This is a genomic window from Leptospira sarikeiensis, assembly GCF_004769615.1.
Classification (GTDB): Bacteria; Spirochaetota; Leptospiria; order Leptospirales; family Leptospiraceae; genus Leptospira_B; species Leptospira_B sarikeiensis.
In genome coordinates, this window is the sequence record NZ_RQGF01000042.1 from 115,344 (window position 1) to 173,014 (window position 57,671).

Here is a 57,671-nt window from a genome sequence, read left to right on the forward strand (position 1 = left end):
TCCGCTTCGTTCCCTAAAATTTCCAAGGCCCTGTCAACTGCCTTAAAAAATCTTTCCTTAGAAAAAGGTTTCAAAAGATAATCGATCACACCGAACTCAAATGCTTCGATTGCTTTATCTCTAAGAGCAGTGATAAAAATGATATAAGGAGGATTTTCCAGTTTTTCTAAAATGTCTAGACCGGAAAGTATCGGAAGATTGATATCCAAAAAAGCAAGATCCACTTCCTCAGACTGAAGATATTCGAGAGCTTCTTCCCCGTCTTTTGCTACTTTTACCAATTTTAATTCGGGACGGGCCAGACAATAATTGACCAATAATTCCCTAGTAGGCGCCTCATCTTCTACGATTAAGGTTTTCCATTCCGGCATTTTAGGATCTTAGTTTTAATTTTTTAAGGCATTAAACACGATCGTAACGATCGCTCCGCCCTCAGGATGATTTTCAATTTTCACATCCGAATCGTAAAGATAAAATTTCAATCTTTCGGATATGTTTGCGATACTTCTAGAATAGATATTTCCTTCTTTCAGCCCCTTACCATTATCTCTGATCGTAACAAGAGCCTTTCCATTTTCTATGGATGCTTTCACAGTGATTTTCCCTTTTCCTTTTCTATCTCTCAATCCATGAATATAGGAATTTTCGACCAAGGGTTGAAGTGTCAAAGGAGGGATTTGGCATTGTTTGAAGTTCCCGATCTTTTCGGATTCCACTTCCAAAAAATCCGAAAACCTAAGTTTCAATAATTGCAGATAATTTTCCATAAACTCCCATTCTATATCGAAAGGGACCAACTGTTGGTTCGCCTGATCCATTAGAAATCTATAATTATCCGCAAGCATCAGTATCGCAGAATCCGCAAGCCCAGGATTTGTCTGCAGATAAGAATGAATGATACTTAATGTATTAAAAAGGAAATGAGGGCTCATTCTGTCCTGAAGGATCTTCAGATTATTTTCGGCATGGCGGGCCTTATCTTCAGTCTCCTTTCTTTCAGTAATATCATTCCGGATCGCTAAATATTGATACGGCTTTCCATTCCCGTCCATAATGGGAGAGATCGTAGTATCCACCCAATAATATCTTCCCCCCTTCGCTTTATTTTTAATTTCTCCCTTCCAAATATTCCCTTTGGATATAGTTTTCCATAGATCGATAAAAAACTCTTTAGGATGATATCCTGAGTTGATGATCCGATGATTATGGCCTAGTAACTCATCCCTAGAGTAACCGCTGATATCGCAAAAGTTTTGATTCACATAGATGATCGTTCCGAATTTGTCCGTGATCGCAACGATAGAGACCGCGTTCAAAGCGGTTTGGAAATCGGAAAGTTCTTTGAGAGAACTTTTTAATTCTCTTTCTATCTCTTTAGTCCTAGTAATATCCACTCCCACGAACCATTTAGTGGAACCGAATAAAGGAAATTCGGAAGAAATATTAGATAAGGAAACTAGTTTGGATTTTCCTTCCTTAGAGATCAGATCCAATTCCCAATTTTTAAAATCGGAATTCAAGAGTTGTGTATTAAAATCGGTAGTTTCTCCTTCTCCTTTGCCTGAGAGAAGATTTTGGAATGAAAAACTCGGATCAGAATAGATCTCCTCGAAAGAATATCCTAAAACCCTTTCACATTCATGATTCCAAGAAACAGGTTTGAAATCCGGATCCAATGAAAAGAACAGGATCGGCATATTATCCAAAACTGTTTTTAATCTAGCTTCATTCTCCATTCTATATCTGGTACCTTTTCTAAAATACCATACGATCTTTTAGCTCTCAGCAAAAGTTGTCCAAAGTTTTTGGAAAAAGTCCGGATTATTTTTCTTACTAAAATTTCCTCCTCCCGAAAAGTTCCGAGAAGAGGTTCCAGTTACTTCAGTTTTTCGGAGATCAGTTGATCCAAGGAAAGAGAACCTCCTCCTAAAAAGAATAATACGAACGCAAGTCCTATTGCAAGAACATGATATTCGTATCCTTCCCCTCCTTGGTTTCCGAACCAATTCATAAAGAATCCATTCTGTCTTTGGAAAATTGCGGCTCCGATCATTGTAATACCGATCCCAAACGCAGACAATTTAGTACAAAAACCTAAAATGAGTCCAAGAGCTCCAAAAGATTCCGCGAGGATCACTAAAATTCCTATGATCACAGGAATTCCTTGGGAGGAAAAAAATCCAAGAGTCGCTCCCCAGCCGTATCCGCCAAACCAACCGAATAATTTTTGTGCTCCATGAGGGATCATTACTACACCTAAAACGATCCTTGCCACCGTAAGAACAAAATTTGGTTCTGTGGAAAAAAATTTATCTAACATTAAATTCTCCTAATATGGACCCGATCTAGATCCGTATCAAAAGAATAGGGAGAGAAAATAGGAAAGTAAATGGACGATCCGTATATTCTATTGCACTTTTCGTCCGGATTCCCTAAATTGTTCCGGAGAAACACCGGATTGTTTTTTAAAATACCTGCTAAAATATGCGTTATCGGTAAAACCCAACTCGGAAGAAATTTGAGTGATATTCAGATCCGAATGAAGCAATAATCTTTTACATTCCAATAAAAGGCGATCATGGATTACGGACTTTGCAGATATTCCAAGAGAATTTTGACAAATCCGATTCAACGTATTAGAAGCCAAACCGAGCCTTCTCGCATAAAAGGAAGTCCCTCTTTCCTTTATAAAATATTTTTCTAATAAACTTTGGAACTCGGATACTGGGCGATTTTTTCTGATCAATAATGCTGCGGAAGTTTCATATTCTTTCTGGATTTGCAGTAGAATAAGTCCGCTTATATAGAATAAAATTTTGGGATCAGCATTTTCTTTAAATTCCTCTACTAATCTAGAAAAATCGGATCTTAGTTTGGAAAATTTTTCAGGGTGTATCTTTGAAAGTCCAGAATCGAAGCCGAAATAGGGAAAACTTCTTAAGCTTGTATTTTTTTCATTCAGCTTAGAATAAAATTCAGGATGGATCTTTAAGGCGAAACCTTTCGGTTTCTTTTTGAATTTCCAGGAATGGACCTGCCCTGGCTTTAAGAAGAATAATGAATTTTTTTCGATCTCGAAGTTTTGAAAATCAATCTTATGAGTTCCCTTCCCTTCTACAAAATAGAAAACTGCAAAGTAAGAATGCCTATGAGAACTATCGTATTCGGTAAAACTAGGCGGTAGGTCTTCCAACCTACCCGAATAAAAGATCCTCTCCCCCTCCTCGTCGGAAACTTCGGATAAATGAAGTAGTGGAACTTTACTAGCCTGCTTAGACATTCCTTTTGGAATTCCCAAGATATCTTGCAAATTGCAAGAAAAAACTAAGATATTCTTTTTAAGTTTTAGAGATAGAAAGTATATCTGTCACTTCGATCGTATCTTTAGAATATCCATCCTTCGCAATTTTGATCATCGCCGTTCCTAATTGTTTTAAGGAGGAAACTTTGGTCGGAAATATTTTCTTAATTAACGGATATGACCAGCCCAGGAATTTATATGCGGATAAAGTATTTTTCGCTCCGGGTGTAGGATCAAGAAACCCAGGACGAACCTTATACATCCCCTTAAAGGGAAGTTTTGCTAAATCGTTTTCGGTCTTCCCCTTTACTCTTGCCCACATCGTTTTTCCTTTTTCGGTGCTATCCGTTCCAGCTCCTGAAATATAAAAGAAACTCATATCGGAATTTACGGAAACCAAAATGGTCGCTGCATTCAAAGTCAATGTGTGAGTGAGTTTAAAATAATCTTCTTCTTTCATTCCGAGGGAAGAAACTCCCAAACAGAAGAAGCAAGTATTATATCCTTTTAATTTATCTTTGATCGATGATAGATCGAAAAAATCGGAATGAATGATCTCCTCTACTTTAGGATGAGATATACCATAAGATTTCCTATTCAAAAGGAGTATTTTTTCCACATTCGGATCTTCCAGACATTCCAAAAATACTCCTTCTCCCACCATTCCGGTGACACCTGTAATAATTACTCTTAGTTTCATTTTTTCTCCCATTCGTTTCCGGCGGTTTTTTCTTCCAATTGGCTGGACAAGATCGGATCTTCTTTTGCAGATTTCCAAGGAAGTTTCGGCCACCAAACGGTGTATTCTTTCTTCAGATCAGGTTCTGCACTCTCTCCAGGTTTAGGAGTGATCACTGTTACTCCTAATTCTTTAGACTTTTCTAATACTCTTTCCACCGGTTCCGTCCAACCATGAGAAGCAAGAGCGAATAATCCCCAGTGGATCGGCAAAAGCACTTTTCCTTTCAACTGAGTGTGTGCGATCACCGCTTGTTCCGGACCAATATGCCAATCAGGCCAAGCCTGGTTGTATTGCCCGGTTTCGATCATAGTTAGATCAAATGGACCGTATTTCTCTCCTATCTCTTTCATCTTAGGAAATAATCCTGTATCTCCCGAAAAATAGACCTTATGTTTTGGGCCGAGTAAAGCATAACTGGACCAAAGTTTTTCATCCATATCCAAAAGATATCTACCGGAAGCATGCCTTGCAGGAGTGCTTACGATCTCTAACCCATTGATCTTTTTACTCTGCCACCAATCCAATTCTTGTATTTTCTCCTTCGGAACTCCCCAGTATGCGAGGTTTGCACCAAGTCCGAGTGGAACCACGAATACAATATTTCGATCCTTTAACTGTTGAATGGTTCCTAGATCCATATGATCGTAATGATCATGAGAAATAAGAACTACATCGATCTCAGGAAGATCTTGGATAGAAATTAAAGGTGGATACCATCTTTTAGGACCAAGCCAAGAATAAGGAGAAGTTCTCTCAGACCATACCGGGTCCGTCAAAATACGAACTCCATCCAATTCTATCAAAGTGGAAGAATGTCCGAACCATGTGACTCTTAAACCGGATCCAGGTAGTTTAGAAAATCTTGATTTTTCAACATAAACCACAGGGACAGGTTCCTTAGGACTCACATCGGAACTTGGACTAAACATACTCAAGATCGCGCCCCAAGTATCGTTGATCAAAGGTTCTGGATTTACGAACTTACCTTCTTTCCATTGAGGAGATTCCTGCATTCTGATCAGTCTTTCTCCATCCGCTTTCTTTCCTAAAGACTGACAGGTATAAAAGAAGGATCCGAGAAGAAGAAAGATCAGGAATAAAAAAGATACTCTTGATGTAGTTGATAATCTGTTTTTAGTTCTCATCTGGTTCCTACTTTTGGAATAATTTGGATGCTTCCGAATCGAAAACGCTTGTAGCATCGTCCGCGTCAGTGGAAAGACTTAGAACTTTCCATTTTTCTAATTCAGATCTTTGGGTCTCTCCCATTTGTTCGAATAAACGAACAGCATCCGATCCGAGTAAAAGATGAAGAGGCGGTTCTTCAGACTCGACTACCTTCATCATAGCAAGAGCAGCCTTATTAGGATCTCCTAATGGTAAAGTTCCGTTTTGCATATATTTTCTCATAACTCCTACGGAAGGTCCATATTCTTTTATTTCAGGAGCAAAATCCATAGAAGAACCTGCCCAATCCGTTCTAAATCCGCCTGGTTCTACGATGGTTACATGGATCCCTAAGGAGGAAACTTCCTGGGCCAATGCCTCGCTAAAACCTTCTACTCCGAATTTTGCTGCGTTGTATGCTGAAAGGCCAGGCACTCCTCTTCTTCCTCCGATGGAAGAGATCTGAAGTATCCTACCCGATCCTTGTTTTCTCATATGAGGAACTACAGCCTTACTCACATAAATCGTCCCAAAAAGATTTGTCTCTATCTGATTGCGAATATCCTGATCGGATTGTTCTTCCACCGCACCTAAAAATCCGTAACCAGCGTTGTTCACAAGAACATCAATCCTTCCGAAAATTTGGATCGCTTCTTCTATGCCTTGTTCCACTTCTTTCTGATTAGATACATCCATCTCCAGAGGATAAATACGATCCCCATATTGATCCTTAAGTTCCTTTAAATTTTCAGGATTCCGCGCTGCAGCAATAACGATCCCACCTTCGGATAAAACCGTCTCTGCTAAACTTCTACCGAGCCCTCTTGAACTTCCAGTGATCAGCCAAACCTTTTCCATACAAACTCCTAAGAGGCCTAAATGGGCCCTTACATTTTGACAATATTAATCTATTTTGTCAATTATTCAGACCGGTTAAACTTTATAAAGTTGACATTTTTTTATAAAATTGTCAAATAATCGTATGGCTCATAAAAATAAGATCCAAGGAGACGAAGATAGAAAGAAAGAGATCCTGGACGCAGCGTTATATTGTTTTTTGCAATTCGGCTATTCTAAAACATCCATGGACGATGTTGCCAAACAGGCAAATTTATCCCGTCCCTTACTTTATTTAAAATTCAAAAATAAAGAAGATCTGTTTGAAGGTATTTTCGATTACACTCTGCAAGGAAGTTATGAGGAAGCGGAGAAGGTTTTAAGCCAAGATCTAAGTGCTAAAGAGAAACTATTTCGAATTTGCGAGCTGATACTTTTAGAGCCTTGGACAAAAATCGAAGGAAAACCGAAAACTGCAGAGTTTTATGAAACTTGTTCTAAATTGTCCCCCAAAAGTACTGAAAAATACGAAAAGCAGGTCTTGAAATACGCACAGAATATTTTGGGAGACAAAGAGACTGCTGAGGTATTCTTTTTAGCGATAGAAGGACTCTCAGCAGATCTTCCCAAAAGTAAAATCCTTCGGAAAAGAGTAGAATTACTCGTAGATCGTTTCGTCAGATAGTTATTTCCAATTTCGGAAAAATTTCGAAGAGCGGAGTAGAAAATTACAATCATACTACGTCTCAGGAATAAGCTCTTGCCAATAAATTAGGGTGTTATACCCTCAGCAGACTTTTTATTCGAATCAAAAGATGTCCGAACTCAAATCCAGCTTTCCATTCAATTTACACAGATTTGTCCCACATAAACTTCTTATATTCTGCCTAGTTTTTTCCCTTGGCAATTGCGAAAGAAAATCCTGGATCGCGGAAGACTCAATTCTTTCCTTAAGTGGAGACTGGGAATTTATTTCTGATAATAATACGAATCCTGATTTTAAAAAAGGATCTAAGTTTGCAGTTCCTTTCGATTTCAGCTCTTCGGATGTATACAAGGATTTTGCAGGTTGTATTTCTATACGCCACACTCTTCCTGAAAAAGTCCGGAGTTGGATGAACCAACAACAATCGGTTGCAATCGACTCTGGGCATAGCGCAGACTTCGCGGAATTCTATTTAAACGACCTAACTAAAACCGGTCTCATCGGAAAAACAGGAGCAAGAGATCCTTACATATCAGGACAAGACGGAAGGATCGTAGCCGTTCTTCCAGCCGGAGCATTTCATCCAGGCGGAGAAAATTTCATCTATGCAAAGATCTGTAGAGTTCCAGGAAAACCTTTTCATTGGAGCGGTCCTGAAATTTCTTTAGGTCAATCCGAATCCATATTTAAAAAATTCGGATTCGAACTCAGTATCGCATTCTTACTCGCAGCGGTTTATATTAGCGTAGGATTATATCATCTTCTTCTCGCAGTAAGAAGACCGAGTGATATTTTCAATTTATATTTCGGATTATTTGCGATCTTCTTTTCCATCTTCCATTTAACGAATAATTCAACAGCAGAGATATTATTCGGCTCACATAGACAATTACAATCCATAGTAGATCAAGTGACCCTGATGTTATTCATCATGAGCCTTCTACTATTTATCGCTAGATTCTTCTTAGGGACCCATCCGAAAGTGGTCATCGGATTTGCCGGATTCTACTTTTTAGTGGCATTCTTGGATATTTTCGTCAACCAATACACGAGAGATTTACTTCTCACGATTGTAGGCGTTTCCATGATATTCGTTTTTCCTTATATTCTGTTTATTACGGGAAGAGCGGCTTGGAAAGGAAATCCGGATGCAAAATTACTTCTTGGTGGAGTCGCTTTAATCGCACTCGGAGGGATCCACGATTTAGCAGTCACCCAAAGATTGATCCATTCTGAACTCATCATGCCTTTTAGCTTTTTGGCATTTATCTTAGGGATCGCATTCATACTCGCAAACCGTTTCGTTCGAGTCCATAACGAGGTAGAAGAGTTAAATGCAAGCTTAGAAGAGAAAGTTCGTCTGAGAACCAACGAATTACAGCTAAGCCTAAGCGAGATCCGAGAACTGAAACACCAGCAGGACGGAGACTATTTCCTTACCTCTCAATTAATGCAACCTCTGGCAGGAAATTATGCGAATAGCGAACTTGTTAGAGCTGAGATACTTTGCCGTCAGAAAAAAAGATTCCAGTTCAGGAATTGGCAGGGAGAATTAGGAGGAGACTTATGCGCAGTCTACTCTCTCAAATTAAAAGGAAGACCTGTATTAGTATTCTTTAATGGGGATGCGATGGGAAAATCCATGCAAGGGGCCGGCGGAGCTCTTATCATGGGGACAGTATTCAAGACCATCGTAACCAGGACCCAAAACACTGCGGAAATGCAGGAATTATTCCCGGAACATTGGCTCAAACGTTGTTACCAAGAACTCAAAAGTGTATTCGTATCCTTTGATGGAAGAATGTTAATCTCCATGGTAGTCGGGATCGTGGACGAAGAATCGGGCCTAATGTATTTCGTAAATGCAGAGCACCCTCAAGCGGTATTATACCGAGATGGAAGAGCGGATTTCTTATCCGAAAATGGAATGTTACGTAAGGTAGGAGTTGAAGATCCTGCAGAAGTATTCGTAGTACAGACCCTACAGCTCAAACCGAACGACGTGATCCTGATCGGTTCGGACGGAAGAGATGACGTTCAATTGGGAATCAACGAAGACGGGAACCATATTATCAACGAGGACGAAAAAGCATTCCTAAGAGATGTGGAAGAAGCTAAGTCGGAACTCCTACAAATAGAATCACTCATCCGTTCCAGAGGAGATATCATAGACGACTTGAGCCTTGTAAGGATCTCTTATAAGGAAGAGATGACTTCCGTTACTGATATACTGGATGATCCTTTCCAAAATCACCAGGAAACGGTATCCGAAAAAACAAACTTAAGAAAAGCCCTTCGGAATGCTATAGAAGAAAAAGACTATATCTACATAGCCTCGGAAGGACAAAAATACCTCGCTACTTATCCGGATGATAGTCCAGTCTATCTTTGGGTCTCTTATGCCTTGGCGAGACTCGGAAACTACGATAAAGCGATCGATTTCGGAGAAGTTCTACTCATGAGAGATCCTACTCATGCAAAAAATCTGGAACATTTAAGTAAACTACATTATAAAAACGGCAATAAGATCAGGGCAGAAGCTTTACTTTCTTCCAAACTGAAAAACGATTGATTATTCAAACCTGAATTATCCACAATCCGAACATTTTTGTATCTTCAAAGGGAAGGATTTACCTTCCCTTTTTTATATCTTTTTCCGAAAATAGCCTAAAAATCTAGTTTTTTTATTAAACCAGATTGTCTAAACCTTAAACTGGTTTCATTATTAAACCAAATGGAGAATTTCCCATGAAATTTAAGGATAAGAAGGTATTGATCACAGGAGGAAACAGCGGGATCGGTCTCGTAACCGCAAAACTGTTCGTTCAAGAAGGTGCAAAAGTTATCATTACCGGTAGAGACCAAAACACCCTGGATTCCGCAAAAAAGGCTCTCGGAGAGAATGCAATTGCAGTAAAGGCGGATGTTTTGGACACGAAGGAAAGAGAAGATCTGATCGGAGTGATCAAGGATAAATTTGGTGAATTGGATGTTGTCTTTGCAAACGCCGGGATTACTAAACCAACTCCGGTAGGCGCAACAACTGAAGAAGATTTTAACCAAGTATTGAATGTAAATATTACCGGAGCATTCTTCACAGTGCAGTCCGCTCTTCCATTTTTAAAGAAAGGATCTTCAGTGATCCTAAACGGTTCAGTCATGAGTGTTCTCGGAGTCCCAGGAAGTTCAGCCTACTCGGCGAGTAAGGCAGGAGTTCGTGCGATGACTAGAGTTCTCTCTTCCGAATTAGGACCAAAAGGGATCCGAGTCAATATGGTCGTTCCGGGAGCCACAAAAACTCCTATTTGGGGACCGGAAGGAGAACCTACAAACGCAAGATTAAACGCAATTACCCGTTCTATTCCTATGGGTAGACTAGGAGAACCGGATGAGATCGCAAAGGCGGTTCTTTTCTTAGGTTCGGAGGAATCTTCCTACATCCAAGGAACAGAGATCGTTTTGGATGGAGGAGCGACTAGTTCTCCTGCAGCGGCTCCGATTTATCTTGGCAAATAATTAGGGCCGGGAGAAAAATAAAATCAGGAGGGATCATGAAACGTACAGACCTGGGCAATGAAGACTGTCCGATCGCAAGATCCTTGGGTGTCATCGGAGAATGGTGGTCCCTTCTGATCCTAAGAGATGCATTCTTAGGAAAAAAAAGATTTAATGAATTCGAAAAAAGCCTGGGGCTCGCAAAAAATATACTTAGTGCGAGACTTCATAAACTTGTAGAAGAAAACATTCTAGAAATAGTTCCCGCCTCAGACGGAAGCGCTTACCAAGAATATGTATTAACCGATAAGGGAGAAAAAATTTTTCCCGTATTGGTTGCATTAAGGCAATGGGGAGAAACTTTCCTTTACGATTCTTCTAAATTAAATCAATGTTTAGTGGATAAAAAATTCGGTAAAAAAATAAAACCGATAGAAGTACGTTCTCAAGACGGAAGAATACTCAATAGAAAAGACGTTAGCCTAAAGATTACTACAAGTAAGGAGTCAAAAAAAATAACTTAGCTTTTCCTTTCTTGCAGTATATTAGACTACCCTCCTCTCCAAAAAGATCTTAAAAAATATAGAACGGTAAATTCACAGGATCGATCGTTCTTATCAATTAATTAACAATAGTTAACGAGCAGAATTTAAGGGCAGCTGTCATATAATTATAGATTGGTGAGAGAAAGATCCGCACTTTTCCAGAGGAGAGGTTAATGCTCAACTGTGACGAAATTCCTCCGAAGCTACACGAAATTAAATCCGAATTTTTGAGTCATGGATTTACTGCAAAGGAAATCGGATGGGAAGAATGGTTCTGCCAAGCAGCGCAATTCCAAACGATACTATTTCATTCTCCGAATGGATTTGCGATCGCATCTCTCGATGGAAAATTTATCAGCGTAAACCCAGCATTAACCCAAATACTAGGTTATACAGAGAAAGAGTTACTTTGTATAGGATTCCAAGACATCACTCATCCGGATGATCTGGAAGAGGATCTAAGGTCCGTAGAACAATTTTTACAAGGGAAAATTTCTTCTTACAAAAAAGAGAAACGATATAAACACAAAGACGGCCAATACCTTTGGATCGAGATGGACCTCACTCTTATTCAAAACGAAAAAGGGTTCCCGAATTATTTCGTAGCTCAACTCCAAGATATTTCAGAAAGAAAATACTCTGAAAAAGCCCTAAAAGAAACGGAAGAAAACTTCAAACAATTAGCAGGCACAGTAGACGAGGCCTTCTGGATGAAGGATGCAGAATCCGGGAAATTATTATATGTGAGCCCTGCATACGAATCTATTTGGGGAAAATCAAGAGAAAGCCTTTTTGAAAATCCTGACTCTTGGTTGGACTCTGTTCTGCCGGAAGATAAGCAAGCTGCTTTAGATACAATCCCGCGTAAAAAAGAAGATGGGAACCTAAACGGTAAATTCCGGATCAGACATATGGATGGGGCAGAACATTGGATCCGCTTACGTAATTTTCCCGTTTTCGGTCCGAATGGAAATTTTGAAAGGATCCTAAGTTCAGCAAGAGATATCACGAAACAACACGAATTAGAAAAGCAACTCATACACTCCCAAAGAATGGAGTCCATAGGATCTCTTGCGGGGGGAGTTGCTCACGACTTTAATAATATTCTGACTGTAATCCTTGGATTCACCACTCTTTTGGAAAAGAATTCAGGCCAACCCGAAAAGATCCAACAATATACAGGCATCATACGTAAGACAGCCGAAAGAGGAGCCTCATTAGTACGACAACTTTTGACTCTTGCAAGAAAGGTAGAATCCTTCTTACGGCCTCTTATCTTGAACGATATTCTATCCGAAGCGGCAAATATTGCCTCTTCTACTTTTCCTAAGTCCATACGGATCTCTCTTGAGGCAACAGAGGAGCCGATCCTAATCAATGCGGATCATACCCAAATCCATCAGGTTTTCTTGAATCTTTTTTTGAATGCCAAAGATGCTATGCCGGATGGAGGAACTCTTTCTTTAAAACTAAAAAAAGAACAATGCCCTTTTTCTGACGAAGAAGGAGATGTAGCGACCCTGGAAATCCAAGATTCAGGTATAGGTATGGACGAAGAAACCGTCCGAAAAATATTCGATCCATTCTTTACGACCAAAGAACCCGGAAAAGGAACGGGCTTAGGGCTTTCCATAGTTTACGGAATATTAGAAAACCATAAATCTAAAATCCAAGTAGAAAGTGAACTCGGCGAAGGGACCAAGTTTACCATATACTTCCCTATTTTAGGTTCTTCTTTACCTAAAATAAGAGATAAATCCTCAACGACCAAGAGCATATCTGAGAACAAGAAGACTGTATTACTCGTTGAAGACGAGGAAATGCTTAGGATCTCTTTTTCTCAGTACTTAGCCGAAACAGGACATACAGCCTTATATGCGAAGGACGGAACGGAAGCCTTATCCGTTTATCATGAGAATGCAGACAAGATAGATCTAGTCATTTGTGATTTAAATCTTCCCAACGAGAACGGACTATCAGTCTTAAAGAAGATACGATCTTCAGATCCGAATAAACCTCTTGTTCTTGCGAGCGGTTACATCGATCCGAATATACGAAAAGATCTGGAAAACCTAAATTTAAAAAGAATTCTCCAAAAACCTTATCATTTTGAGAATATATTAAAACTTTTAGAAGAAATTCCTTAAGAGTTTTTATGAAGACCATTACAAAAAAAGAATACATTATGGGATTTTCCGAATTCGAGAACCCTATTTTAAAGTTAGGAACTGAAGTTGCAAAACAGGCGCCTGCAATGCTTGCGTATTGGGACAAAGATCAGGTATGCAAATTTGCGAACGAAGTGTATCAAGTTTGGTTCGGAAAATCACAAAAAGAGATGATCGGCATCCATATGAGGGAACTTTTAGGCCCGATCTATGAGATGAATCTACCCTATATATTAGGTGTTTTATCCGGCGAAAAACAAGTCTTCGAAAGAGAGATCCCTTTAAATAGCGGCGAGATCATCCATACTTTAGTTACTTATACTCCGGACATCAGCTCAAAGGGAGAAGTCCAAGGATTTTATGTACACTCAGCGGATGTAAGTTCGATTAAAAAACTGGAATCGGATCTAAAACGTTCAGAATCAAAGTTTAAGAGTTTATTGGAATGCACTCCTCACGCGATCCTTGTAGTGAATTTTTTAGGAGAGATCATACTAGTCAATCAGGCGAGTGCCAAACTTTTCGAATATAAAAAAGAAAGTCTGGTCGGTATGAAGTTATCCTCTTTAATTCCGGAATATCATAAACTACTTTTCCTGGAACAAAAGAATTGTAGTTTAAGTGCGGAACAAAAAGCAAATTTGATCGAAAATGTGATCAAACCCACAGGGATCAGGTCCGACGGTTCTAAATTTCCGATCGAAACTAGTCTTACCGAAGTTCCGGATTTTGAAGAAGGCGCCGTTTATTTTTTAGTGAAGGACATTACCTGGAAAAAGGAAAAAGACGAGGAAATAAGAAGGTCCTTGGATATTATCTCCGAGCAGAACGATAGGCTTTCCAATTTTACTCATATCGTTTCCCATAACCTTAGGACTCATTCCGGAAATATAGGATCTATTTTAGACTTTCTGAATGAAGCAGAAACTGAAACCGAAAAAGACGAGCTAATCTCATATCTTAAAAAATCCTCCCAAGGATTAACAGAAACAATAGAACATCTAAACTTTGTGGTTTCTATTCGAACCAATCCGAATATCCCTCAAGAGAATATAGATCTATCTTCCGCAGTTCGAAAGACCTTACAAATCCTGGAAAGAGAGGTCATCTCCACAAAAGCAGAGATCAGATTGGATATTCAAAACGGGTTGGAAGTCCAACATGTTCCGGCTTATTTGGATAGTATTCTTCTGAACCTAATCTCAAATGCGATCAAGTATAGAGAGGAAGAGAGAACTCCTATTATTAAGATCAAGGCATTCAAATCAGGGCAGGAAATCATCTTCAGGGTAGAAGATAACGGAAAAGGAATCGATTTGGAAAAACACGGATCCAAACTTTTCGGAATGTATAAAACATTTCACGGGAATAAGGACGCTCATGGTGTAGGCTTATTTATTACCAGAAATCAGATCGAGTCCCTTGGCGGTAAAATAGACGTGGAAAGTAAGGTTGGAGTCGGGACCAGATTTACCGTCCATTTCCAAGAACATTGACTATTTCTGTTCTTTCCAGATCCTATTTCTGATCCTACTTAAGGATACGGGAGTGATCCCTAAGTAGGATGCGATATAATGTTGAGGAATACGTGTCGCTATATCCGGATGTTCTTTGACTAAATTTATATAACGTTTTTCCGGACTATCACGAATCCTAGACAAGAACAAATTCAGATAATTATCGAATCTTTCTAGAGTATATTCTAACAGTAGATCTTTTACTCCTTCATTCTCCCGATAAATTGTCTCAGCATCTTCTCCACTCAACAACAGAAGTTCGGTAGGCTCTATACTTTCTAAACTCAATCCACTTTCCTTGTAATTGCCTCTGTAACTATGAAGAGAAGTGATCACTCTGTTCTCGAAGAAAAATGCAATTGTGATATCCCTTTTCGGTTCTTCGAAACGAATACGAAGACATCCTTTTTTTACAAAAAAAATCGTTTTGACAAACTCTCCCTTTCGGATGAGTAAAGTTTTTGCCGGAACCTTTTTCAGTTTGATCATGGACATATAACGCTCCCAGTTATTTTCCAAACTGGGAACCTTCTTCCTTAATGTTTCAAAGAGAGGGATATCCAACATGAGAATCTTGCCGTTAGTTCTCACGTATTCAGAAGTAAGGGAAAGAAAAGGCAAGATTTGTTTTATCTACAAACCTTGCCTTTTTTAATTTTTAAAACATCACCCAATCAGGGTAAAAAGACTTATTCAGATCTTAAACTGGCCGGTGATGTTTTTTAGAAGCTCGGCATTCGAATACAAACTTACGGATGTTGCGGATACTTCCTCCGAACTGGATGCGGTTCCAAGAGCTTCTTCATTTAATTTGAAAATAACCCCATTGATCTCTTGAACTGCCCTTCTTTGCTCTTCTATAGCGAGTTTTACGGATTCCGCTTCCTCTCCTATTTTGTCAGATTGTTTATCCACATCCGAATTCAAGTATTCTTGAGAAGTTGTGATCTCGTAAAGGCCTTGCATCATCTTCGCCATTTCATCCACATTGAAGATGATATTCCGTATTCTTTCCACGGAAACTTCTACACCGCCTACTCCTTTCTCCAATTCTGATTTGTTCTTACCGATCATTCCGGAAATGGATTTGATAGAAGACGCTGTCTTCTCAGAAAGTTTAGAGATCTCATCCGCTACTACCGCAAATCCTTTTCCTGCTTCGCCTGCTCTTGCAGCTTCTATCGCGGCGTTCAAAGAAAGTAATTGTGTTTGGTCCGAGATCTCATTGATGATCTTTATGATTTCCGACATCTGATCGGAAGATTTAGAAATATTTCCGAGCATCTCGTTCATAGAAGCCAGAGACTCTTCTCCCATTTTTGCTTCTTGAGAAATAGAACCTGTCTTCTTCACTGCGCTTTGGATCTCTTTTCCGATCTCTCTCACACCTTTGGATAGATCCTTTACCTTGGAATGGAAGTTTTGTATATTATGGAATTGGCTTCCTATCTTCTGGGAAATATTCTCTATACCTGCACTCATCTCCTCCACTGTAGCGGACATTTCTTCCGAAGACGCGGCAGTGGATTGAGCGATAATCGCAAACGATTGGGAAGAAGTGCTCAACTGACTTGCTGAAGCCGCAAGTTCCGAAGAAATATTCTGAACATTTTGTAAAGAAGAAGATAATGTTTTTATAAACGAATTTACATCCGTTCCCATATTTCCTATTTCGTCCTGGTAATATGTTACTACGTTTTTAGTAAGATCTCCTTGGGACATCTGTCTGAATGTTTTTCCGACAGTTTCCAAAGGGCTCAATCTTTTGGTCAATAAACGGTACAAGAGATAACCGGAGAGTAAGGAAACCAATCCGGAAATCGTGATAATCCCTATAATAAGCCCGTTTAAGGAATCGGAAATTTCACTAAAAGGTTGGATTGCGACTACGCTTAAATTCCAATGATCCAATCTTTTTGTAGTCGCAAATCTGTTTTGCTCCAAGAAGAAAAATTTGATAATTTCACCATCTTTCAGATCCAAAAGAGTTTTCCCAAAACTTTGTTTGGAAATATCCATATTCAATATCAGGTCTTTTTTCTTATGAGCGATGATCATTCCGTCTTGTTCTACGATAGAAACATATCCTTCTTTCCCTAACTGAGCGTTTACGATCAATTGATCCGTAATACTATCCAGGCTTAGGGCCATACATAAGACTCCTATAATATTGTTCCCGTCTTTTACAGGAACCGAAAGAACAACTACAGTATGCCCTGTGATCGGTGATTTTTTAGCCTTGCTAATGGAGAGGCTCCCGTTCTTCACGGAATCAAAGAACCTTTGCAAATCCTCTCTTTCTTCTTTTTTGATACCGTATCCGATCGTTTTCCCTTCCAATGCTTCTGCAACGACTACGTCTTTCGGATTTTTGCCATAAACGAATATATTCTCGTATACTCCATAACGTTTTAAAATATCTGAAAAGAAAGGACTCGCAATCGGTTTACCTGCTCGTATGGAAAGTTTGGATCTTTCGTCTGCGGCGAGAGTTTCCGCCATTTTAGAATGTGCTCTTAAATAATTATCAAAGTCGGAGGCAACAATCCTCACGACGGTCTTCATTTGGTCTTGATAATGCTCGGTGATCTTCCCGCTCCCCAAAAAATAAGCAGCTCCGGAAATCAAAATAGAAAGAAAGAAAAGGATCCCGAGACTCCAACCGATCAAAATGAACTTCAAACTCGCTCTTCTCATAAACTTCTCCGGGAAATCATAACTTCCCTATTAATTCTCCGACTGCGGGAATAGTTGAGATGACCATTAACAATTGTTAATTTATTTACCGACCAAACAGTCTAACTTATGCAAGCTCCAAAAGGGTAGAACTGTCGCGTGTTGATCCTTAGTTTCATCCCTACTTTGGAATTTCTTTTACGGGAAATGACGAATTGGATTGAATCCTTTTTTGAAAAATGAGATCTTGCCCGCATCGAAGAGAATTTTTCAGAATGTCATTCAAAAGATATCAAGGTAAGAAAGTATTCATCACGGGCGGCTCTGCGGGGATCGGAAAAGGGATCGCATTGGAACTTGCAAAGGCAGGAGCAAGCGTAATCGTTTCCGCTAGAGGAAAATCCAATCTAGAACAAACGGTAAAAGAATTAAACGCCGTAGGATCTCCTACAGCGATTTTCGATTATTCCGTATTAGACGTTTCAGATAAAAATGCAGCGGATAAAGCGGCAAAAAAAGCGATCCAGACCTTAGGAGGTTTGGATATCCTAATTTGCAGCAGCGGTTTTGCAAAAACTGGAGAAGCTTCGGATATGAAGGATGAAGTTTACAGAAACTTAATGGATGTGAACTATTTCGGTCATGTGAATATAACTCTCGCCTTTCAAGACCATTTCAGAAAACAAAAAAGCGGTGAGATCGCATTTTTAGCATCCACATTAGCATTCTTTTCTATTTACGGGTATGGTGCATATTCGGCTAGTAAATTCGCGATCGTAGGATTTGCACAGGCGTTCCGCCAAGAAATGATGCTCCATAACGTAAAGGTAAAGTTATTCTTTCCTCCTACAACGGATACACCTGGACTGGAAAAAGAAAATACGGACAAACCTCTTTTGAGTAAAGAGATAGAAATGGGCTCCGCATTGAATGTGGTCCATAAGATCGAATCTGTTGCAGAAGCGATCTTAAAATGGCTTCCGAACAAAAAGTTTTTCGGTTATACAGGCTGGGACTCCTGGTTACAATATTTCCTATTTAGGCATTTTCCGGAATTTAGCATCCGACTGACCGATTCGGAATTGAAATCCGCTCAGGCAAGACTGGACAAAAAACAAAAAGTGCTTTAAACCACAATCCGTTAAATTGGAAAAAACATCCATCAAAACGGATTCATAATTGACACCCTATATTCTTCTCTTATTCTGAATTCTGATATGGAGAAGAATTGGACCTCACTTCCTTTCTTAGATTTTTCTCATTGGACCGGAAGCGGACCCGAGAAGTCCGGATTTCTAAAGGAACTGAGAGAGATCGCACATACGATCGGATTTTTCTATCTCACCGGACATGGAATTTCCGGTGAGACGATCAGAAAACTTCTCACGAACGCGAGAAAATTTTTCGAATTACCTATTTCAGAAAAATTGAAAATGGAAATGATCCACTCTCCTCATTTTCGTGGATACTCTAGAGTCGGAGCAGAAAGGACTTTGGGTCTTCCGGACTGGAGAGAACAAATCGATATCGGAGCGGAGAAAGCCGCGATACTCAATGGGAAAAATTCTCCTCTCTGGTCCATTTTACAGGGACCAAACCAATGGCCGGAAGGATTTCCGGAATTTCAGGAAATCGTAATAGAATATCAGAAATCGGTTACCGATCTTGCAATACGTCTAACGCATGCTTTCGCGGAATCTTTGGGCCAGAAAAAAGAAATATTCGATCCCGTTTTGGGGCCGAACGCTCATCAACTTATGAAGATCATTCGTTATCCAGGAAGGAATGAAACGGATAGCGATCAAGGAGTCGGAGCTCATAAGGACGGAGGGTTTGTTACTGTTTTATTGCAGGATATTCAAGCTGGCCTGGAAGTTGAATACGAAGGAAATTGGATCCACGTTCCTCCGATACAGGATACTTTTGTGATCAATATAGGAGAATTATTAGAACTCGCATCCAACGGATATTTAAGAGCAACAGTTCACAGAGCGCTAACTCCTCCTCCGGGAACGGACAGGATCTCAGTCGGATTTTTTTATAGTGCAAGATTAGATCTACAAGTCCCTTTGTTGGAACTCCCACAAGAATTATCCGAAGGAGTGAGAGGCCTGACAAAAGATCCTAATAATCCGCTTTTTTATGAAGTAGGAAAAAATTTAGTCAAGAGCCGCTTTCGTTCTCATCCGGATGTGGCAGAACGTCATCATTCTCATCTTTTAGATTCTCTCTTTTGAAAAAGAGAGATGTTCTAGTATATTTTTACGAATTCCATTTTTTGTAGAGCTCAAAGCAAAAAATACTATGCAAGATCCAAAGCAAAATTAGATCCTAAAATCTCAGTCTATTTTTGTAAGATCATAGATATCCAAGTATCTATGGGAAGACGGTGAAATTCCGTCACGGTACCCGCCGCTGTAAGAGGGACAAAAGGCACATAAAGTCACTGGGTGTAATACCTGGGAAGACGTGCTGAGTAGGTCGATCTCGAGTCAGAAAACGTCCTTACAAAGATCCTGAAGCTACGTTTCTTGTCTCGGACGTAAGACAAATCCGTAACTAAACTCAAAATTTTTTATTTTAACAAAGATCTATGGATGTTTTTATACATTCATAGATCGCATATCATTCGTTAGGTGGCATTCCTTTAGGAGGGATTTTATGCGCTCGATTTCCGTTTCAGATGTTTTGTCTCCGGGTAAACTAAAGTTACGTGCTCTTGTTTTTGTTTTAGGAGCATTCTTCGCGGTTTCTACAATCTATTTAGTTGGATTAGAACCAATGGTGTATTTGCACGATACATTCCATGACGTCAGGCATTCCACAGGATTTCCATGCCATTAAGACCGAATTTTTCGGATCTACTTAAGATCGGGATCTTTTCAGGCCTAATTTCAGGTTTTGTATTGGGGATCCTAGTCTCCATCTGGAATCTTCCTTTGATACTTGAAGCGGAGAAATTCGAGTCTAAGCAGGAATCTTTTTCGGAAGTTCCTGCTTCAGGACATTCTCATGCACATTCCCATTCTCACGGAAAACCTCATTCTAATTCTACTTTAGATAATCCTAAAGTAGAATTTATCGAACAAGACGCCGGTCTCTGGCAAATCCGGAACTTAGGAACAGTCTTAGGTGCGATACTCTTAGGTGTTTCTTTTGGAATACTCTTCTCTCTATGGTCATATTTTTTCCCTCCAATCGGCTTTTTGGAAAATTCAGACCCTAAAAGAACGGCAATCTATAGTTTGATTTTTGCAAGTTTCGGATTTTTTATCTTTTTCGGGATCCCATTTCTGGGCCTCCCTCCTGAACTTCCGGGAAGAGCTTCAGGCGCCTTAGATTATCCTGAAAGGCAAGCATGGTGGTATTTTTGCGTATTATCTAATTTGGCGGGTGTTTTAGGATTTCAGATCATACTTTCTTATTTAAGAATATCGAATATATCTAAACGGGTTTTTGCAGGCTTTGTTCTTATATTTTTCATATTATTTCCGTTCTATGTAGGAGTTCCTAAACTCACAGAAGATTATGCGGCTCCTTTAGATCTCAGGATCAAATTCGAATATGTTACATTTGCCACCAATTTGATCTTTTGGTCCTTCTTATCCTCTTTATTTTTCCTATTCTGGAAACGTAGGTTGGTCGCCTAATCCGCAATGAACCCGAAAACGGCTGTAATCATTTTAGGTCATGGGAGCAGAGAAACGAACTCTAATGAGGAATTCGTTTCCTTAGTAGAAGCTTATGCGCTTACTCGCCCCGACTTAAAGATCGTATACGCCTACATTGAACTTGCAAAACCGGATTTAGAAACTGCACTTAGATCGATTTGCCAAGAACATTCTAATATCATAATATTTCCTTTATTTCTATTCACTTCAGGACATATAAAGAATGATATTCCGATCGTATTGGATAAGGTAAGATCAGATTTCCCTACCCATTCCTTTAAGATCGCAAACAGTTTAGGGATCCATTCCAAAATGATCTCCTTACTTAGAAGAAGAGGAGAAGATGCACTTCCTCTTACTATAGAACAATCCTTAAAAACCGGTGTAATCGTAGTGAATAGAGGATCTTCAGATCCGGATGCAAACAGTGATTTTTATAAAGCGGTCAGGCTTTTCCAAGAGGGAAATTTTTTCTCATTCGTTCTTCCTTCATTCATCGGGATCACCTGCCCACTCTTGCAGGATTCTATGGAAATGGCTGCAAAACTTAGGCCAGAAAAACTTTTGATTATCCCCTACTTCTTATTTGGAGGGAAGTTAATTCAAAAAATCGGATCCTTGGTTCAGAATTTTTCTGAAAAATTCCCTTGGATCAAAACTGAACTTTCGAATTACCTAGGTCCAGACCCAGAATTATTTTCCGTAATAGATGAGAGGATCCGGGATGCTGTATCCGGAAAATTTTCTCTTCCTTGCGATACCTGCGAATATAGAACACAACTCCCGGGACTTTCAAAAAAAGTCGGAGGATTAAAGGCACTTCTCTGGAGCATTCGCCATTTGGAAACACATAACCAAGCGGCTCCTCATCAATTCCCTCATCGTAATTTGCAAAAACATATATTTGTTTGTGAGAATATAGACTGCGCAAGCAAAGGTAGCTCCGCTCTCGTCGCAAGAATGAGATCCATTTTAAAATCGAAAGGTAGGCATTTGGATTTTAAAATTTCCCGTTCTTCTTGTATGGGAAGATGCGGAGAAGGTCCAGTAGTTGTAGTTTATCCAGACGGAGTTTGGTATCAAAAAGTACAAACCGAAGATGCAGATGATCTGGTCTCAGAACATCTGCTGCAAGATAAACTCGTTTCTCGTTTAGTTGATAATATTATGCAATAGGAATATAGTATGGCGTGTCATGAAATAGCTGCATTAAGACTCGGAATGATGAATGTTCTTGGGATCAAAGACGAATCCGTGATTGAACATGAAAAGAATGAAATAGGACAAGAAGCACTCTCTTCTCCAGGGCCGATCCAGTCTTTGACAACAGCGAATAATTTCGAAGATCTGATCCGTTTTTTCGAAGCAAGTTTAACAGACCTGGAACAAACAATTTCCAATCTAACTCCTGGAGATCCTAAATCGGGATATTATACTTCTCTGTTGATCCTGACTAAAAAAGTGGAATTGGATCTAAAAAACTCTGCCAAGTCGTTTCAGACACTTTATCTAGATCTGGAAGAGATGCACGATTTCGTTCATGAGATCTACCCCTCTTAGGATTTTAATTTGAGCACGAAACTTCTCAAACTGATCTCTAAAGAAAAAGAAAGCCCTTCTTCGGTCACTTTGCGTTTTGCAAAATCGGATGCTTCTTCTTTCGAATTTGTAGGAGGACAGTATGTGATCCTGAATGTCGGAAATGATATAGAGGGAAAACCGATCAAACGCGCTTATTCCATTCTTTCCTCGGATTCTATCCAGGATTCTTTTCGGATCAGGATCAAATGTCTGAATACCGGAAAAGCATCTTCTATTTTAGAATGTTTGGAACCAGGCCAAGAGTTAGAGTATTCAGGACCTTGGGGAAAATTTGTAGGAAATCCAGAATGGCCTAGCGAAGGAAATACTTTGGTCCTTGCGACTGATACAGGGATCACTACATTACTTGGACTAGTGCGTTCCAAAAAGTTCTCGAACCGTTTAGATCGAACGATCGCCGTCTGGCTAAAAACGGAAGAAGAAGATTTTCTATCTGGATCAGAGATAAAGAATGAACTCTCTGAATTATCCTTCTATCCTAATATTTTCATAATTCCTTTTATATCAGATCCAAATAGGATCCAGAATTCATTAGAAATTCTTAAATCGATTATAGAAAAATCTGGAGTCCCTACGAATGCTTTCTTAAGTGGGGATGGGAATGTGTTAAGAGTAATACAGGCAGAATTAATAAAAATAGGAACTCCTGAGCCAAATATAGGAATAGAAGCATTCTTCAATACAGCAAGAAATTCTGCCCAAGGGATCGTTAAAGTTTAGGAATTCCGAGATGGCGGGTAAGGAATTAAGGGAAGGATTTACTACGGGGGCTTGTTCTGCGGCTGCGGCAAAAGCAGCAACTCGAGTTTTACTTTTAGGACAACCCATTAAAGAAATTGAAACTACCCTTCCAAACAAAAGAAAAGTCACTTTCGAATTAAAAAGGTGCGAGATCTCCGAAAATATCGCTATCTGCAGCATCGTTAAAGACGCAGGAGATGATCCGGATTGTACTCATGGAGCGGAGCTTACCGCAGAAGTTAGATTAAACCAAGAAAATCGGATCATTTTAAAAGGTGGAGACGGAGTAGCTGTAGTCACTAAAGCAGGACTCGGATTGGAAGTGGGAGAACCTGCAATCAATCCAGTACCAAGAAAAAATATCACCGAAATGATCTTAGAAGAATTGATCGGCTCCGCTTTTTCGGGAGCGGAAGTAGTGATCAGCGTTCCGGGCGGCCAAGAGATGGCAAAAAAAACGATGAATGAACGCCTGGGGCTTATAGGCGGGATTTCTATTCTTGGAACAACAGGTATCGTTAAACCTTATTCGACTGCAGCTTATAAAGCAAGTGTGATCCAAGCAATCCAGGTCGCTAAAGAATATGGACAAGAAAAGATCATACTCACCACCGGAGGAAAGTCCGAAAAGTTTGCGATGGATCTTCTACCAGAAATTAACGAGATCGCATTCATTCAAGTCGGAGACTTCATAGGAACCGGGATCAAGACTTCAATTAAAGAAAACATAAATCATGTGATCATTGTAGGGATGATCGGAAAACTCTCTAAGATGGCAGATGGTGTCATGATGACCCATAGAGGTGGCTCTTCAGTTAATACCAAAATGCTCGCGAGGATAGCGAGATCCCTAGAAATGCCTGAACCAATTTGCGAACAGATAGAGATCGCAAACACAGCAAGACATGTATTAGATATTTGTAAAGAATCAGGTTACTTTCACATCACGAGTAGGATTTGCGAAATAGTATCCGAGAATTGCTCTAAACACGGACTAGGCCTAAGAGTTTCCACATATATGGTGGACTTCGACGGATCTCTTTTAGGCAAATTCGAAGCCCCTGAAGGTTGGGGAATCAAAGGGGAAACAGAAATATGAATGATATGAGACAAATGACTTCTCTTGGAAGAAAGATCGAAAACAATTCATTTTCCATAATAGACAAAGAAGCGGGACCTCACTCTCATCCGCCAGGCGATTGGGAGGTTGTAAGAAGGATCATACACGCGACTGCAGACTTCGAATATAGAGATCTGACTAAGGTCCATCCGAAAGCGATCCAAGAAGGGATCAAAGCGTTAAAGAAAGGATGCCCCATCATATGTGATGTGCAGATGATCATTGCCGGGCTAAACATAGAACGTTTGAATTCCTACCGTTGTAAAACATATAGTTTTATTAGCGATCCGGAAGTGATCCAAATCGCTAAGGAAAATAATTCCACAAGAGCGATCGAATCCATGAAAAAGGCAGCAAACCTTGGTCTTTTAGAAGGAGCAGTGATCGCGATCGGAAATGCACCAACGGCTCTTTTAGAGATCGTAAGACTCGTACAAGAGGAAAGAATAAGACCAGCCTTGGTCATCGGAGTTCCAGTAGGATTTGTATCTGCTGCAGAATCTAAAGAAGCATTACTAGATGAAAAATTCCAATCCGAATATTCCATTCCTTATATCCTAACTCGTGGGAGAAAGGGAGGAAGCACCATCGCTGTTTCTATCATCCACGCGCTCTTACTTCTTTCTACGGAGAAAAATTCTTGAAAGCGGTAACTGTTATAGGGATCGGAGATGACGGTTGTGTCGGTCTCTCCAGTAAGGCGATGGGGGCAGTCGCAAGAGCAAGAGTTCTTGCCGGAGGAGAAAGGCATCTAGACTTCTTTCCTCAATTTGATGGAGAAAGAATAGTCATCAAAGGAGATGTTCTAAAAACGGTCGATAAAATCGCAGAACTATCTGCAGAACATACGATATGCGTTCTTGCCTCAGGAGATCCTCTCTTTTTCGGGATCGGAAATTTGATCTTAAAAAAAGTGGGCCAAGATCATGTAGAATTCATTCCCGCACCAAGTTCTGTCCAGAATGCATTCGCTAAGATCGGCTTAAAATGGGATGATGCAGAAACGATCTCTCTCCATGGGAGACCGATCGAAGGTTTCATTACAAAAATACAAAGTATCTCTAAACTAGCCTGCCTTACGGATGAAACCAATTCTCCTTCTAAGATCGCTAAATATCTTTTACAATACTCTGAATCCGAATGGAAGGCTTTTGTTTGTGAGAATTTAGGAGGAAAAGAAGAAAGAGTCAGAGAATTCGATCTTCAAACCTTATCTAGTACGGAGGGAATTTCTGATCTGAACGTTTTGATCTTAGTTCGGACAGAACCTAATTGGAAACCTTCACCTCTACTTCCCTTTCTTGGAGAAGATGAATACGCAAAACGATTACCTAAAAAAGGGCTTATTACAAAAAAAGAAATTCGAATACTCTCTTTAGCTTCTTTGGAGATCCGACCTAACTCGATCGTTTGGGATATCGGAGCGGGTTCAGGAGCAGTTTCTATAGAAGCCGCTAGGATCGCAAAAGAAGGAAAAGTATACGCAATCGAAGTGGATCCCGAAGGAATAGAGATTTGCTCTCAAAATATTCTCTCACATAAGACTGATAATGTTTTTTTAATACATGGGAAAGCTCCTCAAGCTTTGGAAGGCCTTCCTTCACCAGACTCGATTTTTGTAGGAGGTTCAAAAGGGAATCTAAAAGAAATTATAAAACTTTCTCTAGAAAAACTAAATCCAGGCGGATGCCTAGTTGTAAATGCTATTACCTTAGACAATGTATCTGAAGCATATAAAACTTTTAGAGAACTGGATCATATACCTGAAGTAAGTATGGTAAATATTTCTAGAGGTCAAAAACTCGCGGACTATCTTAGATACGAGTCCCTAAACCCGATCCATATATTCAAAGTAAGGAAATCATAATACATATATGAACGTAAAAACAAAATACGGCAAACTTTATGGAGTTGGAGTCGGACCGGGGGCCACTGATCTGATCACTCTGAGAGCAGTTAACGTATTAAACTCAGTATCCGTGCTCGCAATTCCAAAAAGTAGCGAAACATTACCCTCTTTTTCCTGGAGAGTTTGTTCTCCGATAGTTCGAGAAAACGAAGAACAGGAAAAACTCTTCCTACATTTCCCTATGACAAAAGATCCGAGCATATTGATCCCAGCTTGGGATAAGGCGTTCAATGAGATCGGAACTCGCTTAGAAAGAGGTTTGGATGTTGCATTTATCACTCAAGGAGACCCTTCCGTATATAGCTCCTGGAGTTATTTATTGGACGAGGCTCCTGAAAGGTGGCCAGGAATTGAGATCGAAATTGTGCCGGCGGTATCTTCTATTACAGCGATCCCAGCAAGCCTTCTCACTCCACTTGCTGACGGAAGGGAAAGATTCTGCGTTTTACCGGCGACGTATGGATTAGAGGACTTAGGAAGACTATTAGAAGATTTTGATACGATCGTCCTCACAAAAGTAGGACAAGTCGTAGGAGAACTCGTAAGAATATTAAAAGAAAGAAATATGTTGGATAATGCGACTTACGTTTCCTACGGAACAACAGACCGCCAAAGAATTGTTAAAGATATTGAATCAATACAGAATGAAAACTGCGATTACTTCTCCATGGTAGTAATTTCGATCCGAAAAAGAAAAGGTATTTTAAGAGGGATCTCGGATGATTCAGAATAGAAAACCGTATTCCATCTATGTAATTACTAAACATGGATTAAAAACTGGATTAGAATTATTTTCCGTATTAAAGGATGCCGACCTTTATGTGTCTCCCAAATTTATTTCGGAGGCCCCCAAAGAGGCAAAACTTTTGAGTCTCCCTATGGAACCAACTCTAAAGGAAACTTTTACGGAGTATGATTGCCATATTTTCATCATTAGTGTGGGTGCTGTGGTCAGAATGATCTCCCCTCTTCTAAAAAATAAAAAAGTAGATCCTGCAGTCCTTTGCATAGATGACCAGGCAAAATTTACAGTATGTTTGTTATCAGGGCACGTAGGAAGAGGCAATTTTTTTACCCAGAAGATAGCGAATACCATTGGGAATATTCCGGTGATTACAACTGCTTCCGATGTATCAGGAACATTGACCGTAGATATTTTAGGAAGAGATCTAGGTTGGACTTTAGAAGATCAGGATAGAAATGTCACTCGAGCCTGCGCTGCAGTCGTAAACGAGACAAAAGTTCTTTTTGTTCAAGAAACCGGAGAGCCGAGTTTCTGGCCTTTAGAGAAACCTCTTCCTAAAGGGGTGGAATATTCAGAAAGTTTAAAAGGAATAGACCCGAAAGATTTCGAGATACTACTGATTGTTAGTGATCGAGCAGATATCCGATCCACAACCCCCGATATATATTCAAATTCGGTAATTTTTCGTCCAAAATCTTTAATATTAGGATTAGGATGCGATAAAGGAATACCTTTCGAGGAAGCAGAAAAAGGAATTCTATCCATATTAGAAAGAAATAAACTTTCTTTAGAAAGCGTAAAGGCGATCTCAAGCGTCGACGCAAAAAAGGAAGAGCCTGCATTCTTAGAACTTTCCAGAAAATATAACTGGGAATTTCAAACATTCTCCCCGGAAGATTTGGATAAAGTTGAAGGAATTTCAGAAATCTCTCCAGCAGCCTCTAAATACATAGGCACCAGGTCCGTAAGCGAAGCTTCCGCTCTTCTTCTTTCCGGATCTTCCGAGTTACTAGTAACCAAACAGAAATACAAAGAAACCGAAGAGAGTAAAAACCTTACGATCGCGATCTCCCGAATACCTTTTGAAAAAAGAAAAGAAATCGGATCCCTAAACTTGGAGAAAGTATGAGCGGAGATCTAAAAGGAAAATTGAATATAGTCGGGATTGGTCCCGGGAACGATTTGCATATAACTCCGGCTGCCTTAGCAGCGATCAAAGAAGCTGATTCAATCATAGGTTATACCACTTATATCAATCTAGTAAAACATCATTTGAACGGCAAACAAGTCACTCGCACCGGGATGACTGAAGAGATCACTAGAGCTCAAACTGCAGTGGAAAATGCAAAATCAGGTCAAACAGTAACTCTGATCTCTTCAGGAGATGCAGGAGTTTACGGAATGGCCGGCTTAGTTTTCGAAGTCTTAAGAAAGATCGGCTGGAAAAGAGGAGACTCGCCCGAGATCAAAATGATCCCGGGAATAAGTGCGGACAGTTCTTGCGGCTCTCTTGTAGGAGCTCCTATGGTCCACGATTCGGCGAGGATCTCCCTATCAGATCTTTTAACTCCTTGGCCAGTAATTGAAAATAGGATCGAATCTGCTGCAAAAGGCGATTTCGTGATTAACCTGTACAATCCTGCTTCTGGGAGAAGACAAAGACAGATCGTAGAAGCTGCTCGGATCATTCAAAAATATCGTCCTGGAACGACTCCAGTTGCTTTAGTGAAAAGTGCATATCGTAGACAAGAAACGATACAATTCTCAGACTTGGATCATTTTTTAGAGTTTGAGATCGGGATGAATACCACTGTCATCATCGGATCTTCCCAGTCGTTCGTCTATGAAGGATTTTTTGTAACACCTAGAGGATATTCCAATAAATATTCTTTAGAAGACGGCTCCTTAAAACCGGGACAGAATAGAGCCGTTTCCCTTAGAACAGAAGGAGATCTAACGAGTCGTGTCTCTAATACATCAGATCTTCCTAATTTAAATATCACTAAAATACAAGGAGCCTTCGTAAAAACGAGTACCACGGTTTTCCAAGGGGAAGAGGAAGAAAAACCTCAGCAGGACTCCTCCGTCGCGGTTGCTCTGAGTGCTTTAAAATTCCTAGAACCGGATCGGAACACTAAAAAAGAGAAGGTTTCAGAATTAAGGTCAGAAGAGGAAATCTGCTATTTGGGAAGAATTGGGGGGGCAATCCTTTATAAACGTAAAGAAAAACATTTTCTGATCGGAAAATTTAAAAGGCCAACCAATCTAGAAGATTTCGGTTTTCATAATATTTCGGAAGAGAACCAGAAATGGAAAGAGTTAACAGTAAAAAATTTGGAAAAAATTTCTGGGAATAAATTAGAAATTTTAATCTCATTTCCCGTAGAGACAAGCCCAGAAATGATCTACGACCTTTTTGCAATTCATAGAAACTCTTCCATAAGCGAAAGATTATGGAATTATACAAAAGACAATAGTAAGAAAGTGATTTGGGAAAACGAAGAATACATAGACGCAAGATGGTTAGGAAATTCACCAAGCCAGGTTTGGTCCGTATTCAGGGACAATATATTAAAATGCGATTAAGATCGGTATTATGAAAGTTTATATCATAGGCGCGGGTCCTGGCGACCCTGAATTAATTACCTTAAAAGGAGCAAGACTTGTCGAAACCTGTCCCGTGGTCCTCTATACAGGTTCATTAGTTCCTACAAGAGTTATAGAAAGAGCGAATCCGAAAGCAAAAGTATTAGATTCTTCTAAAATGACCTTAGAAGAAATAATTTCCATTATGCAGGAAGCTCAAAAAAACGACCAAGACGTAGCCAGAGTTCACACGGGAGATCCTTCTATATTCGGCTCTACCGCCGAGCAAATGAGAAAGTTGGACGAATTAAAAATCCCATACGAGATTGTCCCAGGAGTTTCATCCTTCACTGCAGCGGCAGCCATGATCGGAAAAGAACTCACTCTTCCAGAGGTTTCCCAGTCAGTAGTAATCACTCGTGCTGAAGGAAGAACCCCGATGCCCGAAAAGGAAAAATTAGGAACATTTGCCTCTACGGGAGCCACTCTCGTTTTTTTCCTAAGTGTTTTACATATTCGTAAAATAGTCGAAGAGCTTATCCCTCATTATGGAAAAGAATGTCCTATTGCAGTAGTACAAAGAGCGACTTGGCCAGAACAAAAGGTCATTACAGGGACCTTAGAAGATATTGTATCTAAAGTAAAAGAAGAAAAGATCACGAGTACTGCGATCATTTTTGTTGGAAAGGTTCTGGACTGTCATGATTTTGCCGACTCCAGATTATATGCCTCAGACTTTTCTCACAAATTCAGAAAGGCTCAAAAAAAGATTACCGTTCCGGATACATCCGAATGATCAAAAAGAAAAATACTGGAATCGTATATTTAGTAGGAGCTGGCCCTGGAGATCCGGGGCTTCTCACCGTTAGAGCGTTGGAACTCCTACAGACCTGCGATGTAATCGCATACGACGCATTGATCTCTCCTTCTATACTCTCTCTTGTAAAACAGGATCAAGAGCTAATTTCTATCGGATACAGAGGTTATGGAAGTTCTAAATTGGATTACGGGATCCATCCTATTGTTATAGAAAAAGCAAAGGAAGGTAAATCAGTACTTAGATTAAAATCCGGAGACCCTTGGATTTTCGGAAGAGCGACACAAGAATGCGAGGAATTAGTCTCTAACGGGATTGAATACGAGGTAGTTCCGGGAATTACCGCAGCAACTGCGGCAGCGGCATATGCAGGATTTCCTCTTACCCAAAGAGAAGATTCCTCGGACGTAATCCTAACAAGCGGTCATGACCTCTTCGGTTCTTTCCAGAATAATTCTGATTGGGAAAGCATCGCTAAATCTAACGGAACTTTGGTCATCTACATGGCCGGAACGAAAGTAAAAGAGAACTGTGAAAGATTGATCCAATTCGGAAAATCTTCAGAAACTTCCGCAATTTATATATCACAGGCTACCAGAAGTTCACAAAGAATAATTTCAGGAAATTTAGGAAATCTTGCGGAAAAAGTAGGAACTCCCACTGCCAGAGTTCCTGCGATTATAGTCGTAGGGCAAACGACCCAATATAGAAATTCATATCAATGGAGAGAGAATAAGGAATTACATAATGTTTCCATCTTACTTATAAGATCCCGACCAGGCTCTTCCCTTCTTTCGAAAATGTTACGAGAGAATGGAGCAGAAATATTAGAATCTCCTTGGGTCCAAGCAGAAGTTTTGGATGAAAAAGAGACTATCAATAACACATTCCATAAAATTAATACTTATAAATATATCGTCTTCTCTTCTTCCGAATCTGTCCGTTTCTTTCTACAAGAATGGACAGATAGAAAATTTGATCTACGCAAACTTTCAAATTTAAGCTTCATTTCTCTTGGCCAAGAAGTATTCGAAGAGTTAAAAAAATCCGGAATACTAGCAGACATCCAATTAGAAAATTCGTCATTGCCTGAGATCCAAAAATTAGCACCTGTATTCTCCCAAGGCAAAACGTTACTTCTCACAAATGATAAAGGCAGAAACGATCTAAAAAGTTATTGGAAGGAAGCAGGTCTTATCTGCGATCAATTGCCGGTTTATAATTTAAAGATCAAATTTCCCGACTTTCCACCACCGGGAGTAGATTATGTGATTGTTCCAGATCCCTCTTCTGCAGAGATCTTATTCGAGAATGAATGGGGAAAGGATTATCGAGAAACACCGATACTCGTTACTGAAAATTATAGTTTAGAAATACTGAAAAAGAAAGGAGCTCTCAAAGTCCACAAAGCCGAAACAGAAAATATTTCAGAAATTTATAAATTACTCATTTCTCTTCAGGAAAACCCAGCATGAAATCTTCTTCCGAAAAAAAAGGTTTGCTGTTGGTCTTTACGGGACCCGGAAAAGGAAAAACTACGGCAGCATTAGGAATACTTTTTAGATCCTTGGGCAGAGGATTAAAATGCGGAGTAGTACAATATCTAAAGGGGAAATGGGAAACAGGAGAGAGGAAATTCGCAAAAACGATACCCGATCTAGAATTCTATGTAATGGGCTTAGGCTTCACATGGGAAAGTGACGATCTAGACAGAGACAAAGAAGCTGCTCGCAAAGCATGGCAGAAATCCAAAGAAATGATACTCTCCGGAATGTATAAGATTATTGTCTTAGATGAGATCACATATGCATTCCATTACGGTTGGTTAGAGCCGGAAGAAGTCCTCCAAACATTATCCGACAAACCTAAAGATCTTCATATTATCATTACAGGAAGAAATTGCCCTAGTATCATAACCGATTCCGCAGATTTAGTCAGTTACATAGAATCTCCCAAACATCCTTACAAAAATGGGATCCCCGCTCAAATTGGGATCGATTATTAGAAACATATGATAGAAGAGATTAATATTCCCAGGATTCTCATTTCGGGAACAGGAAGCGGTGCAGGAAAAACCACACTAACCATCGGGATCACCAGAGCGCTTCAAGCCCGAGGCCTTAAAGTTTCCACATTCAAATGTGGGCCTGATTATTTAGATCCTACATATCATTCCTATGTGACCGGAAAAACATGCCAAAACCTAGATGGTTGGCTCATGGGAAAAGAAGCAGTGATTTCCAGTTTCCTAAGCGCAAGTAAAGACACAGACATTGCTATCATTGAAGGAGTTATGGGTTTATTTGATGGGCATTCTGCAAATTCAGAAGCAGGTTCCAGCGCGGAAATTGCAAAATGGTTAGGAGTTCCTACATTTGTGACTATAGATGCTTCCGGAATGGCAGGAACCTTCGCAGCGATCGCATCCGGAATGAAAAACTATGATCTTGACGTTCCTATCCGAGGATTTTTCGCAAACTATATCGGAAGTAAAAACCATCTATCTATATTAGAATCTGCGAGTACCCCACTAAAAGTTTTAGGAGGATTCCCTAAATCATATGATCAATCTTTTCCGGAAAGACATCTGGGATTACATTCTGCAAATTCTGAAATTCTCTCAGCAGAGAAATTATTATTTTGGCAAAATCTTTGCGAAGAATGGTTGGATCTAGATGAAATCTTAAAGATTGCCTCATCTGCTCCCCCTCTTTCGGTTACTTCAAAAAAGGAAACTCCAGGAAAACAAAACAACTGTAAAATCGGGATCGCTTACGATGAAGCATTTCATTTTTATTATGAAGATAATCTAAATAGGTTAAAGCAGGAAGGAGCCGAATTGATCTTTTTCTCTCCGATCCGGGACAAAGATCTTCCTGAAGTGGATGGGATCTATTTCGGTGGAGGATATCCTGAACTATTCGCAGACCAATTATCTAAAAATTCAGTATTAATAGAAAAGATAAAAAACTTCGCATCTGCAGAAAAACCGATCTATGCGGAATGTGGAGGACTCATGTATCTTTCCTCCGAGATACAAAATGTCAAAGGCGAAATTTTTGACATGCTCGGCTTGATCCCAGGCAAAACCGTAATGAGCTCAAAACTAAAAAGTTTAGGATATGTAGAAGTCCATACAGAAAAAAGGACCATCTTAGGGGAAGCAGGCATACGATTCAGAGGACATCAATTTAGGTATTCCGACCTGCTCATAGAAAATGAGGAAGATTCATTATATTCTTATCATATACGAAAACGAAAATCCGAACAGACCACGAAAGAAGGTTATACTGTTTCAAATGTTCTGGCATCGTATGTGCATGCTCACTGGGCTTCCAATCCGAACATTCCTAAAAACTTTCTGGATTCCTGTAGGAGATTATCACATTGAACCCATTTGTAGACAGCCCTCTATTAACCTCGGAAACTTGGTTGGAACTCCAACTGAAGGAACCTCACGATTCACTGAGCTGGGCAGTGGTAGGTGGAGGATTTTTAACAACCAATAAGGTATATTGGTTAAAAGTTAAAAATTCGGATCTAAATCCGGATATAATACCGGAAGAGTTCTATCGGAACAAATTGTCCGAAAAAGGAGAGAGAGAAGAAGTATTGGGTTTTATGACCAGCGCCTCTCTTTTAAACTATACTATCTCGGAAAAACAATTCAACGGGTGGTCAGTCAGATCTATCGCGACGGTAGGTCTAGGAAATGCAGTTCGTATTGGAGATCCTCCCCTCCCTTTTCCGAAAATTGGGACTATTAATATCCTAGTTCAAACGTCGGAACCACTTACCTTTTCTGCAAGTATGGAAGCGATCTCTATTGCGACAGAAGCCAGGACCTTAGCCGTTCTAGAATCCGAAACAAAGAACCAATTCGGAAATGTAAACTCTACTGGAACCGGAACGGATTGTATCGGGATTATCTCTCCTCAAAGACAACCCGCGATCGACTATGTAGGAAAACATACAATCTTCGGTCATCTGATCGGCTCTTCCGTTTATGAAGCGGTATCCCAAGGGATCTTAAATTGGAAAGAGACTAGGAAAGGAATACAAGCAGATAAAAACATATGAAAAAATCAGTATGTTTATTCAGATCTCCAAGTATTCCTTCCGAATATCATGGAAAATATATTGGAAATAAAGATATCCCATTGTCCGAAAAGGGTATCTCTGAACTCGAACTAGTTAAAGAAAGAATACCAGAAAAATTCTATAAAGGGAAAATATATCACGCTCCTAACTCTCAATGTAAGGAGAGTTTTAACCATTTAGGATTTTCAGCCACACATCCAAGAGAAGTACGAGAAGAATTACGGGAGATTAATTTTGGAGAATGGGATGGACATTCTTTTTCACAACTGATTGAAACATTTCCCGAAGATCTAAAACGTTTTGCAGAATTCTCGCCTAAATTTCATTTTCCGAATGGTGAAAGTATTTCTGAATTCCAAACTAGGATCGAATCATTTAAAATTTCAATCCATTCCTCCTCGGATCGATCAATCTTAATCATCGGTCCCGGAAGTTCATTGTCTCTTTTACTTTGCTCCTTTTTAAACATTCCTTATATAAATTATACTAGATTCAGACTTTCTCCTTCTTCTTTAGTATTTATGGATCTATACGAAAATGGGACGGCGGTCTTAACCGAACTCATCCGCAATTCTTCCAGCAGGAGATGCGAATGGCCAGGATAATATTCGTCACTGGAGGATGTAGGAGCGGCAAAAGTAGATTCGCGTTAGAACAGGCGAATAAAAACGAAGAAGAAAAATATTTTATTGCAACCTGCCCTCGCATAGACCCGGAAATGGACGAAAGAATAGAACTACATAGACAAGAGAGAAAAGATTGGAATACGATCGAAGAGGAATTGGATCTAGTAAATGTTATAGGATCTATTCCGAAAGATTCAATCGTTCTTTTAGATTGCTTGAGCCTTTGGGTCAACAATCTAATGTATCATTCTTCCAAGAACCTAACTCAAGAAGATATCAAACGGATAAGTATAGAATTAGGAAACCGTATCTCTGATTCCAAAATAAGAATAGTTTATATCGTCACAAATGAGGTCGGAATGGGACTCGTTCCTGAAACTAAAGAAGGAAGATTATATAGAGACTTCTTGGGAATATGTAACCAAATATTCTCTTCATTCTCTGAAGAAGCGTATTTTTTAATCAGCGGAATTCCGATCCAAATCAAACCATCTCCATCTGGAATACAATAATGAACCGAAAAAATACCAGTCCGCATGGAGGAAACTTAGACCAAATGACCGAAATTTCCGGAGTAGATCCTTCTCAGATCTTGGATTTTTCGGCAAATTTAAATCCTCTCGGATTTCCGGATTGGTTACGTCCTCTTTTGAATTCCAGGATCAGCTATCTTTCTCAATATCCCGATCCGAATTATACAAAGGCAAAAATCTCCTTTGAAAACCATTGGGGAATTTCGAGAGAAGAGATCGTATTCGGTAATGGTGCTTCTGAGCTCATTTACACAATTCCCAAAGTTGGATCTTATGATCTAGCAATCATCGCCGAACCAGCTTATTCGGATTATCGAAAAAGTATAGAGTTAGCAAATATTCCGATACAAGAACTATCGCTCGAAAAAGGATCCGACTTTCTTTTAGATTATGAAAAATTAAATCGAATCCTGGAAGAAAATACAGACAAACGGATCTTGATCTTCTTGGGCCATCCGAATAATCCGACTGGAAAGTTATTGGATAGAACAAAAATACTTAAGATTTCTTCCAATCATAAGAATGCACTCTTTGTAATAGACGAATCCTTTATAGACTTTTCTTCCGATGTAAATTCATTCAGAAAACATAGGACTGAAAATATATGCATCGTATGGTCATTAACCAAAATTCTCGCCCTACCCGGCCTAAGAATGGGAGCGTTACTTGCAAATAAAAGTATCATCTCAAGAGTATCCGAACTTTTACCGAGCTGGACATTAAATTCTCTAGCGGCGGCCGTTCTTGAAAAATTCGGAGAAGACAAAACTTTTATTCTACAAACGAAAGAAAAGATAAAGGAATGGAGATCATCTTTTATAGAAAAATTAAATTCTCTGGAGACCTTCAATATAGTTCAGAGCGAGGCCAATTTTCTATTGTTAGAAATAAAGGACAGAAAAGTAGACCCTTCTTCCTTACAATATAAACTATTAAAAGAATTTAAAATAGGGATACGTGACTGCGGGAATTTTAAAGGTTTAGAGAATCATTATATAAGAATAGCGGTTAGAACTCATGAAGAGAACTCTAAACTTATACATGCTTTCTCTACGATCTTCAGAAAGAAATCTATTCCAGTAAAGATCCTTCGCCCAAAACCTGCGTTAATGCTCCAAGGAACCGCCTCGAATGTAGGAAAGAGTATTTTGGCCACCGCATTCTGCAGGATCTTCACTCAAGACGGATACAAAGTAGCTCCTTTTAAATCCCAGAATATGGCCCTAAATTCATTCGTAACTCATGAGGGTGCCGAGATCGGAAGGGCCCAAGCCTTACAAGCACAGGCGAGTAGAATCCGCCCGGACTATAGAATGAATCCTATTCTTCTGAAACCTTCTAGCGAAAAAGATTCACAGGTAATTCTGAATGGAAAACCAATCGAAGCAATGGATTTCAGAGACTACATGAAATTCAAACTCCAAGCTTTCGAAGAGGTGAAGAAGTCTTATGATTCTCTTTCGAATGAATTCGATTTAGTCGTACTCGAAGGTGCGGGTGGAGTATCCGAAGTCAATTTAAAAGATAAAGATATAGTCAACATGAGAATGGCAGAACACGCCAAAGCAAAAGTGTTGCTCGTAGGGAACATTGACCATGGTGGAGTTTTCGGTTCCTTTGTAGGCGCAATGGAAACAATGTATGAATGGGAGAGAAAATTAGTTTCAGGATTTCTAATTAACCGATTTAGAGGCATCCAGAGTCTATTAGATCCAGGGATACGGTATTTGGAAGACGCAACACAAAAGAAAGTTTTCGGAATTATTCCCTACTTAAACGACTTAAGGCTCCCAGAAGAAGATTCACTCGAATTTAAATCCGGAAGTTTAAACGATCTATCTCCCCTGGGAAGCAGGATCGATATCGTGCTGATCGACACTCCTCGAATTTCCAATCATACGGACCTGGATTCTCTTAGAATAGAACCTGATGTAAGAGTAAGGATAGCGACCAGAAAAGAAGAGATCGGTAATCCTGACGTGATTATACTCCCAGGAAGCAAAAATGTAATCACTGATCTTCTATTTCTAAAAGAATCCGGGATATCGGAATCTATTTTAAATTTTCATAAAGAAGGAAAAACTGAGATTGTCGGTATCTGCGGAGGATACCAAATGCTTGGAGAATCGGTCCATGACCCATTTCGAATAGAAAGTAACTTAGGGTCCGCCGAAGGTTTAAATTTAATACGGATCAAAACTGTTCTAGAAAAAGAAAAATTACTGAAACAAACCCAAGGAAAACATATCCCTTCCGGAAAAAATGTATTCGGTTATGAGATCCATCATGGAGCGACTAAAGAACCTTCTGCCGCTCCGTTGTTCCAGACGGATTCGGGAGAACCTTTGGGTCACCAAGGAATTTCAGAAAAAGTCTGGGGAACATATCTTCACGGGGTATTCGATGATGATGAATTCAGAAGATGGTTTTTAGATAAAGTCAGGACCCAAAAAGGAATGAGCCCCTTAGTTAAGGTCCAGGCAAAATATGAATTGGAAACAAATCTAGACAGACTTGCAAAAGAAGTCCGTAATTCCGTGAATTTAAATAGAATTTACGAAATTTTGGGATTAAAATGAATTCAGTTTGGATACTTCCGATTTCTTTACTTTTAGATCTTGGCTTAGGAGATCCTCAAGGATTTCCACATCCGGTAAGATGGATCGGAAGATCTGCAAGATCATTAGAAAAGTTTTTTAGATCGGCAATTTTATCGGAAAAGATTGCAGGTTTTCTCACATCCATTTCCATATATTCTATTTCCTTTATATTCCCCTGGCTTCTTATTGAGCTATTTTTAAACATCCATTCTATCGTAAGCATAGCCTTCTCAGCATATATCATATATACCAGTATCGCATTAAAAGATCTTTTAAATCATAGCAAGGATGTTTATTTCGCCTTAAAAGAAAACAATATAGACAAAGCCAGAAAGATGGTCGGAAGGATCGTAGGAAGAGATACAAAAGAATTATCAGGATCTGAAATTGTCCGCGCCTGCATCGAAAGCGTAGGTGAGAGCGTTGTAGATGGGATCACTGCCCCACTTTTTTTCGCTGCGATCGGAGGAGCGGCTTGGGCAATGTTATATAGATCCATCAATACCTTGGATTCTATCTTCGGTTACAAAAATGAGAAATATTTAAAATTCGGTTATGTTCCCGCTAAGATGGATGATCTTGCAAATTATATTCCTGCAAGATTGACAGCACCCATTCTATCCGTGTCTGCCGGGATCTTAGGCCATAAACTTTCCCAATCGTTAAAAATATTATATAGGGACGGAAGAAAACATCCAAGCCCGAATTCAGGGCTCTCGGAAGCTGCTCTTGCAGGAGCGTTGGAAATCCAACTAGGAGGAAGAAACTTCTATTCCGGTATTCCAAGCGATAAGCCTAAACTTGGGGATCCCATAAAGGATCTAAAACCGGAAATGATCTTAGAAGCGAATAAGATCGTTTTTTTGACTTCCATTCTTTCTTCCGGAATATTCATAGGTATTGGATATTTAATATCCAATCTTAGATCCATTATACCTTTTTAGAATATTCTGTATTTAAAATGGATCTAAAATATCATATTTTCCTATTTAGACATGGGGAAACCGATTGGAACAAGGAAAGAAGATTGCAGGGCCAAACAGATACTTCCCTCTCCGAATTAGGTAAATCTCAATCCTTAAAATTAAAAGAACGGATATTAAAAGAAAATTTGGATATCGTATTCTGCAGTGATCTAAAAAGAACAAAAGAAACTTGTGATATTATTTTTGGATCTAAAAATGCTAAGATCATCCATCACAAAGGTTTGAGAGAGATCCATCTAGGAGATGCTCAAGGGATACTTGAATCCGATATTTCAAGTCAATTCGAAGAAAAGGCTTATATCGCATGGAAAAGTAAAGAAAAACAATTTGATACATTCCGGTTCCCGAACGGAGAAACCAAAATCGAAGCGAAAGAAAGGATCATTCGAACCGTTTTTCATCTATTAGAAAAATATAAAAAACGAAAGATAGGGATTTGTAGCCACGGTTTCGTATTATCCAAACTCCTGGATTTTCTTTCTCCAGAACAAGCCTCAAATTCTAAATTCGAAAATTGTGAACTAATAGACATACAAATAACAGAATTAAAATGGAAAGGACTTTTCCATCCGTATTCGGGATACAGATCTTAGAACCGGATCTAAGCACTTATTTTCCGGCGTAGATAATTTTTCTTATTGAAAGAAAACTAGCGCCTCGAAAGATCGTCATAACTTTCAGGATGAAGTTGGGTGAAAATCCCACGCTGACCCGCAACTGTAATCGAAATTAGAGAAACTCTTTTTCGAAAGCCAGATCTCCCTGCGAACTTAAACCTCGAGGATAGGTAAGTTTGCATTCTCGCCACGCACGTCCGTGCAATCGCGAAGGGCCCCGAAAGTTAAAAATCGGGGCTCCCGAACCAAGATCCGTTCTGAATTTTGTACATTAGTAAATACGAATGCTCGTATTTGTACATTATTTAGTTCGTTGTCTTTAGATATTCTTGGTTTCGGAGTTTTCCAAAGAAAAACGGACGAAAACATGAATCAACACAAGTTCCGATCGATTCTGATCGGATTATCCGTATCGTATTCTTTTCTTACGATACTCTCCCCCATCTATTCTCAAGATCCGATCAAACCTGCGGAACAAAAAGAAAGAACAGAAGAAGAAAAACAAGAGTTAAAGAAAAAACTCTCAGAATATAAACCGGATACGATCGTTATACGAGACAGAAGATCCAATTTGATCGGGATCGCTTCTTCTGCAAGTGAAGGAGTGGTTGGCTCTGAGCAAATAAAAACAAGACCGATCATGAGACAAGGTGAAGTCGCAGAATTAATTCCGGGTGTGATCGTAACCCAACACAGTGGAGGCGGAAAAGCGAATCAATTCTTTCTACGCGGATTTAATTTAGATCATGGAACAGATCTAGCATCTAACGTAGACGGAATGCCTGTCAATAATGTAAGCCACGCTCATGGGCAAGGTTATACCGATCTGAACTTCCTCATCCCAGAACTTGTAGAACAAATGCAATACAAGAAGGGAGTTTATTATGCGGATCAAGGAGACTTTGCATCTGCTGGAGCATTCAATATTTCTTATTTTAAAAGTTTAGCAAAAGGGATCGCGACCGCAGAGGGAGGGACTTTAGGTTATGCAAGAGGACTTATTGCAAAATCCCATAAGGTAGGTCCTGGAGATCTATTATACGCGTTCGAGATGTCTCATAATGATGGCCCTTGGGAAATCTCGGATAATTTCAGAAGACTAAACGGAGTTACGAGTTATTCCGTAGGAGATAAGCAAAAAGGTTTTAGCGTCAGTTTAATGGGCTATAGAGGAAGTTGGCATTCGACCGGACAGGCTCCGAAAAGAGCTTTAAGAATGGGTGATTCCTGGCTCGATCCCGATTCAGGGCTTAGCAGATATGAAAGTGTCGACCATAACGACGGTGGTTGGTCTAACAGAGCGAGTATCAATTTTGAAGCGCATCGTTTAGAAAGAGGATACGAGGCAAAAACTCAGGTTTACGGAATATATTACGATTTAAGATTATTCTCAAACTTCACTTACTACTTGGATGACCACGAAAGAGGAGACCAGCACGAACAATCGGATCGTAGAACAATCGCAGGAAGCAAATCCAGTTATAAGGATATCAGCGAATTCTTAGGGTTTAAAATGGAAAATACGATCGGGCTCCAGATTAGAAGAGATTACATACAGAACGGTCTGTTCCATACTCAAAAAAGAGCTCGTTTAGAGACAGTAAGAGAAGACGGTATTATCCAATTTAGCTCCGGAGTATTTTACGAAAACAAGATACAATGGTCCAAAAAATTCCGGACCATTATTGGTGTAAGAGGCGATTATTATAAATTCTATGTGGATGATTGGGGTACAAAAGAAAAAGAAGATAGAAATTCTCAGATTTATAGCCCGAAGGGAAGTATCATCATCGGACCTTGGGGTAAAACCGAATTTTACTTAAGTGGAGGATACGGATTTCATAGTAACGACGCAAGAGGTGTAGTGCAAAAGACAAATGCGGCGGACCCACTTGTTCAAACAAGAGGAGGAGAAGTCGGGATCAGAAGCGAACCTATTTCAGGCTGGCAGTCTACATTTTCCGTTTGGCAATTGGACATGAATTCCGAATTACTTTTTACGGGAGACAATGGAACTACCGAACCTAGCAGGCCGAGTACAAGACGAGGAGTGGAATGGGCAAACTATTATACTTATAACTCTTGGTTAATGATCGATGCAGATTTTGCAACTTCCAAATCCAGATTTAGGAACGATGATCCTTCCGGAAACTATATACCTGGTTCGATCCGTCACACTATTGCCTCCGGAATTACTATAAAAAACCCGGAAGGATTTTTCGGGTCCTTAAGAGTTCGCTACTTCGGGAATCGTTCTCTCATAGAAGATAATAGTGTAAGATCCCCCGCAACCACTACGGTAAACTTTCAATTTGGGAGAAATTTCGGAGAAGATCTAAGTGTAGTTTTTGAAGTATTCAATTTATTGAATGCACATGTAAGTGATATAGATTATTATTATGCTTCCAGATTAAAGAACGAGCCGGTAGGTCCGAACGAAGGCGGATACAACGATATCCATACTCATCCTGCGATGCCTAGGTCTATCAGACTTTCAGTTCGAGCGACTTTCTAAGCATCCGAGCGGAGAAAGTTACTTTTTGACGTAGTCTCGTATGATCAAGATACGATCTACGTCCAATTCTTTTGCCTTTGGAACAGACTTGGTCGCGGTGAATACTTCCGTGCTCAGTCCGTTTTTAGAAACAAGCAAGCCATGAGAAGGAACAGATCCCAAAGGGATCTTTTCTGCAAAATGATTTTCCAGTTCGAATCCTTCCGTTTCGTGCATATTTTTCATGCTCAAAACATCGTCCAAAAATTTTCCGATCGCGTCCGCTTCTAGCCAACCTGTTAATTTTTCCGCGGATAAATTCATAAAAGAGATCTGTCCCTTTGAATCGAAAGCAATGATCCCTTCCGTCATGCTCCTTAATTCAGCGGAGACGAGCCTATCTTTTTCCAAAAGTTCTTTCTCCACTTCGTGTTTATAAAGTATCAGTTCTATTATGATCTGCAATTCTCTTGTTTGAAAAGGTTTAAGAATATAAGCATTCGGCTCGGTTAATTTTGCTCGGGTCAAGGTTTGAGAATCTGAAGAAGCGGTGATATATACGATCGGAACGTCCATGAATTTTCGGATCCGTTTTGCTGCATCTATACCATCCAAATATCCGTTCGCCAAAACTATATCGATCAAGATCAGATCAGGTTGAAGATTGATCGCCTGTTTTACGGCAATCTCTCCAGTATTCGCAATTATAGGCTCAGGATATCCCATTCGGATCAATCTTTGTCGAATATCTTGGGCCACCAACCCTTCGTCTTCTACGATCAGAATTCTAGTATTTTTCATTACAATCTCCGAAACATTTTCGATCTCATTCAATTCGGATCATTAAATATCCGGATCCGATCAGATCCCACTCTCTTCGGATGTGGAACGGATCAAATCTTTTGCATTATGCAATATCGCGGAAAGATTCCTTCGTTCCCTTTTTCTTTTTTTATCTATACCATGTTTATTTAATGCGATCTCTATAGCTATATGAAGTTCCTTTGTCTGAAATGGTTTCAAAAGATAACCGTAAGGTCTAGTAGGTTTACTTCTCACCAATGTCGACTCATCCGCATATGCTGTAAGATAGATGACAGGTAGATCCATTTTATCCAAGATCTCCTGCACGGTCTCGATCCCGTCGTAATTTCCTCTGGACAACATGATATCCATCAGAAGAAGGTCCGGCTTATCCATATAAACTCTACGCAATGCCTCGTTCCCCGTAGAAGCGATAGCTACGGAATCATATCCAAGCTCCGATAACTTGCTCATAATATCTTTGGCGACTATATTCTCGTCTTCCACGATCAATATTTTTGCATCGCTCGATATCATTTACGAACCCTACTTCTTTCCTTAAAAACCAAAGTAAATTTAGTTCCCTTACTCCGATCCAAGATCAAACTTCCGTCTATCTGCTGAGTAAGAGTATTCACTAATTGTAAACCCAAAGAATCGGTTTGTCGATAGTCAATTTCTTCCGGAAAACCTACCCCGTCATCCTCAACGATTAGAGAATATTCGTCATATTTGGTAGAAAAACCTATGGAAATCTGGCCTTCTTCCCTTTCCCTAAATCCGTATTTAAGTGAATTTGTCACGAGTTCAGTAACGATCAGCCCACAATGGATCGCGGTATCTAACGTTAAATGTACTGATTCCGCATGTATCTCGAATTTAATCTTAGAGTTCACTCGATAAGTTCTGAGTAAGTTTGTGACCAAATTATTCAAGTATTCTTGGAAATCGGTATGTGCAAGATCTTCGTTTTGATACAGAAGTTCATGGATCAGTGCGATTGATTTTATTCTAGACTGACAATCCTGGAACATTTCTAAAGACTTACGATCCGTTATGTAATTTCCCTGTAGACTAAGAATACTAGAAACGATCTGAAGATTGTTTTTTACCCTATGATGGATTTCCCTTAAAAGAACTTCCTTTTCCTTCAAAGATGCAGTTAGTGCTTCTTCTGCCCTTTTTCTTTCCGCAATTTCAGTCATCAACTCGTCATTCACACGATGTAGTTCAAAGGTTCTCTCTTCTACTCGGATCTCCAATTCGTCATGACTTTGTCTCAGAAGTTCTTCTTGGATCCTTAATATTTTGTTTTTCTTATGTAGATCCACAAAAACCGAAGCCTTGGATCTAAGTATCTCAGGAGCAGTCGGTTTTACCAAAAAGTCCACGGCACCTAAAGAATACCCCTTGAACATTCCGGTTTCGTTATTTGCATAAGCAGTCAAGAATATGATCGGGATCTTAGCGCATTTCTCCCTCTGGCGTATCAATGCTGCGGCTTCGAATCCGTCCATTCCTGGCATTCGCACATCCATAAAGATAAGAGCGACTTCTTCAGGTTCGCTCAATAAAGCCTTTAAGGCTTCTTCTCCAGAACCTGCTTTGATCAAATTTAATTCGGGACTCTTGAGAATATGCTCCATCACCTGTAAATTTTCAGGATGATCATCCACGAGTAAGATACTGACTTTCATTAGCTGTTCCATGTTTACCTGCACAACAACATCCTTAGCAGAGAAAGCAAATGGTCCACACTCACCGGCTTAGTAATATATTCGGTCGCACCGGCTTCTATACATTTTTCCCGATCTCCCTTCATCGCTTTTGCGGTGAGGGCAAGTATCGGAAGATTTTCGAATTCCACTTTCGAACGGATCACCTTCATCGCCTCATAGCCGTCCATATCAGGCATCATTACATCCATGAGAACGATCTCAATATCCGGATTTTTCTCCAGTATCTGGATACCATCGGCGCCACTTTCCGCGTATAAAATTTTCATTTTATGCAATTCTAACATACTCGTTAAAGCGAATATATTTCGAACATCATCATCCACTATCAGGACCTTATGACCTTCCAGAGAATAAGAATTTCCATTTTTAGATACTTGATCGGGTTCATGAAGATGGATTTTTATCTCTTCTAGAGAGGTTTCATAAGAATTTACGAATTTTAGAATATTCGAATTATTGAGAGAAAGTATTTTTTGGAAACTTTCTATACCTTTCTTCTCTTCCGAATACATTAGCAAGAGTGTTCTTTCGGGATCCAACAGACTCATCTTGGAAACAAGATCCGTCACTTCCATATCTTCTGAATTTCGCCCAAACAAGATACAATCCGGGATCTCTGTCTTCAAAAGTTCCAATAGTTCTTTTCCGGACCCTATGATCTTAATACTCAGATCTTTAGAGCCTATATTATTCTTTAAGAACTCTTGGTGTTCGGCCCCTATTCCCCAAACATACAAAGTTTTACTCGTTTTATGCAGATAACTTTTGATCTTTTCAAAAGCTTCATTTAGGGATTCAATCCCGACCGGTTTTCTAAGATGGGAAATTGCACCTACTTCTAAACTTTGTCTCCAATCATTTTCTCCTGAGAGAACATGGACCGGGATCTGTCTTAATTTCGGATTTCTTTTCAACCAACTTAGGATCAAGCCTCCATCCATATCCGAGAGTTGGACGTCCAACAAGACTGCATTAAAAGAAGATTCTTGAAGTACAGAAAGGCCACTTTTCCCGTCTAGGGCGACAGTTCCCTTGAAACCGTTGCTTCTAGCGATCTCTAAAAGAGATTTCGCAAAAGTTTCGTCTTCCTCAATGATCAAAACCTTATCTTCAAAAGGATTCGGAGTTTCATCTTCCAACACTCTTCGAGTAGCCTTAGGTTTACTTCTAACGTAAGAATCCGCAGAGTTCGGGATTTCATTTTCAGGATTTTCCGACCATTTGATGGAATCATGCTCGGTAATATTTTCTTCGACAGGGATATAATCCAAAGGAAGATACAATGTAAATTTACTTCCTACATCCGGCTCGCTTTCTAATTTTAATTCTCCTCCTAAAAGACGTGTAATCTCTTTACTGATAGAAAGGCCAAGCCCGGTTCCTCCGTATTTCCTACTTGTACTTCCATCTGCTTGGCGGAAGGCTTCGAAAATTAAACCCTGCTTTTCGGAAGAGATCCCAATTCCGGTGTCGATCACTGAAAATGCGATCGCACTCGCGGACTGATTCAAGATCTTATGATCCTTACTCCAACCGTTATTTGCCGATTCGATCCTAAGTTTTACTCCTCCTTTATGAGTAAACTTGAATGCGTTTGAAAGAAGGTTCTGCAATATTTGCTGCAATCTTTGAAGGTCTGTAGTGATCCTGGAAGGAAGTTCAGGATCTATATCCACCTGGAATTTTAGGTCCTTATTCCGAGCAGTTTCTCTGAACGAACGATCCAAATATTCCCCGAGTTCCTCGATGGAGACCGAATCCAGGTCAACACTCATTTTTCCAGATTCAATTTTAGAAAGATCTAATATATCATTGATCAATTGTAAAAGATCATTTCCGGAACTATGAATGGTCTTAGCGTATTCCGTCTGTTTATCAGAAAGATTTTTGCTATCGTTATCATACAATAATCTGGATAGGATCAGCATATTGTTCAAAGGGGTCCGGAGTTCGTGGGACATGTTCGCCAAAAACTCGGACTTATATCTGGAGGTTAAAGCAAGCTGCCTTGCCTTTTCTTCTAGAGAGTGTCTTGCTTGTTCCACTTCCCTGTTCTTTCTTTCCACCTCACTGTTCTTTTTAGCGAGTAATCTTGCCTTTTCCTCCAACTCTTCGTTCTTTTCTTGAAGTTCCTCTCTTTGATCCTTGAGCATATCTTCGGAAGCTTTTAAGGATTCGGCCTGCTCTTCCAATCGTTGGTTGGTGCTAGTTAATTCTTCCTGACGTCCTTGTAATTCCTCAGTCAATGTTTGGGATTGGATCAGAAGTTCTTCCGTCCTCATACCTGCAGCGATCGTGTTCAATACGATCCCGATACTTTCAGTCAACTGATCCAAAAAGTTCAAATGGATCGGAGTAAAACTGGAGAATGAAGCAAGCTCTATGACCGCCTTGACCTCTCCTTCGAATAATACAGGTAATACGACAATATTCAAAGGAGTCGCCTCACCTAATGCGGAATTGATCTTGATATAATTCGGAGGAACTTGTGTAACCAAGATCCTTTCCTTTTCCAAGAAACATTGGCCGATCAATCCTTCTCCAGGTGAGAATCGATTCGAAACATATTTTCTTTCTTGATATGCATAACTGACCAATAACTTTAACAAAGGGCCTTCTTCAATATTCTCCGTTATGAAGAATGCACCATGCTGTGCAGAAACCAGAGGAGAAAGTTCGGAAAGAATCAGCTTACTCACATTCACTAAATTTCTCTGCCCTTGTAGTAACCTTGTAAATTTTGCAAGGTTCGTCTTCAACCAGTCTTGCTCTGTGTTGATCCGAGTGGTTTCTCTCAAGTTTCGGATCATTTCGTTAATATTATCTGAAAGTGCTGCCACCTCTCCCGCAGCTTGGATCGTTACAGTTCTGGAAAGATCTCCTTTCGTCACACCGGTTGCAACTTCTGCAATCGCCCTTACCTGTGTAGTTAAGTTAGAAGCCAATTGGTTTACGTTGTCTGTGAGATTTCTCCATAACCCCGCAGCACCTGGAACACTCGCTTGGCCTCCCAATCTTCCTTCGATCCCTACCTCTTTTGCAACCGTAGTCACCTGATCTCCAAATAGCCCAAGTGTATCGATCATATCGTTGATCGTATCCGAGAGTTCTGCGATCTCTCCTTTTGCTTCCAAATATAATTTTTTCTTTAAGTCTCCATTTGCAACAGAAGTTACTACCTTAGCGATACCTCTTACCTGAGTGGTCAGGTTATTCGCCATGAAGTTCACACTATCTGTAAGATCTTTCCAAGTACCTCCAACTCCTCGAACCTCTGCTTGTCCTCCGAGTTTCCCTTCCGTTCCCACCTCTTTCGCAACCCTCGTTACCTCGGAAGCGAATGAGTTCAACTGATCCACCATCGTGTTGATCGTATTCTTGAGTTCTAAGATCTCACCCTTAACATCCACTGTGATTTTTTTGGATAAGTCACCCCGAGCAACTGCTGTTGTAACTTCTGCAATATTACGAACCTGACCAGTCAAGTTGGACGCCATTGAGTTCACACTATCTGTGAGATCCTTCCATGTTCCCGCAACTCCTCGAACGTCCGCCTGACCACCAAGCTCTCCTTCAGTTCCTACTTCTCTCGCAACCCTCGTTACCTCTGAAGCGAACGAGTTCAACTGATCCACCATCGTGTTGATCGTATCTTTCAGCTCGAGAATTTCTCCTTTAACATCCACAGTGATCTTTTTAGATAAGTCACCCCGAGCAACCGCTGTAGTAACTTCTGCAATATTACGAACCTGACCTGTTAGGTTAGAAGCCATCGAGTTCACACTATCTGTGAGATCCTTCCAGGTTCCTGCAACTCCTCGAACGTTCGCTTGTCCTCCGAGCTTACCCTCAGTTCCTACCTAGCGAGCAACCCGAGTTACCTCGGAAGCGAATGAGTTCAACTGATCCACCATCGTGTTGATCGTGTTTTTAAGTTCGAGAATTTCTCCCTTAACATCCACTGTGATCTTTTTAGATAAGTCACCGGTTGCTACAGCCTTTGTAACTTCTGCAATATCACGAACCTGTCCGGTTAGATTCCCCGCCATGAAGTTCACACTATCCGTGAGGTCCTTCCAAGTTCCTGCTACTCCGCGAACATCCGCCTGTCCACCTAACTTACCTTCGGCGCCCACTTCCCTTGCGACCCTCGTCACCTCGGAAGCGAATGAGTTCAACTGATCCACCATTGTGTTGATCGTATTCTTGAGTTCTAAGATCTCACCCTTAACATCCACTGTGATTTTTTTGGATAAGTCACCTGTCGCCACTGCTGTAGTAACTTCTGCAATATTACGAACCTGGCCTGTTAGGTTAGAAGCCATGGAATTCACACTATCTGTGAGATCCTTCCAAGTCCCTGCAACTCCTCGAACATCCGCCTGACCACCAAGCTCTCCTTCAGTTCCTACTTCTCTCGCAACCCTCGTTACCTCTGAAGCGAACGAGTTCAGCTGATCCACCATCGTGTTAATGGTGATCTTCAACTCCAGGATCTCTCCTTTAACATCCACTGTGATTTTTTTAGATAAGTCACCACGAGCAACTGCTGTAGTAACTTCCGCAATATTCCGGACTTGGCCAGTCAAGTTGGACGCCATCGAATTCACACTATCTGTGAGATCCTTCCATGTTCCCGCAACTCCTCGAACGTTCGCTTGTCCTCCTAGTTTACCCTCAGTTCCCACCTCTCTTGCAACCCTCGTTACCTCGGAAGCGAATGAGTTCAACTGATCCACCATGATGTTTACTGTATCTTTCAGTTCTAGGATTTCTCCTTTAACATCTACTGTGATCTTCTTAGATAAGTCGCCAGTTGCGACCGCTGTAGTAACTTCCGCAATATTACGAACCTGACCTGTTAGGTTAGAAGCCATCGAGTTTACGCTATCGGTTAAGTCTTTCCAGGTTCCTGCAACCCCTTGCACATCGGCTTGTCCACCTAACTTACCTTCGGTTCCCACCTCGCGAGCAACCCTCGTTACCTCGGAAGCGAACGAGTTCAGCTGATCCACCATCGTGTTAATGGTATCTTTCAACTCCAGGATCTCTCCCTTAACATCCACTGTGATCTTCTTAGATAAGTCACCACGAGCAACTGCTGTAGTAACTTCTGCAATATTACGAACCTGGCCTGTTAGGTTAGAAGCCATGGAATTCACACTATCTGTGAGATCCTTCCATGTCCCTGCTACTCCTTGAACATCCGCCTGGCCTCCAAGCTCTCCTTCAGTTCCCACCTCGCGAGCAACCCTTGTTACCTCGGAAGCGAACGAGTTTAGCTGATCCACCATCGTGTTGATCGTGTTTTTAAGTTCTAAAATCTCTCCTTTAACATCCACTGTGATCTTCTTAGATAAGTCACCGGTTGCTACCGCAGTTGTAACTTCTGCAATATTACGAACCTGGCCTGTTAGGTTAGAAGCCATCGAGTTCACACTATCTGTGAGATCCTTCCAAGTTCCCGCTACTCCTCGAACGTCTGCTTGACCTCCGAGTTTTCCTTCCGTTCCCACCTCTCTTGCAACCCTAGTTACCTCGGAAGCGAATGAGTTTAGCTGATCCACCATCGTGTTAATTGTATTTTTAAGTTCTAAGATCTCGCCCTTAACATCCACTGTGATCTTCTTAGATAAGTCACCTGTTGCCACAGCCTTTGTAACTTCCGCAATATCACGCACCTGGCCAGTCAAGTTAGACGCCATCGAGTTCACACTATCAGTGAGATCCTTCCAAGTTCCCGCAACTCCTCGAACTTCCGCCTGGCCTCCAAGCTTACCCTCAGTTCCTACTTCTCTCGCAACCCTCGTTACCTCGGAAGCAAATGAGTTCAACTGATCCACCATGATATTTACGATCTTGGCAGTCCTAAAAAATTCTCCCTTTAAAGGTCTTCCATCAATTTCCAAGGACATATTTTGAGAAAGGTCTCCGCCTGCTACGGCACCGATCACTCTCATTACTTCCGTATTAGGTTGAACTAAATTACCAATCAAAGAGTTGATTGAATTGATACAAACTCCCCAAGAACCGTTCCCGGAAATTCCGCTTACCCTTTGGGAAATTTTTCCTTCTTGCCCTACTTCGTTACTGATCCTTTCGAATTCTTTGACCATTCTATCATTCTGATCTATGATCTCGTTTAACAGGTCGGATATTTTTCCAGCAATGCCTGTTTGATCCAAAGGCATTCGTTTAGAAAGGTCTCCTCGCTTAAATGCGGTTAACACTTCCAAGAGTTGTTTCGGGTTTAAGGAATCCTTTTCCTGTTTCGCATCCAAAGTAACGGCATTCTTCATGAGGATCACCTTACTCCTTAAAGGAAAAATAATTGGGACAAGGGAGAATGATGACGTATAAAAGTCTAAATCACAACAAAAATTATTTCGTAAATACTCCGTTAGGTTTACGTTAAACGAAGAATTTTTTTGTCACCAAAAATGTGACAAACTGCAAAGCAGAATAATGTAATGTGGAATAAAGACTTCTTGAAGCTTATTCTAAAAGTTTATGATCATATGCATAACGAACCAGCTCTTGAGTAGATTTCAAATTCATCTTTTCGAAGATTCGCGCACGATATGTGTTCACAGTATTCACACTCAAAGTTAGATCTTCTGAGATCCCTCTAACATTTCGTCCCTTCACTAGTAACATAAGGATCTGAAATTCCCTTTCAGAAAGAGTTTCATGAGGAAGTCTATCCGTAGGTTTGGATAATTCCCTCACTAACATTTCAGTCGCTTCAGGGCTGATATAACGATTTCCATCGATCACCTTACGAACTGCCGAGATGAGTTCGTCCCCGGCGCTCGCCTTGGTAATATAACCGGAAGCTCCGGCCTTCAATGCTCGAACGGCAAATCTATCCTCAGGATACATACTCAAAATGAGAACTCTAGTATCCGGCGAAAGTTTATGAACATATTTTAATATATCTAGGCCGCTCATCTGAGGCATATTAATATCCAGGATAAGGACCTGAACAGGCTGGTTCGATAAATAATCCAGGACTTGCTGTCCGTTCTCCGCCTCATATACGATTTCAATATCTTCCTCATCTGAAAGAATTTTCTTTAAACCTTCTCGGATCAACAAATGGTCGTCTGCTATCAATGTGGAAATCATTAGGGTTCTCCTTTGTTCGAATTGGATTTTGGGATTTTTACAATAATACTTGTGCCTCTTTTAGATCTGGAAGAAATCGTAACTTCCCCTCCAAGAACGACTGCCCTTTCTCTCATTCCGATCAATCCTAATGATTTGGATTCAGTCATTTGTTTCGGATCGATCCCGATCCCGTTATCCTGTATCTTTAGAATGAGAAAGGAACCTTCTTCCAAACAGGTAACTCGGATAAGAGTTGCCTTGGAATGTCTGGCGGCATTCGTTAAAGTCTCTTGAAATATTCGGAACAATGCAATGGATGGATCCTTTTCCAAGGGAAGAATACCCGCCGGGATCTGGATCTCTACGACGATCCCGGTCCTTTTTTCAAAGTCCCTGGCATACCACTCTATCCCTTCCAGAAGCCCAAGCTCTTCTAAGATAAGAGGTCTCAATTCGGTAGCGATCCTTTGCACGGATTCTATCCCTGAATCCGTCACCTTGATCATGGAAACAAGTTCGGAAACAAGTTTGGATTCGGATATTTTCGATTTTTGAAAATTATTTTTTAGTAATGTTAAATCGATCTTTAGGACAGTAAGCAGTTGCCCTAGCTCGTCATGTATCTCCCTTGCGATCAAGAGCCTCTCTTCTTCTCTGACTTCTTGCAATCTCGCAGAAAGCGCTCTCAACTGTTCTCCAGAGTTTTTGAGATGATTTTCCGCATTCTTTCTTTCGAATACTCTTCCTATTTGAGAACTGATATTGGAAACGGCTTCAAAAAAAGAAGGATCTGTAGACTTGGAGCCGGAATAAAACTCCAATACCCCGACAAGATCCTCTTTAACCAAGATAGGGATCGCAAAACCCGCCTCAATTTTCGCCTTTAAACAAAGTTCCTTAAATTCCCCTTTTAGAGTAGAAGGAAAATGATCCAACCAAATTGGTTTTCTGGCGTTCTTTACTTTTCTAAAGAAGATCAATTCTTCCTTTTTAGATCTTTTGATGAGAAGATTACGAAATTCTTTTAAGAACTTTTCTTCCTGAGAATAGGAGATATTAGAATATTGTGGCCTCTCTGAGTCTTCAGAAAGCAAGCATACCATTCCAAGCTTCCAATCTGCTATCGCACAGATCCGATCCACTGCAAATTGTAAGACGGATTCGACGTCATTTGCTTCGTTTGCAGCAGTCGCTACTTGCTGTAACAGATTCAGAACGGAGATCTTTTTTAATAGTTCGTCTTTTGTATTTTGATCGGATATATATAGATTCTCTACGGATCCTTCCGCTGAAAATTCCCCGCCGATCAGGGAACCTGATTCTATAAAAGAATCGTAACTCGGCTCTTGGTCGAAATTCGAAAAGCCTTGCACAGCGCGATTATCTAATCAAAATTTTCAAGTTGCAATCCGTTTTTTCACCTAACATGAATAAAAAAGACAAAAACGTTACCTACTTTTTATGCATGTATCTAAACAAAAAGGCCTATTCGATCGATAGTAAATCTTTCGAATGGGCCCTAAATGAAGAAATAGTAATATTGGAAACTTAAGGACCTAAACTACTTTTCAAATTTTCCAAGTCAGCGATCCTTTTTCGTTTATCAGGAGAATCGTATTCTTTTTCCGCAAATTCTTCCAGGCGATATGCTTTAGTAGTAAACTCATCTTGGCTATATGGCACTAACTTACGTTTAGGCCTATCGTCTTTTACTTTCGCTAAAAAACTCTCTACCTCTTCCGGAGATCCTGTCAAGGAATCAGGTTGGATTACATCTGTGTTTAGCTGAGCCCTCAGATCTTTGATAGTATAAGGACCGGATTGCCTAGATCTCCAAAACAAACGTCCAAAAAATTCTAAACTGATCGTTTGCCTTCCTTGTTTCAGATATATTTCCTTACGTGAAGTCCCGATAGGCTCTCCCGCTCCGTATAAATTCGCTTGGATCGTATATTCTCCGGATTCTTTTACATCCATCTCGGTGAAAATCTGCAGAGAACCATCCTTCAACTTATCATCAAATTTTTTTGATACGAATTTAGCAGGTGAAACGGGTGAAGAGAAAAAGCCCGCAGAAAGAGAATATTCTGTAGAATTCGCATCTGAGTGAATTTTGAAATTAGTAGTTATATTCATATCTGCCCAATCTTCCTGTCTAGGACGAAATAAGAATGTATATCTGCCGTCACCAGCGATATCATCCCCGGACAAGCCGTTATCATTTCCGAGCCCAATATCTATATTTGATTTCTTAGCGCCTGCTCTTGCCTCTAATCGAACTGACTTCAGATCCAGTCTTTCTTTAGCGCCATTCCCTGCTCGAAAACAATATAAGAATATTCTCATATTCTCTCCTTCCACCAAAGAATGATATTCAGGTTCTAAAGCGCATAAAAAACCCGAATCCTTAAAGATCCCTCCGGATCTGACAGGCATTATCTGAGGAGAAACCCTAACTTTTCTATATTCCAGAACATCGATATCAGCCCTTGACAAAGGCCTGCTATCCGGAGGAAATTCCGCCCAAGATCTATAATCCGAAACGATCGATTCAGGATCCGGTTCCTTCCAAAGGGAATAAGTTTCACTCCCGTTACCCAAGCTTGGATCATTAAATAGATTTTTCTCGATCCTTTCAGATCGATCAGGATGATCAGGATCATTCCTAAAAACAAAAAGCCCGATCGAAAGGATCGAAATGGCAATTAAAATATATAAGAACATTCTATTCATAACTTCATACTCCTAAAGGGCCCGCAAAACTACGGGCCCTTTTCCGTTACGGAATTCCGTGATACTTTACGTCGTTATGACCTTCTGCATGTGGGATATCCAACCCAGTGATCGGGACCAGAGGATGCATATAATGTCCGTCCCAAGGGGTGATCAATTTAGGAGTTTCCCAAAAACACAGGGCGCAACTTCTGATCTTCTCCCCCATACATTTCGAGAACGCGCCAACAGTCCTATATCCGCAGGAACTATGGAATGCGACTAAGCTATCGTCCTCGCCCGGTAAAAAAGGATCTGCGATAAAAATACTCTTCTTCGCTGCCAAATGATAGAATAAGGTCCCGTTATTCCGATTATGATCGAATAATGAACGTGCAGAAGTAGTGACCAAGGATTGGATCGCATCCCTAGACTGGATCAATGCGTCTCCAAGCCCGCCTTGGATATTAAAAACTACTTTGAGAATATCTATAGCTGTATCGCCTAAATTTGCGATTTCCGAACCACCTTCTGCCGAAACAATTTGGGTCGCATACAGAATATTATAAATTCCTGTTTTATTATACATCGAAACGGTTCCCGCACCTGTAAACCCGCCCAATGAATCGTCTATTAGCCTGCAGGATTTCCCTTGGTCCTTGCGACAATATTTATTCAACATTTGCAAGAGCCTGACACTTCCTGCAGTGGAATCGGAAACGAAAGGATTTCTTCTTCCATCGTAACCCACGTATACATAATCTCCCACTGGAGGTACTTTCCAATAAGGACAAACCGTTTTGTCCTGACAGGCCTCATTCGACTCGGTTAAACTCATCCCATGAACATAAATAACTTTCTCGGCCTGCAAAGAAGCGGAAAGTAAGAACAAGGATAATAGAATCCATATCTTCTGTTTCATTTTAACATCTCTCCTATTCGCCCAATCTGGGCATATAGCCCTTAGCAATAGGTGTGCCAATTTTTAATATAACAGTTATCTTACATAGAATGCTTTAAAAATGCATTCCTCAGCGATTTAGAATAGAATGTAAAAAATGATCAGGATGGATTGGCAAAATTTTGACGGCGAAGATTTGCCAGTGACAATTTTTTGTCAGGACTTCTCTTCCGAAATTCCCAATTCCTTAATACGATAAGTAAGAGTTGTTCTTTTGATCCCTAAATATTCCGCAGCCTTTGTTTTATTTCCTTCAAATAATCTTAAAGCTTCTTCTACCAAGGACTTTGTATAATATCTGATCTCATCATCTAATTGGATTTTCTGGAGTTTAGAGATATCTACTGTAAATTTTTTGGCGTTGAATTTTGAATTTTTCAGAATTTCAGGAAAAGATGTTAAATCCAAAACTCCCTCTTTATCCGAGACCATAGATCTCAGAATTGTATGTTCCAACTCACGAATATTGCCTGGCCAAGAATAACTCATAAGTAAGCTGAAAACTTTCGGATCTAATTCCGGAATAGGTTTACCTATCTCAACTGAGAATTTTTCCAAATAATAACGGATTAAATAAGGAATATCTTCCGGCCTTTCTTTTAAAGAAGGACTTCTTAAATAGAAAACCCTGATCCTGTACAATAAGTCCTCTCTAAATCTTTTTTTAAGAACTTCTTTGTCCAAATCCCTATGAGTCGCGAATATAAATCTACAATCTGCTTTTAAAACTTTGTCGGAACCTACTTGAGTAAACTGATTCTCCTGTAATACTCTCAATAATTTTGCCTGCATAGATAACGGCATTTCTCCGATCTCATCGAAGAACATAGTACCGCCGGAAGCTTCTAAAATTTTTCCGGCTCTATCAGAATATGCATCCGTAAACGCACCCTTCTTATGACCGAAAATTTCGGATTCCCATAATGATTCAGGTATGCTTGCACAGTTCACCGCGACAAACGGTAAATTATTTTCTTGGCCATGAAGTAATCTAGCGACCAGCTCCTTTCCTGAACCGGTCTCTCCCGTGATTAAAACCGGATATTTGAAGTTTTTAGCCCTTTCAACATCTTCTAATAGTTTGGACATTAAGGAACTTTTATATACTAATACTCTATCTCCAAATTCCAATCGTTTCGGTTCTAAATGAATACTTTCTTTAAGATTTAAAATTTCTCCCCCGACTTCTGGCATCTGCTGTTTTGCCCTCTCTAACAAAGAGAGAATTTCTCGAAATGAACCTCTCAAAGATTCCAATTCGTCCATCCCACTTATAGAAGAAGATATCACTCCCGTAGAATTTCTTTCTATATCTTCTTTTAATTGTCTTAGTGGAAGTATGATGCTCGCCCTGAATAATATAGGAAGAATTAACAGACAAGAAGCTACAGAAATTAGGACCCAAATCGAAACCAAACTTGCGGACTCATTCGCTCTTATTCTAAATTTAGAATACGGATAAATCTTCCAACCTCTGTCTAGTTCCGAATAAAATCCGAAAACAGGATTCGAGTAAAATTCTAAAAAGTTAAATCTGCTATCGAAGTAACTTCCAACGAACTGGGGCTTGAATGCCTCGACCTCTGAGATCGGAATAAAGACAGGTTGACCTTGGTATGTATTTTTGGAAAAAATTTCCGGCTTTCTCATATCCAGTTCTGATTTAAACGAATCTAAATCTTTCTCTTGGTAAAATCGTCCCGGAAATCCGCATAATAATAATACGAATACCAAAGCAACTCCGGTTAAACGAGGAGTGAAACCTGTCCTGCCAGCCGGAGACAACGTATACACCAATGCATAGGCGGAGAATATTAGAAGGATCCCGAAATTCATCCATTCTGCGAGAGCAGAATTACCGATCCAATACGCATACGCGGAGAGAAATAGAACATTCAAACCTATCTCAAAGACTGTGATGCTGGTGAGAAAAAAGTTCGCTCTAAAACTTATATTCCCTTGCCAAACTCCTTTAAATTTTTGAAAACCTTTCTGCTTGAATCCTGATTTAGAATAGAAAAAGAACATTTTTCTGATCCCAAC

The 57,671-nt window shown here is 40.1% G+C and carries 49 protein-coding genes and 1 riboswitch (2 of these 50 cut by a window edge); of the genes, 30 read left to right on the top strand and 19 right to left on the bottom strand.

The window, feature by feature from the left end; all coding sequences use genetic code 11:
* From EHQ64_RS19085 to EHQ64_RS19115, 7 genes are all read right to left on the bottom strand, one after another.
* Positions 1-371: the 5' portion of a LytR/AlgR family response regulator transcription factor gene (locus EHQ64_RS19085; protein ID WP_135651400.1), read on the bottom strand. 352 nt of this gene lie to the left of the window's left edge; the window shows 371 of its 723 coding nt (coding positions 1-371); its start codon is at positions 369-371; the stop codon falls past the left edge of the window.
* Positions 372-386: 15 nt separating this feature from the next.
* A complete protein-coding gene (locus tag EHQ64_RS19090) occupies positions 387-1,736 on the bottom strand; it encodes a PAS domain S-box protein (RefSeq protein ID WP_135651401.1) in 1,350 nt (449 codons plus the stop codon).
* A 140-nt stretch (positions 1,737-1,876) separates the two neighbouring features.
* Positions 1,877-2,320 (bottom strand): DoxX family protein, encoded by a 444-nt coding sequence (locus EHQ64_RS19095; protein ID WP_135651402.1) that lies wholly within the window; start codon positions 2,318-2,320, stop codon positions 1,877-1,879.
* A gap of 87 nt (positions 2,321-2,407) precedes the next feature.
* The gene (locus EHQ64_RS19100) at positions 2,408-3,280 is read right to left on the bottom strand and encodes a helix-turn-helix domain-containing protein (protein ID WP_135651403.1); all 873 of its coding nucleotides are present in this window, start codon (positions 3,278-3,280) and stop codon (positions 2,408-2,410) included.
* Positions 3,281-3,338: 58 nt separating this feature from the next.
* Entirely contained in the window at positions 3,339-4,001 is a 663-nt protein-coding gene (locus EHQ64_RS19105; RefSeq protein ID WP_135651404.1) for a Rossmann-fold NAD(P)-binding domain-containing protein, read from the bottom strand.
* A complete protein-coding gene (locus EHQ64_RS19110; RefSeq protein ID WP_135651405.1) occupies positions 3,998-5,188 on the bottom strand; it encodes an MBL fold metallo-hydrolase in 1,191 nt (396 codons plus the stop codon). Before EHQ64_RS19110 ends, EHQ64_RS19105 begins: the two co-directional genes overlap by 4 nt.
* A gap of 7 nt (positions 5,189-5,195) precedes the next feature.
* On the bottom strand, positions 5,196-6,068 hold the full coding sequence (locus EHQ64_RS19115) for an oxidoreductase (RefSeq protein ID WP_135651406.1): 873 nt from the start codon (positions 6,066-6,068) through the stop codon (positions 5,196-5,198).
* A 124-nt stretch (positions 6,069-6,192) separates the two neighbouring features.
* Here EHQ64_RS19115 and EHQ64_RS19120 point away from each other — a divergent pair, with 124 nt between their 5' ends.
* The 6 genes from EHQ64_RS19120 (at position 6,193) to EHQ64_RS19145 (ending at position 14,457) form a co-directional block, all read left to right on the top strand.
* Positions 6,193-6,732: a TetR/AcrR family transcriptional regulator gene (locus tag EHQ64_RS19120; protein ID WP_135651407.1), complete on the top strand. Its 540-nt coding sequence runs from the start codon at positions 6,193-6,195 to the stop codon at positions 6,730-6,732.
* Positions 6,733-6,862: 130 nt separating this feature from the next.
* Positions 6,863-9,325: a SpoIIE family protein phosphatase gene (locus EHQ64_RS19125; RefSeq protein WP_135651408.1), complete on the top strand. Its 2,463-nt coding sequence runs from the start codon at positions 6,863-6,865 to the stop codon at positions 9,323-9,325.
* Between the two features lie 176 nt (positions 9,326-9,501).
* Positions 9,502-10,269, top strand: a complete 768-nt coding sequence (locus EHQ64_RS19130) for a glucose 1-dehydrogenase (protein ID WP_135651409.1) — start codon at positions 9,502-9,504, stop codon at positions 10,267-10,269.
* A 35-nt stretch (positions 10,270-10,304) separates the two neighbouring features.
* Positions 10,305-10,772, top strand: a complete 468-nt coding sequence (locus EHQ64_RS19135; protein ID WP_135651410.1) for a winged helix-turn-helix transcriptional regulator — start codon at positions 10,305-10,307, stop codon at positions 10,770-10,772.
* A 194-nt stretch (positions 10,773-10,966) separates the two neighbouring features.
* Positions 10,967-12,940 (top strand): hybrid sensor histidine kinase/response regulator, encoded by a 1,974-nt coding sequence (locus tag EHQ64_RS19140; RefSeq protein WP_135651411.1) that lies wholly within the window; start codon positions 10,967-10,969, stop codon positions 12,938-12,940.
* Between the two features lie 8 nt (positions 12,941-12,948).
* Positions 12,949-14,457, top strand: a complete 1,509-nt coding sequence (locus tag EHQ64_RS19145; RefSeq protein WP_135651412.1) for a PAS domain S-box protein — start codon at positions 12,949-12,951, stop codon at positions 14,455-14,457.
* Here EHQ64_RS19145 and EHQ64_RS19150 read toward each other — a convergent pair whose 3' ends face one another.
* Both EHQ64_RS19150 and EHQ64_RS19155 read right to left on the bottom strand, forming a co-directional pair.
* Positions 14,458-14,997, bottom strand: a complete 540-nt coding sequence (locus EHQ64_RS19150) for a Crp/Fnr family transcriptional regulator (RefSeq protein WP_342775378.1) — start codon at positions 14,995-14,997, stop codon at positions 14,458-14,460.
* Positions 14,998-15,171: 174 nt separating this feature from the next.
* Positions 15,172-17,175 (bottom strand): methyl-accepting chemotaxis protein, encoded by a 2,004-nt coding sequence (locus EHQ64_RS19155; protein ID WP_135651414.1) that lies wholly within the window; start codon positions 17,173-17,175, stop codon positions 15,172-15,174.
* Positions 17,176-17,429: 254 nt separating this feature from the next.
* Between EHQ64_RS19155 and EHQ64_RS19160 the strand changes: the two genes are divergently transcribed.
* From EHQ64_RS19160 to EHQ64_RS19275, 24 genes are all read left to right on the top strand, one after another.
* Positions 17,430-18,284, top strand: a complete 855-nt coding sequence (locus EHQ64_RS19160) for an SDR family NAD(P)-dependent oxidoreductase (protein ID WP_135651415.1) — start codon at positions 17,430-17,432, stop codon at positions 18,282-18,284.
* Positions 18,285-18,371: 87 nt separating this feature from the next.
* Positions 18,372-19,391, top strand: coding sequence for an isopenicillin N synthase family dioxygenase (locus EHQ64_RS19165; RefSeq protein ID WP_135651416.1), 1,020 nt, complete (start codon positions 18,372-18,374; stop codon positions 19,389-19,391).
* A gap of 100 nt (positions 19,392-19,491) precedes the next feature.
* Positions 19,492-19,677: riboswitch (cobalamin riboswitch) on the top strand.
* A 138-nt stretch (positions 19,678-19,815) separates the two neighbouring features.
* Positions 19,816-19,998 carry a CbtB domain-containing protein gene (locus tag EHQ64_RS19170; RefSeq protein WP_135651417.1) on the top strand — a complete coding sequence of 61 codons (183 nt, stop codon included), beginning with the start codon at positions 19,816-19,818 and terminating at the stop codon, positions 19,996-19,998.
* A complete protein-coding gene (locus EHQ64_RS19175) occupies positions 19,989-20,804 on the top strand; it encodes a CbtA family protein (protein ID WP_135651418.1) in 816 nt (271 codons plus the stop codon). Before EHQ64_RS19170 ends, EHQ64_RS19175 begins: the two co-directional genes overlap by 10 nt.
* Before the next feature lie 6 nt (positions 20,805-20,810).
* A complete protein-coding gene (locus tag EHQ64_RS19180) occupies positions 20,811-22,001 on the top strand; it encodes a CbiX/SirB N-terminal domain-containing protein (RefSeq protein WP_135651419.1) in 1,191 nt (396 codons plus the stop codon).
* 9 nt (positions 22,002-22,010) lie between these two features.
* Positions 22,011-22,385 (top strand): DUF3209 family protein, encoded by a 375-nt coding sequence (locus tag EHQ64_RS19185; RefSeq protein WP_135651420.1) that lies wholly within the window; start codon positions 22,011-22,013, stop codon positions 22,383-22,385.
* Positions 22,386-22,394: 9 nt separating this feature from the next.
* Positions 22,395-23,147 carry an FAD-dependent oxidoreductase gene (locus tag EHQ64_RS19190; RefSeq protein WP_135651421.1) on the top strand — a complete coding sequence of 251 codons (753 nt, stop codon included), beginning with the start codon at positions 22,395-22,397 and terminating at the stop codon, positions 23,145-23,147.
* Between the two features lie 10 nt (positions 23,148-23,157).
* Complete coding sequence (locus EHQ64_RS19195) at positions 23,158-24,267, top strand: cobalt-precorrin-5B (C(1))-methyltransferase (RefSeq protein ID WP_135651422.1); 1,110 nt, start codon at positions 23,158-23,160, stop codon at positions 24,265-24,267.
* Positions 24,264-24,932 carry a precorrin-8X methylmutase gene (locus EHQ64_RS19200; protein ID WP_135651423.1) on the top strand — a complete coding sequence of 223 codons (669 nt, stop codon included), beginning with the start codon at positions 24,264-24,266 and terminating at the stop codon, positions 24,930-24,932. Before EHQ64_RS19195 ends, EHQ64_RS19200 begins: the two co-directional genes overlap by 4 nt.
* The gene (gene cbiE / locus EHQ64_RS19205) at positions 24,929-26,155 is read left to right on the top strand and encodes a precorrin-6y C5,15-methyltransferase (decarboxylating) subunit CbiE (RefSeq protein WP_135651424.1); all 1,227 of its coding nucleotides are present in this window, start codon (positions 24,929-24,931) and stop codon (positions 26,153-26,155) included. Before EHQ64_RS19200 ends, cbiE begins: the two co-directional genes overlap by 4 nt.
* A gap of 7 nt (positions 26,156-26,162) precedes the next feature.
* On the top strand, positions 26,163-26,930 hold the full coding sequence (gene cobI, locus EHQ64_RS19210; RefSeq protein ID WP_135651425.1) for a precorrin-2 C(20)-methyltransferase: 768 nt from the start codon (positions 26,163-26,165) through the stop codon (positions 26,928-26,930).
* Positions 26,917-28,071 carry a cobalt-precorrin 5A hydrolase gene (locus EHQ64_RS19215; RefSeq protein ID WP_135651426.1) on the top strand — a complete coding sequence of 385 codons (1,155 nt, stop codon included), beginning with the start codon at positions 26,917-26,919 and terminating at the stop codon, positions 28,069-28,071. Before cobI ends, EHQ64_RS19215 begins: the two co-directional genes overlap by 14 nt.
* Positions 28,068-29,528, top strand: coding sequence for a precorrin-3B C(17)-methyltransferase (cobJ, locus tag EHQ64_RS19220; protein WP_135651427.1), 1,461 nt, complete (start codon positions 28,068-28,070; stop codon positions 29,526-29,528). The genes EHQ64_RS19215 and cobJ overlap by 4 nt, the downstream gene beginning before the upstream one ends.
* 10 nt (positions 29,529-29,538) lie before the next feature.
* Positions 29,539-30,324: a precorrin-4 C(11)-methyltransferase gene (cobM, locus tag EHQ64_RS19225; protein ID WP_135651428.1), complete on the top strand. Its 786-nt coding sequence runs from the start codon at positions 29,539-29,541 to the stop codon at positions 30,322-30,324.
* A complete protein-coding gene (gene cobA / locus EHQ64_RS19230) occupies positions 30,321-31,820 on the top strand; it encodes a uroporphyrinogen-III C-methyltransferase (RefSeq protein WP_135651429.1) in 1,500 nt (499 codons plus the stop codon). The genes cobM and cobA overlap by 4 nt, the downstream gene beginning before the upstream one ends.
* Entirely contained in the window at positions 31,817-32,350 is a 534-nt protein-coding gene (gene cobO / locus EHQ64_RS19235) for a cob(I)yrinic acid a,c-diamide adenosyltransferase (RefSeq protein ID WP_135651430.1), read from the top strand. Before cobA ends, cobO begins: the two co-directional genes overlap by 4 nt.
* 6 nt (positions 32,351-32,356) lie before the next feature.
* Complete coding sequence (locus EHQ64_RS19240) at positions 32,357-33,736, top strand: cobyrinic acid a,c-diamide synthase CobB (RefSeq protein ID WP_135651431.1); 1,380 nt, start codon at positions 32,357-32,359, stop codon at positions 33,734-33,736.
* On the top strand, positions 33,733-34,425 hold the full coding sequence (locus tag EHQ64_RS19245; protein WP_135651432.1) for an adenosylcobinamide amidohydrolase: 693 nt from the start codon (positions 33,733-33,735) through the stop codon (positions 34,423-34,425). The genes EHQ64_RS19240 and EHQ64_RS19245 overlap by 4 nt, the downstream gene beginning before the upstream one ends.
* Entirely contained in the window at positions 34,422-35,051 is a 630-nt protein-coding gene (locus EHQ64_RS19250; protein WP_135651433.1) for a histidine phosphatase family protein, read from the top strand. Before EHQ64_RS19245 ends, EHQ64_RS19250 begins: the two co-directional genes overlap by 4 nt.
* Positions 35,039-35,584, top strand: a complete 546-nt coding sequence (cobU, locus tag EHQ64_RS19255; protein ID WP_135651434.1) for a bifunctional adenosylcobinamide kinase/adenosylcobinamide-phosphate guanylyltransferase — start codon at positions 35,039-35,041, stop codon at positions 35,582-35,584. The genes EHQ64_RS19250 and cobU overlap by 13 nt, the downstream gene beginning before the upstream one ends.
* Complete coding sequence (locus EHQ64_RS19260) at positions 35,584-38,184, top strand: cobyric acid synthase (protein WP_135651435.1); 2,601 nt, start codon at positions 35,584-35,586, stop codon at positions 38,182-38,184. The genes cobU and EHQ64_RS19260 overlap by 1 nt, the downstream gene beginning before the upstream one ends.
* Positions 38,181-39,149 (top strand): adenosylcobinamide-phosphate synthase CbiB, encoded by a 969-nt coding sequence (gene cbiB, locus EHQ64_RS19265; protein ID WP_135651436.1) that lies wholly within the window; start codon positions 38,181-38,183, stop codon positions 39,147-39,149. The genes EHQ64_RS19260 and cbiB overlap by 4 nt, the downstream gene beginning before the upstream one ends.
* A gap of 17 nt (positions 39,150-39,166) precedes the next feature.
* Positions 39,167-39,784 (top strand): histidine phosphatase family protein, encoded by a 618-nt coding sequence (locus EHQ64_RS19270; protein WP_135651437.1) that lies wholly within the window; start codon positions 39,167-39,169, stop codon positions 39,782-39,784.
* Between the two features lie 391 nt (positions 39,785-40,175).
* Positions 40,176-42,323, top strand: a complete 2,148-nt coding sequence (locus tag EHQ64_RS19275; protein WP_135651438.1) for a TonB-dependent receptor — start codon at positions 40,176-40,178, stop codon at positions 42,321-42,323.
* 18 nt (positions 42,324-42,341) lie between these two features.
* Here EHQ64_RS19275 and EHQ64_RS19280 read toward each other — a convergent pair whose 3' ends face one another.
* The 10 genes from EHQ64_RS19280 to EHQ64_RS19320 all read right to left on the bottom strand — a co-directional run.
* Positions 42,342-43,103: a response regulator gene (locus EHQ64_RS19280; RefSeq protein WP_135651439.1), complete on the bottom strand. Its 762-nt coding sequence runs from the start codon at positions 43,101-43,103 to the stop codon at positions 42,342-42,344.
* 60 nt (positions 43,104-43,163) lie between these two features.
* Positions 43,164-43,643 carry a response regulator gene (locus EHQ64_RS19285; RefSeq protein WP_135651440.1) on the bottom strand — a complete coding sequence of 160 codons (480 nt, stop codon included), beginning with the start codon at positions 43,641-43,643 and terminating at the stop codon, positions 43,164-43,166.
* Positions 43,640-44,803 carry a sensor histidine kinase gene (locus EHQ64_RS19290; protein ID WP_135651441.1) on the bottom strand — a complete coding sequence of 388 codons (1,164 nt, stop codon included), beginning with the start codon at positions 44,801-44,803 and terminating at the stop codon, positions 43,640-43,642. Before EHQ64_RS19290 ends, EHQ64_RS19285 begins: the two co-directional genes overlap by 4 nt.
* A gap of 14 nt (positions 44,804-44,817) precedes the next feature.
* Positions 44,818-48,618: a response regulator gene (locus EHQ64_RS20560; protein ID WP_425460451.1), complete on the bottom strand. Its 3,801-nt coding sequence runs from the start codon at positions 48,616-48,618 to the stop codon at positions 44,818-44,820.
* Between the two features lie 87 nt (positions 48,619-48,705).
* A complete protein-coding gene (locus tag EHQ64_RS20565) occupies positions 48,706-51,144 on the bottom strand; it encodes a HAMP domain-containing protein (protein WP_425460452.1) in 2,439 nt (812 codons plus the stop codon).
* Between the two features lie 196 nt (positions 51,145-51,340).
* The gene (locus EHQ64_RS19300; protein WP_135651442.1) at positions 51,341-51,973 is read right to left on the bottom strand and encodes a response regulator; all 633 of its coding nucleotides are present in this window, start codon (positions 51,971-51,973) and stop codon (positions 51,341-51,343) included.
* Positions 51,973-53,328 (bottom strand): GAF domain-containing sensor histidine kinase, encoded by a 1,356-nt coding sequence (locus EHQ64_RS19305; RefSeq protein ID WP_135651443.1) that lies wholly within the window; start codon positions 53,326-53,328, stop codon positions 51,973-51,975. The genes EHQ64_RS19300 and EHQ64_RS19305 overlap by 1 nt, the downstream gene beginning before the upstream one ends.
* A gap of 175 nt (positions 53,329-53,503) precedes the next feature.
* The gene (locus tag EHQ64_RS19310; protein ID WP_135651444.1) at positions 53,504-54,688 is read right to left on the bottom strand and encodes a DUF4785 family immunoglobulin-like domain-containing protein; all 1,185 of its coding nucleotides are present in this window, start codon (positions 54,686-54,688) and stop codon (positions 53,504-53,506) included.
* Positions 54,689-54,734: 46 nt separating this feature from the next.
* The gene (locus tag EHQ64_RS19315) at positions 54,735-55,589 is read right to left on the bottom strand and encodes a hypothetical protein (RefSeq protein ID WP_135651445.1); all 855 of its coding nucleotides are present in this window, start codon (positions 55,587-55,589) and stop codon (positions 54,735-54,737) included.
* Positions 55,590-55,784: 195 nt separating this feature from the next.
* Positions 55,785-57,671 carry the 3' portion of a sigma-54 interaction domain-containing protein gene (locus EHQ64_RS19320; protein WP_135651446.1) on the bottom strand. The gene runs 459 nt beyond the window's last position, so the window shows 1,887 of its 2,346 coding nt (coding positions 460-2,346); its start codon lies off the right edge, out of view; the stop codon is at positions 55,785-55,787.

Excerpts from the sequence above, each read along its gene's own strand:
- EHQ64_RS19090 (WP_135651401.1), bottom strand. The coding sequence starts at position 1,736 with ATGGAGAATGAAGCTAGATTAAAAACAGTTTTGGATAATATGCCGATC.
- EHQ64_RS19095 (WP_135651402.1), bottom strand. The coding sequence starts at position 2,320 with ATGTTAGATAAATTTTTTTCCACAGAACCAAATTTTGTTCTTACGGTG.
- EHQ64_RS19100 (WP_135651403.1), bottom strand. The coding sequence starts at position 3,280 with ATGTCTAAGCAGGCTAGTAAAGTTCCACTACTTCATTTATCCGAAGTT.
- EHQ64_RS19105 (WP_135651404.1), bottom strand. The coding sequence starts at position 4,001 with ATGAAACTAAGAGTAATTATTACAGGTGTCACCGGAATGGTGGGAGAA.
- EHQ64_RS19110 (WP_135651405.1), bottom strand. The coding sequence starts at position 5,188 with ATGAGAACTAAAAACAGATTATCAACTACATCAAGAGTATCTTTTTTA.
- EHQ64_RS19115 (WP_135651406.1), bottom strand. The coding sequence starts at position 6,068 with ATGGAAAAGGTTTGGCTGATCACTGGAAGTTCAAGAGGGCTCGGTAGA.
- EHQ64_RS19120 (WP_135651407.1), top strand. The coding sequence starts at position 6,193 with ATGGCTCATAAAAATAAGATCCAAGGAGACGAAGATAGAAAGAAAGAG.
- EHQ64_RS19125 (WP_135651408.1), top strand. The coding sequence starts at position 6,863 with ATGTCCGAACTCAAATCCAGCTTTCCATTCAATTTACACAGATTTGTC.
- EHQ64_RS19130 (WP_135651409.1), top strand. The coding sequence starts at position 9,502 with ATGAAATTTAAGGATAAGAAGGTATTGATCACAGGAGGAAACAGCGGG.
- EHQ64_RS19135 (WP_135651410.1), top strand. The coding sequence starts at position 10,305 with ATGAAACGTACAGACCTGGGCAATGAAGACTGTCCGATCGCAAGATCC.
- EHQ64_RS19140 (WP_135651411.1), top strand. The coding sequence starts at position 10,967 with ATGCTCAACTGTGACGAAATTCCTCCGAAGCTACACGAAATTAAATCC.
- EHQ64_RS19145 (WP_135651412.1), top strand. The coding sequence starts at position 12,949 with ATGAAGACCATTACAAAAAAAGAATACATTATGGGATTTTCCGAATTC.
- EHQ64_RS19155 (WP_135651414.1), bottom strand. The coding sequence starts at position 17,175 with ATGAGAAGAGCGAGTTTGAAGTTCATTTTGATCGGTTGGAGTCTCGGG.
- EHQ64_RS19160 (WP_135651415.1), top strand. The coding sequence starts at position 17,430 with ATGTCATTCAAAAGATATCAAGGTAAGAAAGTATTCATCACGGGCGGC.
- EHQ64_RS19165 (WP_135651416.1), top strand. The coding sequence starts at position 18,372 with ATGGAGAAGAATTGGACCTCACTTCCTTTCTTAGATTTTTCTCATTGG.
- EHQ64_RS19170 (WP_135651417.1), top strand. The coding sequence starts at position 19,816 with ATGCGCTCGATTTCCGTTTCAGATGTTTTGTCTCCGGGTAAACTAAAG.
- EHQ64_RS19175 (WP_135651418.1), top strand. The coding sequence starts at position 19,989 with ATGCCATTAAGACCGAATTTTTCGGATCTACTTAAGATCGGGATCTTT.
- EHQ64_RS19180 (WP_135651419.1), top strand. The coding sequence starts at position 20,811 with ATGAACCCGAAAACGGCTGTAATCATTTTAGGTCATGGGAGCAGAGAA.
- EHQ64_RS19185 (WP_135651420.1), top strand. The coding sequence starts at position 22,011 with ATGGCGTGTCATGAAATAGCTGCATTAAGACTCGGAATGATGAATGTT.
- EHQ64_RS19195 (WP_135651422.1), top strand. The coding sequence starts at position 23,158 with ATGGCGGGTAAGGAATTAAGGGAAGGATTTACTACGGGGGCTTGTTCT.
- EHQ64_RS19200 (WP_135651423.1), top strand. The coding sequence starts at position 24,264 with ATGAATGATATGAGACAAATGACTTCTCTTGGAAGAAAGATCGAAAAC.
- cobI (WP_135651425.1), top strand. The coding sequence starts at position 26,163 with ATGAACGTAAAAACAAAATACGGCAAACTTTATGGAGTTGGAGTCGGA.
- EHQ64_RS19215 (WP_135651426.1), top strand. The coding sequence starts at position 26,917 with ATGATTCAGAATAGAAAACCGTATTCCATCTATGTAATTACTAAACAT.
- cobJ (WP_135651427.1), top strand. The coding sequence starts at position 28,068 with ATGAGCGGAGATCTAAAAGGAAAATTGAATATAGTCGGGATTGGTCCC.
- cobM (WP_135651428.1), top strand. The coding sequence starts at position 29,539 with ATGAAAGTTTATATCATAGGCGCGGGTCCTGGCGACCCTGAATTAATT.
- cobA (WP_135651429.1), top strand. The coding sequence starts at position 30,321 with ATGATCAAAAAGAAAAATACTGGAATCGTATATTTAGTAGGAGCTGGC.
- cobO (WP_135651430.1), top strand. The coding sequence starts at position 31,817 with ATGAAATCTTCTTCCGAAAAAAAAGGTTTGCTGTTGGTCTTTACGGGA.
- EHQ64_RS19240 (WP_135651431.1), top strand. The coding sequence starts at position 32,357 with ATGATAGAAGAGATTAATATTCCCAGGATTCTCATTTCGGGAACAGGA.
- EHQ64_RS19250 (WP_135651433.1), top strand. The coding sequence starts at position 34,422 with ATGAAAAAATCAGTATGTTTATTCAGATCTCCAAGTATTCCTTCCGAA.
- cobU (WP_135651434.1), top strand. The coding sequence starts at position 35,039 with ATGGCCAGGATAATATTCGTCACTGGAGGATGTAGGAGCGGCAAAAGT.
- EHQ64_RS19260 (WP_135651435.1), top strand. The coding sequence starts at position 35,584 with ATGAACCGAAAAAATACCAGTCCGCATGGAGGAAACTTAGACCAAATG.
- cbiB (WP_135651436.1), top strand. The coding sequence starts at position 38,181 with ATGAATTCAGTTTGGATACTTCCGATTTCTTTACTTTTAGATCTTGGC.
- EHQ64_RS19270 (WP_135651437.1), top strand. The coding sequence starts at position 39,167 with ATGGATCTAAAATATCATATTTTCCTATTTAGACATGGGGAAACCGAT.
- EHQ64_RS19275 (WP_135651438.1), top strand. The coding sequence starts at position 40,176 with ATGAATCAACACAAGTTCCGATCGATTCTGATCGGATTATCCGTATCG.
- EHQ64_RS19280 (WP_135651439.1), bottom strand. The coding sequence starts at position 43,103 with ATGAAAAATACTAGAATTCTGATCGTAGAAGACGAAGGGTTGGTGGCC.
- EHQ64_RS19285 (WP_135651440.1), bottom strand. The coding sequence starts at position 43,643 with ATGATATCGAGCGATGCAAAAATATTGATCGTGGAAGACGAGAATATA.
- EHQ64_RS19290 (WP_135651441.1), bottom strand. The coding sequence starts at position 44,803 with ATGAAAGTCAGTATCTTACTCGTGGATGATCATCCTGAAAATTTACAG.
- EHQ64_RS20560 (WP_425460451.1), bottom strand. The coding sequence starts at position 48,618 with ATGGCTTCTAACCTAACAGGTCAGGTTCGTAATATTGCAGAAGTTACT.
- EHQ64_RS20565 (WP_425460452.1), bottom strand. The coding sequence starts at position 51,144 with ATGAAGAATGCCGTTACTTTGGATGCGAAACAGGAAAAGGATTCCTTA.
- EHQ64_RS19300 (WP_135651442.1), bottom strand. The coding sequence starts at position 51,973 with ATGATTTCCACATTGATAGCAGACGACCATTTGTTGATCCGAGAAGGT.
- EHQ64_RS19310 (WP_135651444.1), bottom strand. The coding sequence starts at position 54,688 with ATGAATAGAATGTTCTTATATATTTTAATTGCCATTTCGATCCTTTCG.
- EHQ64_RS19315 (WP_135651445.1), bottom strand. The coding sequence starts at position 55,589 with ATGAAACAGAAGATATGGATTCTATTATCCTTGTTCTTACTTTCCGCT.